This is a genomic window from Rahnella sp. 1L-D-7-B-C2 (assembly GCF_057290995.1).
Genome location: NZ_JBXAVQ010000002.1, coordinates 169,344 through 226,285, shown reverse-complemented (window position 1 = coordinate 226,285; position 56,942 = coordinate 169,344). Strand labels below are relative to the sequence as shown.

Below are 56,942 nucleotides of genomic sequence, written 5' to 3'. Positions count from 1 at the left end.
ATAAAATCATTATGCAGGTATGAGTTTTGTTTATGTCAGCGTTTCTGAAAGAACGGCAGGCAGGCTGCCGTCGGCGATAAGATTTTGAAAGAAGGGAAATCACAGAGGGCGTAAATAACGTCAAATCACTCAGCCAGGCATATCCCAGAAGCAGTCGTCATCGAGTGTGAGGGTAGCGATTTTCTGCACCGGACCGCGCATATTCACCTGAAAATCACCGCTGAAGCGGATCGCCAGCTGGCCGCCCGGCATATGCACCGTGACGTTTTCATCCACCAGCCCGAGTTTGCGCATCGCGCTGGCTGCTGCACAACTGCTGCTGCCGGATGCCAGCGTATATCCCCCCCGCGCTCCCAGATGCCGATACTGATATTGCTGCGATCCAGCACTTCCACGAATTGTACGTTGGTGCGTTTAGGGAAAATCGCCAGCGTTTCTATTTCCGCACCGAGCTGCTTCACAAGAGTTAAATCCAGTTTCTCTACCAGAATGACGCAATGTGGATTTCCCATCGACACCAGCGTGGCGCTGAGCGTGTGGCCGCCCACTACCAGCGGCAGCGCAAGCGCTTCATCACCTTCGACGCTTGCCGGTAACGCCGACGGCGCAAACTTTGCCTGCCCCATATCGACGATCACCTGATGCGCGCCTTCGGTCACTTCGCATCTGACCTGACCGCCTGACGTATTGACCAGAAATGGCTGATGGCCGACGCGGCCAATATCAAACAGATAACGGGCATAAATGCGCAGCCCGTTGCCACTTTTCTCGGCCTCAGAACCGTCGGGATTGATGATTCGTAATACAGGGATTTCGGCGTCATCGAAATCGATCAGCAAACCGTCGGAACCGATGCCGTAATGGCGATCGCAGATGCGCTGGATTTGTTTGCCGGAGAGCGCGCTTGCGACGCTGTGATGGCAGACCAGGTAATCGTTACCCAGTCCCTGATAGCGGTGGAAAATCATAGTGATGGCTCCCGGCCAATTTATCATCGTTATGAATAGCTTTAATCGTAAACCGCCAATTTGTCAGCTTAATTTTGACTGGTTGAACCAGGCCAGCTCTTCCGTGAGGGGCACATTTTGGACGTTGTCTCGTAATTTCATCTGCAAGTCTGTGTAAATCGCTTTTACGCTTATTTTTTTATCACTTTGTAGAGTACGATTTATAGATTATAGTCTATACAAGGATGATGAGTTATGTGGCCAGTACTCACGACAGCAATTTTCGATATGTGGTTTGAACAGCAAGATGTTAAGACGCAGGAGAAGTTACTGGCAGGTATGTTGGCGTTAAGTATCGGTGGCCCGAAGGTGGGAAGGCCACTGGTTGATACAGTGTATGAATCCGCTTATATGCACATGAAAGAATTGCGCGTACAGCATAAGGGAAATCCTTTCAGGGCGTTTTTTGCCTTTGACCCCTTTCGTCAGGCAATTATTCTCTGCGCCGCGAAGAAAGAAGGAAATGAAAAACTCTTTTATCAGCGGATGTTAAGAGTAGCCGATCAGGCTTATCTGGAGCATCTGCAACAGCCACAAGGATCAGATCATGGCTAAGAATCTTAAGCAGTTAATGGCAGAGCGTTCGCCGGAAAGTCAGGAACGTATTACCCGCATGGCGGAAGAGATGCTACTTGAAGTTCGCCTTCAGGCACTTCGCGAGCAATTGGCTATGTCACAAGCCGAAGTGGCGAAAGCGATGGGTATCAGCCAACCCTCCGTTGTCGCTATTGAACAACGCGGAAACGACATCAAGCTCTCCACCATGAAACGCTATATCGAAGCGATGGGCGGTAAACTACGGCTCAATGTCGAATTGCCTGATGGTAAACATATGGAATTTGCCGTTTAAAAGAACAGTTTTAACGTTATCAGCGTCAAAACAGTGGGCATTGGCCACACCGACCTGGGGGAGAAAAAACGGTAAGGGTTTACTTTGCACCTCCCCTGCGAAGGGGAGGCCGGGGGGGATTGCACGCCTTAAATTTGTCGCAAAAAACGATCTCGATCCGAGCACAAGGCACTCAGACCCGTTTAGCCTGAAATCAGACGGAGATCTTACGGACACTTTGTCCCGTCACCGTCTCCAGCCCGTTCGCACCATAGAATTTCTGCGACTGACTGGCGTTGAGGATCGCGAGAGCCTCAGTGTTGTAGTCGATCTGTTTACCCAGCAGTAATCCGTTGTGCCGGTTGATCTGACTCAGTTTGGTGGTCATCTGCACCACCTGCTTCCACATCGCGGCGATTTCTGGCTGACGCGAGTAGGGGGCGGTTTGTTTCAGGCGTTCGTCGTGCTGACGGCGTTGTTTATCAAGATAGTCTACCGTGGCCAGCAATGAGCTTTTCTGCTCGGTGATATGTTGCAGGGCCGCTCCGTTAACGCGGCCTGAGCACAGTATCGTTTGTTCGTGATTAATCACTTGATCCAGCGCTTGCAACGTTTCAACCAGGGTAGTCATGGTCTTGATAAAGTTCTTCATCGTGCCTAATTACCTTTCAACTTAAAAATCTTTGAGATAATCCTGTGTGTCTTGCAACAGGGCATCGGCAATTTTGCCCGTGTCCATAGTCAGTTTGCCATCACGGATCGCCTGCTTCAGCTCGTCTACACGGGCCGTATTAATATCCTGCGCACTTGACTGGGTGAGCGAGGTTTGTGCATCGCTTAACGTCACTGCGGTACCGCTGGTCTTGGTACTGGAAACGGTGTCTTCTTTACGCGCGTTCTGTACAGATGTTTCAGAAGGATCGCGTTGTTGGATCGGGCTGAGAGGCGAAACGCCTTGAGTACGATCAATAGCCATAATTTTTTCTCCGGTAATTGCCCGTCATACTTCACGTTGCAGGTGCGATGGCTCCGCGAAGCACGAACTGTTCAGGACAATAAGTTAGGGTCAACACCCTAAAAATGCCGTCGTGTGACGACTCTGATACGTGTGTTATCGACATATGGAGGAATAACTTTAGCCTTTATTGCCGAAAAAGTGACGATTCATCACTAAATTTCCACCGTGACAGCCCCGTCGGAACCCACCGTACCATTGACTATCACGCCTGAAGGCATCCTGATCCGGACGGATTCATTTGCTGCTGCATTGTTCATGGCCTTGCCAGCGCTGGACACGTTGAAGCCACTGCCCGTCGCCTGCACCTGCACTTCCTGCCCGGCGTGAACCATCCACGGACGGCGCAGCATCGAGAGCGTCAGCGGCTGACCGATGTTGATGTTGCGCAGGGTCACGCCGTTAAGCGCCTGCTTGCTGTCTAAAATCGCTTTTTGCGGCAGAAGATCCAGCCGTCCGGTCTTCTGCTGCATATCTGTTTGTGCAAGGTGCGCACCGGCAGGCACATTTTTCGCCGCCACCCAGTAAGTTCCGCTCACCTGCACTTTGGTCTGCACGTAGCTTTTCTTTCCGTTGCAGTTTACCGCCACCGACACATTGCCCCAGGTGCGGCCGTTCGGCGAAAGCATAAACTGCGGCGCGAGGCATTGTGGCTGGCGCGCCACCGGTGTGGTGACCTGCACAGAAACCTGCATTCCGCTGTCTGCGTATTGCTGACGGAAGAACTGCTGTAGCTGGCTGGCGAGCAGTGTATCGCTATTGATCTGAGCGGGCACGGTTTTCACCGGTGCATTTTGCGCATAACTGCCCGCACTGACCGTCGCACCCAGAAGCATGCAGGTCAGTATGAAGCGGCAGCGTCTCATCATCAGTCTGCTCATTCGCGATTTATCCTTGTGCCAGTCGGCGGGCCATAAGTCTACTGCGACAAGTCTACCCGCACTTTTCAATTCCTAAAGGAACAAATAGCGCCCGATTTTGCGCTTATTCAGACGATAGGTTATTGACACCCGCAATTATGCTGTCGGCTCCAAAATCTCATTTTGCGGAGGGCGCATGCTCGACAAATTGAACGCCGCACTACAGTTCCAACAGGAAGCGCTCAACCTGCGCGCCCAGCGGCAAGAAATACTTTCAGCCAATATCGCCAACGCCGATACCCCAGGGTATCAGGCGCGCGATATTGATTTCGCCAGTCAGTTACAGAAAGTGATGGAGCAAGGCCGCGCCAGTGGCAGCGGTATGTCTTTGTCACTGACCTCTGACCGCCACATTCCGGCATCGAACGCTCAGGCAGCCGATATGGATTTGATGTACCGGATCCCGGACCAACCTTCGGCGGACGGTAACACAGTCGATATGGACCGTGAACGTACCAACTTTGCCGATAACAGCGTGCGCTATCAGACTGATCTGACCGTCCTTGGCGGACAGGTCAAATCGATGATGTCCGTGTTGCAAGGATAATTTCATATGTCGATGTTGGGTATTTTTGATATCGCCGGTTCTGCGCTCGCTGCGCAGTCTCAGCGTCTGAACGTCAGCGCCAGTAACATGGCCAACGCCGACAGCGTCACCGGTCCCGATGGCCAGCCTTATCGGGCCAAACAGGTGGTGTTTCAGGTCAATGCCGCACCCGGTCAGGAAACCGGCGGGGTGAAAGTGGCGCAGGTCGTCGATGATCCGGCGCCGATGCGCATGGTGTATGAGCCCGGTAATCCGATGGCGGATGCCAAAGGCTATGTACAGATGCCAAACGTAGATGTGGTCAGCGAAATGGTGAACACCATCTCCGCTTCCCGCAGTTATCAGGCCAACGTCGAGGTGCTTAACACCACCAAGTCGTTGATGATGAAAACTCTCACTCTGGGTCAATAGCGGAGCGAACCATGGCAATTACCACGTCGATTAACGACACCACGGATAACACCATTGCGGCGGCCAGCGCGACGTCCACGACCAGCGGAAGTTCGGCCGATGATTTATCCAGCAGTTTCCTGACCTTGCTGGTGGCGCAGCTGAAAAACCAGGATCCCACCAATCCGATGGATAACAGCCAGCTGACCACCCAGTTAGCGCAAATCAGTACCGTGAGCGGTATTGAAAAACTCAACACAACACTGGGCAGCATTTCCGGACAAATCACCAGCGGCTCCTCGATTCAGGCAAGTTCCCTGATCGGCCACGGTGTGATGGTTTCCGGCAGCACCATTTTGGTCGGCAGTGATACTGACGGCACCGTCAGCACCACACCTTTTGGTCTGGAGCTGGAAAGCGCCGCTGACAACGTCACGGCTACCATTACCGATTCCACCGGCAAAGCCGTGAAGACTATCAGCCTGGGTTCCCAGACTGCCGGTGTCCACAGCTATACCTGGGATGGCACGCAGGACGACGGCACCAAAGCCCCGAACGGCAGCTATTCCTTCAGCATCAATGCGTTGAATAACAATCAGCAAATGGTGGCAACCCCGCTGAACTATGCACTGGTAAACGGCGTGATCAACAACACGACCGGCACCTCGCTGGATCTCGGTGTGCGTGGAACGACGACAGTCGATCAGGTCAGACAGATTTTGTAATCGTTTTGCTCCTCCCTCTGTGAAGGGGGAGGCGGGGAGGGGGTATCACTGGCGGCGCCATAATTGCCATTCATATCCCACCCCAACCCTCCCTTTCGCAGGGCAGGGAGCCAAAGACGCCTCTTCGCAGGGGAGGAGCTAAAGATGCATAAACACTACACAGTAAACTGGAGCTAACATGAGCTTTTCGCAAGCAGTCAGCGGCCTGAGCGCAGCATCGTCCAACCTGGACGTGATCGGTAACAACATCGCTAACTCCGCGACCGTCGGTTTCAAAACCGCGACCGCGTCTTTTGCCGATATGTTCGCCGGTTCACAAACGGGGATGGGCGTTAAAGTCGCCGCAGTCACACAAAACTTTAATGACGGCACCACCACCACGACATCCCGTGGTCTGGACGTTGCACTGAGCGGTAACGGTTTCTTCCGTTTGGCCGACAGCAGCGGCACCGTGTATTACTCCCGAAACGGTCAGCTGTCCCTTGATGCGAACCGTAATCTGGTGAACATGCAGGGTCTGAGCGTGACCGGTTTCCCGGCCACAGGGACACCGCCGACCATCGCTGCGGGCGCACAGCCTGTTGCACTGAGCGTGCCAACGACCATGATGAGCGCCAAATCCACCGTCGGTGGCACCATGGTAGCGAACCTGAATTCTACGGACACCGCACCCAAAACGGCCACATTCAACAGCAGCGATGACACCAGCTACAACTACGTCAACAGCATCACGACGTATGACTCACTGGGTAACGCGCACGATAACAACGTGTACTTCGTGAAGTCTTCGACGGTTGCCAATAGCTGGGACGTTTACTCTCAGGATGGCAGCGTTACCGGTTCAACCGCCGGTAAAATTGGTACGCTGAACTTCAGCTCAAGCGGCGCGCTGACCAGCACTAACGCAGCCGACGGTTCTGTGCAGACAGGCCTGAGCCTGACGTTGCCGATGAACAACACCGCCAACGGCGCTGTTTCTCCACAAACGGTTGCTCTGGATTTCACCGGCAGTATCCAGCAGAGCACCGGCAGCAACAGCATCGGTTCCCTGACGCAGGATGGCTACGCAGCGGGTCAGATGACCGGTTACACCATCAACAACGACGGCACCATCACCGGCACGTACTCCAACCAGAAAACCCAGCTGCTCGGCCAGATCGTGCTGAGCTCCTTCTCTAACCCGGAAGGTCTGAAATCTGAAGGTGATAACGTCTGGACCGCGACCTCTTCTTCTGGTCAGGCCGTTAACGGCATCGCCAGCGAAGGTGGCTTCGCCAGCATCACCAGTGGCGCGCTGGAATCATCCAACGTCGATCTGAGTGCTGAACTGGTCAATATGATCGTTGCTCAGCGTAACTATCAGTCGAATGCGCAAACCATCAAAACTCAGGACTCCATCCTGAACACGCTGGTTAACCTGCGCTAACGCGCGATAAAACTCGATAGGGCAGCACTATGGATCACGCTATCTACACCGCGATGGGCGCAGCCAGCCAGACGCTGGTTCAGCAGTCGGTCACGTCAAGTAACCTGGCTAACGCCTCCACACCGGGATTTCGTGCACAGCTTTTAGCTATGCGCGCGGTGCCGGTGGATGGCCAAAGTCTGGACACCCGCACACTGGTCACGGCGTCTACGCCGGGCGCAGACATGTCGCAGGGGAAGCTTAACTACACGGGCCGTCCGCTGGATGTGGCCTTACAGCAGGATGGTTTCCTGGCGGTGCAGATGCCTGATGGCTCTGAAGCGTATACCCGTAACGGTGACATGCAGGTGTCACCCGCTAATCAGCTGACCGTACAAGGTCATCTGGTGATGGGTGACAACGGGCCAATCGAAGTGCCGCCAAATTCGCAGCTGACCATCTCTGCTGACGGCACGATTGCTGTGCTGGAAGCCGGCGCTGACCCGAACACCATGGGTCAGCTCGGTAAACTGAAACTGGTTAAAGCCACTGGCAGTGAAGTCACGCGAGGCGATGACGGCATGTTCCGCCTGACGCCGGAAACCGCACAGGCCCGTGGTAATGCGCTTCAAGCCGATCCGACCATTCACGTTATGCCCGGAACGCTCGAAGGCAGTAACGTGCAGCCGGTCGAAACCATGGTTGACATGATAGCTAACGCCCGCCGCTTTGAGATGCAGATGAAAGTCATCCACAGCGTCGATGAAAATGAACAACGTGCCAATAATCTGCTGTCACTGACCTGATGATGGCAGAGGAGTAACGACATGATCCCATCGCTTTATATCGCGAAAACCGGTCTGGATGCCCAGCAGACCAACATGGACGTCATCGCCAACAACCTGGCGAACGTCAGCACCAACGGCTTTAAACGCCAGCGTGCGGTATTCGAAGATTTGCTGTACCAGACAATCCGCCAGCCGGGTGCGCAGTCGTCCGAACAGACTAACCTGCCTTCGGGTTTGCAGATCGGGACCGGTGTGCGCCCTGTGTCTACTGAACGTCTGTTCTCGCAGGGTAACCTGTCGCAGACCAGCAACAGTAAAGACATCGCCGTAAAAGGTGAGGGGTTCTTCCAGGTACAACTGCCTGATGGCACCACCGCCTACACCCGCGACGGTTCTTTCCAGGTTGATCAGAACGGTCAGCTGGTGACCTCCAGCGGCTATCAGGTTATTCCTGCTATCACCATCCCGACCAACGCCCTGAGCATGACCGTGGGTCGCGACGGGATCGTCAGCGTCACTCAACAGGGACAGACTGCGGCGCAGCAGGTCGGTCAGTTAACCCTGAGCACCTTTATCAATAACAGCGGCCTGGAATCGATGGGTGAAAACCTGTACCAGGAAACACAAAGCTCCGGCGCACCGACAGAAAGTACGCCGGGCCTGAACGGCGCGGGCCTGTTGTATCAGGGCTATGTTGAAACCTCTAACGTCAACGTGGCGGAAGAGCTGGTCAACATGATCCAGACGCAACGTGCGTATGAAATCAACAGTAAAGCAGTGTCCACCTCGGACGAAATGCTGCAGAAACTTTCGCAGCTGTAATGTATGAGAGGACGGGGGCTTACATGCTCCTGTCCTGTACGGTTTCTGATTCCTGTCAGGTCGATTTTTTTAAGGCGATAACTGTGGTGACCAAAAAAATAACGTCGGTAAAGACTTCTCTTGTAAACCGACCAGGCAAGCTGGTGCTGCCGCTGTTAGTGACGTTACTGGCGAACGGTTGCGCGTATTTTCCGCACACCCCGCTGGTGCCAGGCACGACCACAGCGGCCCCTGCGCCCGCCGCACCGCCGGTTCCTAACGGTTCGATTTTCCAGTCAGTTCAGCCGATGAACTATGGTTATCAGCCTTTGTTCGAAGACCGTCGTCCGCGCAATATCGGCGACACCCTGACCATTGTGTTGCAGGAAAACGTCAGTGCGAGCAAAAGCTCCTCGGCGAACGCCAGCCGCAACGGGTCAACCAAGTTTGGCTTTGATACCACGCCGCGCTATCTGGAAGGGCTGTTTGGCAATGCCCGCGCCGCGGTGGATACCTCCGGCGATAACACCTTCGCTGGCAAAGGTGGCGCTGCCGCCAACAACAGCTTTACCGGAACATTAACCGTCACGGTCAGCGAAGTGCTGGCAAACGGCAACCTGAAGGTTGTCGGTGAGAAACAAATCGAAATTAATCAGGGAACCGAATTCATCCGGTTCTCCGGTGTGGTCAACCCGCGCACCATCAGCGGTGCGAATGCGGTGGTCTCCACGCAGGTGGCCGATGCGCGTATCGAGTACGTAGGGAATGGCTACATCAACGAAGCGCAGAACATGGGCTGGTTGCAGCGGTTCTTCTTAAACTTATCGCCGTTATAACGAGGCAATCATGCGAAAAATTCTTTCCGGTATCTTCTGTCTGGCGATGTCCGCCCTGGTGATACTGCCCGCATCCGCCGATCGTATTCGTGATCTGACCACGGTTCAGGGCGTGCGTGATAACGCCCTGATCGGTTACGGTCTGGTCGTCGGCCTCGACGGGACGGGTGACCAGACGACGCAGACGCCGTTCACCACGCAGACGCTGACCAACATGTTATCCCAGCTCGGCATCACCGTGCCGGCGGGCACCAACATGCAGTTGAAAAACGTCGCGGCGGTGATGGTCACCGCTAAAATGCCGCCGTTCTCCCGCGCCGGGCAGGCCATCGATGTGGTGGTCTCTTCCATGGGTAACGCTAAAAGTATTCGCGGCGGCACCTTGCTGATGACCCCAATGAAAGGGGTCGATAATCAGGTCTATGCGCTGGCACAAGGTAACGTGCTGGTCGGCGGTGCCGGAGCCTCTGCCGGCGGCAGCAGTGTGACGGTAAACCAGGTTTCCGGCGGACGTATCACCGGTGGCGCAACCATTGAACGCGAACTGCCCAGCACCTTCGGCACCGAAGGCGTGATCAGCCTGCAACTTAACGACGAAGACTTTAACCTTGCCCAGCAGGTCAGCGATGCGATTAACCGTCAGGGTATGGGTGTGGCCTCCGCGCTGGATTCGCGCAATATTCAGATTGTGGTGCCGCGCGGTAATGTTTCGCAGGTGCGCATTCTGGCGCAGATCCAAAACATCGAAGTCAACGTCGGGCCGATGGATGCGAAAGTCATCATTAATTCCCGTACCGGTTCTGTAGTCATGAATCGCGACGTGACGCTCGACAGCTGTGCGGTCGCGCAGGGCAATCTCTCCGTGGTGGTCGATCGTCAGAACGATGTCAGCCAGCCGAACACGCCGTTCGGTGGGGGACAGACGGTGGTGACACCTAACACCAATATTTCCGTGCGTCAGTCCGGTGGGTCGATCCAGCAGGTACGCTCCAGCGCCAGCCTGAACAACGTAGTCCGTACGCTGAACGCGTTAGGGGCGACGCCCATCGATCTGATGTCTATTTTGCAGGCCATGAAAACAGCCGGTTGCCTGCGTGCTGATTTGGAAATTATCTGATGAGCGATCTGATGTCGATGTCCGGGGCGGCGTATGACACGCAGTCCCTGAACAAGCTGAAGCGGGATGTGTCGCTGGATCCGCAGGCGCACATTAAAGAAGTGGCGAAACAGTTTGAAGGGGTGTTCGTGCAGATGATGCTCAAAAGTATGCGTCAGGCGTTGCCGGAAGGCGGGCTGCTGAGCAACGAACAAACCAAGCTTTATACATCGATGTACGATCAGCAAATTGCACAGGACATGTCCAACAAAGGGTTGGGCATGGCGGACATGATGGTCGAACAGTTAACCGGCGGCACCAAACAACCGTCGGAACTGGCGGGTACCGTGCCGATGGCGCTGGATAACGAAGTGCTGAAAACCCTGCCGATTCAGGCAATGGAACAGTATTTGCGTAAAGCCATCCCGACGGCACCGGACCGCACCACCGGCGGCGCGCCGTTATCTCAGGACAGCGGTCAGTTCGTCTCCAACCTGAGTATTCCGGCGCAGGTCGCCAGTAAAGACAGCGGCATTCCGCACCAGCTGATCATGGCGCAGGCCGCGCTGGAATCTGGCTGGGGGCAGCGCGAAATTCCGACCAGCGATGGCAAGCGCAGCTTTAACCTGTTCGGCATCAAAGCCGGCAGCAGCTGGGATGGCCCGACCACCAACATCACCACCACTGAATACACCAACGGCGTGGCAAAAAAAGTCCAGGCCAGTTTCCGTGTATACGGCTCGTATGTGGAAGCCATCAGCGACTACATCAAACTGCTGACCAACAACCCGCGTTATGCGCAGGTAGCCTCGGCCAGTACGCCGGAACAGGCAGCACATGCATTGCAAAAAGCAGGCTACGCCACTGACCCGAATTACGCCGATAAACTGGTCAGCGTGATCCAGAAAATCAAAGGCGCGGGTGAGCAGGCGGTGAAAGCCTACAGCCATGATCTCAAAGATATTTTCTGATACACGCGTTTAAAATGGCAACCTCCTCTCAGGCAGTAAAAAAGTTTGAAGCGGTTGCCATTTTTTTCTCAAGTTTTCGCACCACACGCCGATAACCAGATCAATATGGGAAAAGGGTTACACCCCGACCCGACCCCTTTACTTATCCGGCGGTAAACTTTTACACCGGCAGCCAGAAGGTCACTCATGTCCAGTAGCTTAATCAATACCGCAATGAGCGGACTGAACGCAGCGCAGGCCGCGCTCAGCACCGTCGGAAACAACATCGCTAACGTCAGCGTCGCCGGGTACAACCGTCAGACAACGATCATCAATCAGAGCAATGGCACGGCGACGGGCGCGGGTTACATCGGTAACGGCGTAACGGTCACTGGCGTGAATCGCGAATACAACTCTTTTGTGGTGAAACAGTTGCTGGGCTCCAGCGCAACCAGCAGCGCGTTATCCACCCAGCTCGATCAGGCCAGCTCTATCGATGACTTACTGGGCGACAGCTCCACCGGTATCGATGCGACCATGGCAACCTTCTTCAAAGGCCTGCAAACCCTGACCAGCAACGCCAGCGACAGTGCCGCGCGCCAGGCTGTTTTAGGGGAAGCGCAGGGCTTAACTGCACAGTTCAATAGTTCGGCGAAATACCTCAACGACATGAACACTGCGGTGAACCAGCAGATTTCGCAGAACGTTGATCAGATCAACACCTACGCCTCGCAGATTGCCAAACTGAACAACCAGATCACCGCCACCCGTGGCAGCACCGGTCAGGAGCCTAATGCGCTGCTCGATCAGCGCGATCAATTGGTCAGCCAGCTCAACGACATCAGCGGCGTGGTCGTGACACAGCAGGATGGCGATACTTACAACGTCTCCTTTGCCAACGGCATGCCATTAGTCAACGGCGGCAATGCAAAAACTGTCGTGGCAATGGCCTCCAGCGCAGATCCGACCAAGCTGACCGTGGGCATGACTCAGCCAGATGGCACTGTGACAGAACTTCAGGAAAGCCGCCTGACTACCGGGTCACTCGGCGGAACGCTGTCATTTCGTAAAGATAACCTTGAGCCTGCCATCAACCAGTTAGGCCAGCTGGCGCTGAGCATGGCCGACAGTTTTAACAACACCAACAAAGCCGGTTTTGATCTCAACGGTGACGCCGGGACCGACTTCTTCTCTTTCACCGGTGCAACCACCGTTGGCAACGTGAAGAACACCGGTACCGCCAATGTCAGCGTGGCTTATACCGACACCACCGCGGTGAAAGCCAGTGATTACACCATGGCGTATAACGGCACCGGCTGGGATGTGACCCGTGTATCTGACGGGGCAAAAATCAGCCCGACTGCAGGCACAGATGCCAGCGGTAATGCGACCCTCAACTTCGATGGTCTGGCCGTTTCCGTCACTGGAACGCCTTCGACTAAAGACAGCTTTACGCTCAAAACCGTCAGTAATGTGGCGGGCAGCCTGAATGTTGCTATCAGCGATTCATCTTTGATCGCCGCAGCAGGCGCGGCAGACAGCGGCGTCAGCGATAACACCAATGCCCAGAAATTGCTGAACCTGCAAACCGCCAAACTGGTAGATGGAAAATCCACCCTGACCGGCGCCTACGCCAGCCTGGTGAGCAACGTGGGTAATCAGGTCAGCACGCTGACTACCACCAGCACCGCGCAGGCCAACATCGTGACGCAGCTAACCGCACAGCAGCAGTCTATCTCCGGGGTTAACCTCGATGAGGAATACGGCGATCTGCAACGTTACCAGCAATATTATCTGGCGAACGCGCAGGTCGTGCAGACGGCTTCAACGATTTTCGACGCGATCATCAACCTTCGTTAATACCTGAGAATGACGTATTAGGTATTGAGAAAGAATTATTCGAACTGATAAGGAACTGATGCCATGCGCCTTAGTACCAATATGATTTACACACAAAATATGGATGCGGTGCTGGATGGTCAGAACCGTTTTCAGGCAACAGGTTTACAGCTTTCGACCGGTTCCAAAGTCAGTAAGCCTTCAGACGATCCGCTGGCGGCTTCTCAGGCCGTGCTGGTTCGTCAGGCATCTGCTCAGAACAGCCAGTATTCTGTAGCGCGGACCTTCGCCAATCAGAGCATGAGTCAGGAAGAATCCATCCTGTCCAGCGTGACGTCATCCATTCAGGACGCGCAGACGCTGATCGTTCAGGCCGGTGACGGTTCACTGAGTGATGATGACCGCTCTTCACTGGCGACTAAACTGGAAAGTCTGAAGTCCCAGATCCTGAATATGGCGAACAGCACCGACGGTAACGGCCGCTACATTTTTGCCGGTTATAAAAGCGATACGCCGCCCTTTACGCAAGACGCGACGACGGGCGCAGTGACCTACAGTGGCGGTACGACGGCGATCACCCAGCAGGTTGATGCCAGCCGTACCATGACTATCAACCATACCGGCAACGCAGTCTTCCAGACGTTGACCGGTGATGCGAAAGCCGAGCCCGATGGCACCGCCAGCGAAGCCGATCTTTTCAAGACCATCGACGGCGCGCTGAAAGCACTGAAAACGCCGTCTGCCGATTACGCGACCGACACCGAATACACTGACGCGATTGGTAAAGCCAACCGTGGCCTGAGTAACTCGCTGAACAACGTCTTGTCTGTGCGCTCTGAACTGGGTACGCAGATGAGTGAGCTGGACACGCTGGACACGCTCGGTGATAACCGTGAAGTGACTAACGCCAGTAAGCTGAGTGATTTAGTGGACACCGACTGGACGTCAGCGATTTCGACCTACACACTGCAACAGGTTGCGCTTCAGGCTTCATACAAGACTTACAGCGCCATGCAGGGCATGTCACTGTTCCAGATGAATTCGTAATCCCTCCTGCGCGCCTTTGCGCAAGATTTCTCTTCTTCGTTATCGATTGCATACCGGCTTTCAAAGCGTGTATGCGGGCCTTTTTCTGACTGTACTTAAACCGGGTACTTTCAGTTTTGTATGTCGTCTTTCTAAGGTTGGACGACATACACTTTTTCCCTTCCCCGTCATATTTCGTACTGGCTCAGCGTTGGCTTCCTTCGCGAACCCCGGTCACATACTTAATGTATGCTCCCAGGGATTCGCTCAGTTGCCGCCTTGATCCCGCACGAACTATTTAGGGGAAGATGAGTACGTTTTTTAATGACCAAACATGGCGAGAAGGACGGGGAACAGGAACGGGGCGAGAAGGGAAGTGATGATCCCGCAAATCACCAGCGCCAGTGAACTGAATGCGCCTTCCTGATAATCCATTTCGGCGCAACGTGCGGTACCGAGTGCGTGCGAGGCGGTACCCATCGCCAGGCCGCGAGAGGCTTTGGTAGTGATTTTTAGCACGTTGAGAATACTGTGGCCGAATACCGCGCCGAGAATACCCACGAATATTACGCACACTGCACTGATCGCCGGAATACCGTTAATGGATTGTGCTGTCGCCATCGCAATCGGCGTGGTGACGGATTTTGGTAAGACTGATGCGGCGATCTGCGGTGTTGCCCCCATCCATAATGCAATCGCCGTTCCGCTGACCATCGCCACTACGCTGCCGATAAAACAGATGCTGATGATCGATTTCCAGCGTGCGCGGATTTGATGAAGTTGCTCGTACAGCGGGAACGCCAGCGCCACAACGGCGGGTTGCAGCAGGTCATTGAGAATTTTGCTGCCCGCAAAGTAGCGTGCGTAGGGGATATTGGTCACCAGCAGCAGAGGAATGATCACCACCATCGACATCAGTAACGGGTTCAACAGCGGCATTTTCAGCCTGATTGCCAGCTTGCGGGTGGCGAAAAAGACCAGTAGCGTGAGCGGCAGTGACCACAGAATATCAATCATTTTTATCCTCCGCTTTCCCCTTAACAGTGCCGCGATCCCCGTGAATATAGTGAGAGCAATACGCGACTACCAGCAGCACAATCAAAGTACTGACCAGGCAAGACACCACCAGCGGGCCAAACTGCGTGCGCAGTTGTTCGTAGTAATTCATTACGCCGACGCCTATTGGAACAAACAATAATGCCATGTAGCGGATAAGCACGTTGCAACCGGGTTTCACCCATTTAAACGGCAGAATTTGCGTTGAGAGCAGGCAAAACAGAATCAGCATCCCGATGATGCTGCCGGGAATAGTAAGGGGCAAAAGCGAGGAAATCGCGTTACCTGCAAATAAACACAGATATATCAGAATAAACGCCCGAATATATTGAAATGCCAGAGATACTACGTTGCTCATGGTGTTTCACCCAGTTGAATGATGCATTCATCATACAATTAAGATGTGATCTGTGCCACATAACTCAGTATGAAATTTAGGAATGAAGTGTATTCCATAGGGGGGCGCTTGGCGCGGGGAAAATGATGTTAAACCGGGCATCGGGGTGGGGGGAATTCAACTTCAACTTCAACTTCACCGGCTTAGAATGAGAAAAACAAACGGCCTGTTGAAGACTCGTTTGGCTCACTCCCCTGCGAAGGGGAGTGCTGGAGTGGGGTATTAGGGGCAAATGAAAAAGTTGACGTGTGCTTTAACAAATATAATGCCAGCGATACCCCTCCCAGCATCGACCTTCGCAAGCCCTCGGTACACCCGAGATCACATCAAGCCCGATTTGGCTTACATCAAATCCTCAAGGCGTTGATACAATTCCCGAAATACCTTCCGCCGCTCCACATACTCCGTATGTCTCTCCGCATCAGGCTGATGCACTTGTTCAAGCGCCAGCTCCGGCAGGAATTGCTCCAGCGGGCTCCCCGAATTCATCGCAATTTGCGCTAATCTCGCGGCACCTAGCGCGGGTCCGACGTCACCACCGGTGCGGTACTCCAGCGTCAGGCCACTGATGTCCGCCAGCATTTGGCGCCAGTAAGGGCTGCGTGCACCGCCGCCGATGAGCGTAATACTGTGTGGTTTCAGGCCGGTGGCATGTAACACGTCCATACCGTCGGCGAGGGCGAAACCGACCCCTTCAAGTACTGCACGGGCGATGTCGGCCGGGCCGTGCTGGTGGGTCAGGCCGAAAAGGGTACCCTTGGCATTAGGGTTATTGTGCGGCGTGCGTTCGCCGGACAGATACGGCAGGAACCAGACCGGTGAATCCGCCGGAGGAGTATTCTCAGCCAGACCGATTAACTCGCCAACGGATGCTGTACCGGTGAGATTCGCAGCCCAGTCAAGACAGGAGGCGGCGCTGAGCATCACCGACATCAGATGCCAGGTGTCCGGCAACGCATGGCAGAAACTGTGTACTGCCTGCTGAGGATTACTCAGGAAACCGTCACTGACCGCGAAGTAAACCCCCGATGTACCGAGCGACAGCATTGCCTGGCCGGTCTTGTACAGGCCGACGCCCACAGCACCGGCAGCGTTATCACCACCGCCCGCGATAACCGGGACACAATCCATCCCCCAGCGGGCGGCCAGTTCCGGTAACAGCTGACCGGTGATTTGATTGCCTTCGAACAACGCGGGCATGTGCTGACGTGTCAGGCCAGTGGCGGCGAGCAGGCTGTCGCTCCAGTCGCGTTTGGCGACGTCCAGCCACATTGTGCCAGCAGCATCGGACATATCGCTGGCGAAAATGCCCGTCATCAGCCAGCGCAGGTAATCTTTTGGCAATAATACCTTGTCGATTTTGGCGAAAAGCTCCGACTCGTTCTCTCGTAGCCACTGCAATTTCGGGGCGGTAAAACCGGGCATCATCAGGTTACCGGTGATGTCACGTGAGTCCGGCACCGCGGCTTCCAACTGCTGGCACTGGCTAAAACTGCGGCCATCGTTCCAGAGGATCGCGGGACGTAATACGTTTTGTTGCGAATCCAGCACGGTTGCGCCATGCATCTGACCAGTGATACCCACTGCTTTTACCTGCTTTAATGCGTGATGCTGCGTCAGGGCCATAACAGCTTTCTCAGTGGCGCTCCACCAGTCAGCAGGATTTTGTTCTGACCACAAAGGGTGCGGACGGGAAAGGGTTAACGCCTCACTGTGGCTGGCCACCACCTGACCCTCTTCGCTGAGTAAAATGGCTTTAACGCCAGAGGTGCCGAGATCGATACCGAGATACATACCAGGTTCCTTTTTTGAGTAAGGTGAAAACCCATTCCTGAAGTCTTACAGAAACAACGCCCTGCAAACCAGAGGCGGACAGGGCGCAAATCACAACGATGTTTTAACCAAACAGATAGCGATTGACCAGATTTTCTAAACGTTCCTGCTGGCCGCTCTGATGCTGAGGGTTGATCTCATTTTGCTGCGCCATCGCGCTCAGAGATTCCAGAGACATTTTACCCTGCAGGATCTGCTGGCCCAGCTCGGTATTCCAGCCCGCGTAACGCTGCGCAACATGCTTGTCCAGTTCACGGCTTTCGATCATACGTGCAGCCACTTTTAGCGCCAACGCCATGGTATCCATGCCGCCGATATGGCCGTAGAACAGGTCATATTTGTCAGTGCTCTGACGACGTACTTTAGAGTCAAAGTTCAGACCGCCGGTGGTGAAACCACCCGCTTTGATGATTTCATACATTACCAGCGCATTTTCTTCCACGCTGTTCGGGAACTGATCGGTATCCCAGCCGCACTGCGGGTCGCCACGGTTGGCATCGACGGAGCCGAAGATGCCCAGAGCAATGGCGTTGGCGATTTCATGATGGAATGAGTGGCCGGCAAGCGTGGCATGGTTCGCCTCGATGTTCACTTTGATCTCTTTTTCCAGCCCGAATTGTTTGAGGAATCCGTATACGGTCGCCACGTCATAATCGTACTGATGCTTAGTCGGTTCCTGCGGTTTTGGTTCGATAAGCAGGGTGCCCTGGAAACCGATTTTGTGTTTATGCTCGACCACCATTTGCATGAAGCGACCCAGCTGCTCGCGTTCCTGACGCAGATCGGTGTTCAGCAGAGTCTCGTAGCCTTCGCGACCGCCCCACAGGACGTAGTTCTCGCCGCCCAGTTTTTTGGTGGCGTTCATCGCATTCACCACTTGCGTTGCTGCCCAGCTATAGATTTCGGGATTTGGGTTGGTTGCTGCGCCAGCACCAAAGCGTGGATTTGAGAAGCAGTTCGCCGTGCCCCACAAGAGTTTAACGCCGGTCGCTTCCTGCTTTTGCGCCAGTACATCAGTCATCACGGCCAGATTGTTGACGTATTCTTTCAGTGACGCGCCTTCCGGCGATACATCAACGTCATGGAAGCAGTAGTAAGGCACGTTCAGTTTTTTGAAGAATTCGAAAGCCACGTCGGCTTTGGCTTTTGCCAGCTCCAGTTCGTTACCCGGCTGCTGCCATGGGCGGACAAACGCACCAGGGCCAAACATGTCGTTGCCGTTCCAGCAGAAAGTGTGCCAGTAACAGGCGGCGAAACGCAGATGCTCAGCCATGGTTTTGCCGAGGATCACTTCTTCAGGATTGTAGTGACGAAATGCCAGCGGGTTTGTGCTGTTAGCACCTTCGTAGCGAACTGCATCCAGCTTGTCGAAATATGCGTGCATTGAAAAACTCCTTGAAAACGGGCCCAGCGGGACTGGGAGGCTGAGGCCCTATCTTCGGAGTTGTCTGTTGTTCTAACAATTACGTTATTTCACACTCAATTTAATAGAATTATTAAATGTGCAGTAGATCGCAAAATTAACCCAGTTCATCTTGCTTTTCTCTTCATTTTTCGTGATGTCTCGATAATAAAATTACTAACCCTTGTTGAATTACAATCAAACCATGATCCCCATCAAATTTCCGGAAATAAACAAAAAATCATAACGAGGTGATTAAAATCTGCAATTGCCGATTAATTATCCAGCGACAACAATCCCTGTGTCATTTCTGTACGGTTCTCTGTATCTGCCTCTTCTTATTCTTATAAAAGGTCTGAAAAATGAAAATGAATAAAATGATTCTTTCTGCCTGCGCTGCGTTGATATTGTTCAGCCAGGCAGGTGTGGCGAAAGAAATCAAAATAGGTATGGCGATTGATGACTTACGTTTAGAACGGTGGCAAAAAGACCGCGATATCTTTGTGGCTAAAGCGAAAACGTTGGGCGCGGATGTTTTCGTGCAATCAGCCAACGGCAATGAAGAAACCCAGATGGCGCAGATCGAAAATATGATCAACCGCGGCGTCGATGTGTTGGTGATTATTCCCTACAACGGCGAAGTGCTGAGCAACGTTATCGCAGAAGCCAAGCGTGAAGGCATCAAAGTGCTGGCTTATGATCGTATGATCAACAACGCCGATATCGATTTCTACATCTCCTTTGACAATGAGAAAGTGGGTGAACTGCAGGCGCAAAGCCTGGTGGAGCGCGTGCCGCAGGGCAATTACTTCCTGATGGGGGGATCTCCGGTTGATAACAACGCCAAGCTGTTCCGCGCCGGGCAGATGAAGGTCTTAAATCCGCTTATCAAAGAAGGGAAAATCAAAGTTGTTGGCGATCAGTGGGCCGATGGCTGGCTGCCGGAAAATGCGCTGAAGATCATGGAGAATGCGCTGACCGCTAACAACAACAAGATCGACGCCGTGGTGGCCTCTAATGATGCGACGGCAGGAGGCGCAGTTCAGGCGTTATCCGCACAGGGTCTGGCGGGCAAAGTGGCGATTTCCGGTCAGGACGCTGATCTGGCGGCCATCAAACGTATCGAAGCGGGTACGCAAACTATGACGGTGTATAAGCCGATCACTAAACTGGCCAATGATGCGGCTGAAATTGCTGTGCAGCTCGGTAAGGGCGAAACGCCTAAATCTAATGCCACTCTAAATAACGGTAAAAAAGAAGTGCCTTCATTTTTATTAACACCTATCCCAGTGGATAAAAATAATATTGAAAGCACGGTAGTGGCCGACGGCTTCCATAAAAAAACAGATCTTTAATTTTTCAATATTTCTATAAAAACAACACTCTCCAGTAGAGTGTTGTTTTTATCAGGGTGCAGAATATGCCAGAGCAATTTGAAAAATCAGCGCTGCTGGAAATGCGTAATATCACTAAAAAATTCGGCGCGGTGAAAGCGGTCGACAATATTAGTATTACGCTCAATGCCGGAGAAGTTTTATCGCTGTGTGGTGAAAATGGGTCAGGTAAATCGACGCTTATGAAAGTGTTGTGCGGTATTTATCCGCAGGGCAACTTCGAAGGAGAGATTTATTTTTCCGGTGAAAGACTGAGTGCTAAAGGGATCCGTGATACCGAACAAAAAGGCATCGCTATAATTCATCAGGAACTGGCGCTGGTGAAACAACTGAGCGTGCTGGAAAACATGTTTCTCGGCAACGAATGGGGCAGTTACGGCCTGCTCGATACCGACAAAATGTATCTGCGCTGCCAGCGCATGCTGGCGCAGGTGAAACTGGATATTGACCCGCATACGCTGGTCGGCGATTTAGGCCTGGGGCAGCGTCAGCTGGTGGAGATTGCCAAAGCGCTCAATAAGCAGGTGCGACTTCTGGTACTCGATGAACCCACCGCCTCGCTGACCGAAAGCGAAACCGCCGTTCTGCTGGATATTATCCGCGATCTGCGTCATCACGACATTGCCTGTATTTATATCTCCCACAAACTGACTGAAGTAAAAGCCATTTCTGACAAACTTTGCGTCATCCGCGACGGAAGGCACATTGCCACCTGCAACGCGGCAGGCACGTCAGAGAAGGAGATCATTTCGATGATGGTCGGGCGCGAATTAACGGAACTGTTTCCGCCCCGCGACCGGCAGATTGGCGCTGAGATTTTACGCGTCGAGAACCTGACCGCATGGCATCCGGTGAACCGACACATCAAACGGGTAGATAACGCCGGTTTTACACTGCGGCAGGGTGAGGTGCTGGGCGTGGCCGGGCTGGTAGGGGCGGGACGAACGGAAATGATGGAATGCCTGTTCGGTGTCTATCCCGGACGCTGGTCAGGGGACGTCTGGCTGGAAGGCCACAAAGTGCAGATAACCGACTGTCGTGATGCGATGCGTCGTGGGCTGGCGATGGTGCCTGAAGACCGCAAGCGTGACGGCATCGTGCCGGTCATGGCGGTAGGCAGCAATATTACGCTGGCCGCACTCAGTCAGTTTAGCCACGGCGGGATTCTGCGCGAGGCGCAGGAGCAATTCACCATCAGCGAATCAGTGAAACAGCTGAAAATTAAAACATCTTCCTCTGAACTGGCGATTGGTCGTCTGAGCGGCGGTAATCAGCAGAAGGCTATTCTGGCGCGTTGTCTGTTGCTTAAGCCAAAAATCCTGATCCTCGATGAGCCTACGCGCGGAATTGACGTCGGGGCGAAGCATGAAATCTACAAACTGATTGGCCAGCTGGCTGCTCAGGGAATGGCTATCATCGTCATTTCCTCTGAGCTACCCGAGGTGTTGGGGCTCAGCGACCGTGTGGTAGTAATGCATCTCGGGCAGGTTAAAGCTTGTCTTGAGAACAACAATTTGAGCCAGGAACAGGTCATGGAAGCCGCATTAAGGAGTGAATCATATGTCTAAATTTACCCAACCAGAAACCACCCCTAACTCCGCCAATGCAGGCAAACTGGTTGCCGCATTTTCTCTGCAAAAGCTAAAAAATATTAACCTTCAGGTCTTCGTTATGCTGGCGGCGATTGCGGTAATTATCGTTTTCTTCAGCCTGACGACCGAGGGTGCGTACATCAGCGCACGTAATATTTCTAACCTGCTGCGCCAGACGGCGATCACCGGCATTCTGGCCGTCGGCATGGTGTTCGTGATCATTTCAGCGGAAATCGATTTGTCCGTGGGCTCCATGATGGGGTTACTGGGCGGCGTAGCGGCAATTTTTGATGTCTGGCTTGGCTGGCCGCTGCCGCTGACTATCGCGGTAACGCTGATACTGGGATTATTGCTCGGCGCGTGGAACGGCTGGTGGGTGGCGTATCGCAAAGTACCGTCATTTATCGTGACGCTGGCAGGGATGCTGGCTTTTCGCGGGATCCTCATCGGCATCACCAGCGGCACTACGGTGTCACCGACATCTCCTGCGATGTCGTTAATTGGCCAGAGCTATCTGCCTGATTCTTTCGGATTTGGTATTGGTGCGGTGGCGCTGGCGGCATTTATCGGCTGGCAATGGCGCAGACGCAAACAGCGCAGCGCGCTCGGGTTGCCAGTTGCCGCGGCGAAAACGGACGTAACCCGTCAGGCGCTGACCGCTATTGTGGCGCTGGGCGCGATTTATCTGCTCAACGATTATCGGGGCGTCCCGACGCCGGTGTTGATTCTGGTTGCGCTGATGTTGGGCGGGATGTTTATGGCGTCCCGCACGTCGTTTGGTCGTCGTATTTACGCGATTGGCGGCAACATTGAAGCGGCGCGCCTGTCGGGTGTAAACGTCGAACGCAGTAAGCTGGCGGTGTTTGCCATTAACGGACTGATGGTGGCGATTGCCGGTCTTATTCTCAGTTCACGTCTGGGGGCCGGTTCTCCTTCAGCCGGTAACATTGCCGAGCTGGATGCGATTGCCGCATGTGTCATTGGTGGCACCAGTCTGGCAGGCGGTGTCGGCAGTGTGGCTGGTGCGGTGATGGGGGCATTTATCATGGCCTCGCTCGACAACGGCATGAGTATGCTGGATGTACCGACTTTTTGGCAGTACATCGTGAAAGGCGCAATTCTGCTACTGGCGGTGTGGATGGATTCTGCCACCAAGCGCCGGGCATAAAAGCAGCAGGAACAGCGGAATTTTCAAGCGTGGGATCTGGAAAACTTGTGGCACCTCACATAATCACAACGCCAGACCTTAAGAATCTCCGCTGTCATGTTATTGAGCATCACACTTAGCCTTGTTCCCCCGTGCGGTGGGGCAAGGCTTTTGTCAATGTGATCATCGGTGAGAAACAGGTATGTTTGAAAAACGCTACAGGATTACGCTGCTCTTTAACGCCAATAAAGTCTACGACCGGCAGGTGGTGGAAGGTGTGGGCGAATATTTGCAGGCCTCACAAAGCGACTGGGATATCTTCATTGAAGAGGATTTTCGTTGTCGCATTGATAACATCAAAGACTGGCTGGGCGACGGCGTTATTGCCGATTTTGACGATCGCGAAATTGAAACGCTGCTCGAAGACCTCAAGGTGCCGATTGTCGGCGTGGGCGGGTCATATCATCGTGAAGAAGATTATCCGCCCGTGCATTACATCGCCACTGATAACGTTGCGCTGGTAGAAGCGGCGTTTATGCACCTGAAAGAAAAGGGCATTAATCGTTTCGCCTTTTATGGTTTACCCGATACCGGCGGCAAGCGCTGGGCGCAGGAGCGTGAACACGCGTTCAGAACGCTGGTGGCTTCTGAGCAGTATCAGGGCGTGGTGTATCAGGGGATGGAAACGGCGCCGGAAAACTGGCAGCACGCGCAAAACCGGCTGGCCGACTGGGTGCAAACTCTGCCGCAGCAAACCGGGATTATTGCGGTGACCGACGCCCGCGCCCGTCACTTATTGCAGGTCTGCGAGCATCTCAATATTCCGGTGCCGGAAAAGCTCAGCGTGATCGGCATTGATAACGAAGAACTGACGCGTTACCTCTCACGCGTGGCGTTATCTTCTGTGGTGCAGGGGACGCGTCAGATGGGCTACCGGGCAGCGAAACTACTGCATCAGTTGCTCGATCAGCGCGATTTGCCATTGCAGCGTATTTTAGTGCCGCCGGTGAAAGTGGTGGAGCGCCGTTCTACCGATTTCCGCTCATTGCGGGATCCGGCGGTCATTCAGGCGATGCATTATATCCGCTACCACGCTTGTAAAGGTATCAAGGTGGAACAGGTGCTGGATGCCATTGGCATGTCGCGCTCTAATCTCGAGAAGCGTTTTAAGGATGAAACCGGGCAAACCATTCACGGTGTGATCCACGAAGAAAAACTCGATCGTGCACGTAATCTACTGGCGGCGACATCAATTTCGATCAACGAAATCTCGCAAATGTGCGGCTATCCTTCACTGCAATATTTTTATTCGGTTTTCAGAAAAGGTTACGAAATGACGCCGAAGGAATATCGCAGCCTTCATGGCGAAGGAGTGTATCAGGACAGTTAAGGTTTTCTGAAACGAAGAAAATGCCCTGCTCAACGTTGAGCAGGGCAACCGGTTAAGGTTCTACGACTTGTTGATAACCAATCAGCATCAGCGTTGGTGTTTTCCCGCTTTCTTTCGAATTCACGGTAATGGTGCGACCGTTTCGTTCCCCGCCGATATAATAGGCGACTTCGGTCTTCCCTGCGGCTAACGCGGCACGAACGGCTTTATCTACATCGACATAACGGAACTGCTGGACATTATCCATATATATACTGCCATCAGCGGTGTAGTTAAATGCCGGTTTATTATTCCAGGTGACGGTGTTTTCATCCCATGAATTTGGATCGGTTGGATAGAAGAAAATAGAAACCGCCGCGTTGTCTGTAGTATTACCATCGTAGACACGAATTTTATATTTAAAGCTTACGCCAGGATAATCGTCAATATTTGTTGGCAATGCTGGGATCTTAAATTTCATTAAGGCCAGCATTTGTTTATTTTGATCACGCCCCGGAGAATTCCAGTTATCCTGAACCAGTAATGTCGGCACGCCACCAAAGTTTTTATCACTGTCAGTCTGGTTGCTGACATAGGTGTCGGCTTCGGCATCAGAATAGCTGTATGGGATATTCGTGCCACAGTCCATTGAGTAATTCATGCAGCGGTCAGCCATGAATTTCGTGGCATCGTCAGTCCATGCATTCATGAAATCACCGTGTGCGGTATAAATACTCCCCCAGAGCGTGGTCAGATTGCCGTCGATCATTTTAGGATCAAGCGAAAGCTTAATTTTACTGACATCCAGAGACGTGATTTGTGGCAGCACATAGGCGATGTTCATATTCAGTTTTGCCAGTTTAACCGGATGATCTGCCGGACACTGACCGTTGCTGTCGCTATAGACCGCGTTATTGGTGCCTTTGGCCTTCAGATTTACGCCATCCCAGCAGTCAGGGAACATCACGCCGATATTAAATTGCACGGCGTCACCCGCAGAGCGCAGGCCGCAAATTTGATCGGCAGTATTGGTGTATCCATTGCCGTTAGCACACAGGAAAGTGACATGTGGGTTAGGCTTGGTACCTTTGTGATCTCCCGCCAGGAGTTGCAAACCGTGCGGATACGCGGTGATCGGATACTGCAAGACGTTGTTGGCCTGATAGTAGTTCTTGATGTATGACGGGTGCACGATGGTGCCATCGGGCAATTTCATGGTGGGTACCCAATAGCCTGTACTGTCTGCTGCGTTATTACAGGTCGTTCCTGAATTGAGCAGCAGACTTTCCGCTGTGGAGTACGCATCTGTTGAACGGTTGCCGACAAAATCATGGGACATTGCCATGCCAGGCATTCCTGGCATTAAAATGGCATCGTCTGGTTTCATGTGGCTGAAACTACAGTCAACGTTAATTTGCGCATCGGCAGCCAGTGCTGCATGAGGCGACAGCGCGAGGGAGCCGGTTAACAGGGCTAACGAACACAAGGTATATTTCATGCTGAATGTCCTTCCGATTATCTTATAGGAAACGTCGCGAATGTATGTGTGAAGTAAACGTCAATCACCACTCAATATTAATTTTCTGTCCCAACAATGAAACATTTCATCGTCCTGTGGTAGAGGGCAGGGCGTCAAAATGGATTTCAGGTTGGGTGAGGTCATTTAATATTTCTCATGGGCAATAATTATTATTTGATAAACCTCCTGAGAGATACTCAAATTCATCTCAATTAAGGATTGTGAGTTATTTTATGGTGATAACAGGCGGGAAAGCCGTACTGAAGCGCAGGCGAAAAAAAAGCCCCGATGCTTAATAAACACCGGGGCGGGGTACGACTATTGATAAAAACTACATTTTATAACGTGATGATGAACGGTTTATGACCATATTCCGGTGTGATCACCATCCCTTGCTCACTTGCCGATGCAGTAGCCATATCGCAATGCGCCACATTGTGAATGTTACGCAGGCACAGCGTCCAGTCAGTTGCTTTACCTTCGCTGGTCAGCGTCAGCATGTTACCGCTGCGATGAACGTTCAGGGTAAAGACCACATTGCCTTGCAGATCGGTAATCTGACTTTCGGCAATCGCACCGTCTTCCAGCTCGAACAGATGGAATTGCGGACGCTCACTGTAGTCGTAATCCGGCTTCTGATCGTTACTGCCCAGCGCCAGCAGCGTATTCGGGCGAACATACAGTGGCAGGCTGTCGAAGCCATGCTGCTGACGGTGCCAGCGCGAACCTTCTGCGACATCATTGTTCAGCAGATGCGTCCAGCGGCCCTGCGGCAGATAGAAATCGACATCTCCTTCTTCACTGAACACCGGCGCAACCAGTACATCGTCACCGAGCATGTACTGGCGGTCCAGATAATCACATGCCGGATCTTCAGGGAACTCCAGCATCATGGCGCGCATTACCGGTGTGCCCTGGCTGGCGGCCTGCGCGGATGCAGGATAAAGGTACGGCATCAGGCGGCATTTAAGCTGTGTGAACTGACGTACCACGTCGCAGGCTTCGTCGTCGTAGACCCATGGCACGCGATAGGATTTACTGCCGTGCAGGCGGCTGTGGCTTGAGAGCAGCCCGAAAGCGCACCAGCGTTTGTAAATGTGCGCTGGTGCAGTGTTTTCGAAACCTCCGATGTCGTGGCTCCAGAAGCCAAAGCCAGACAGGCCGATAGACAATCCACCGCGCAGGCTTTCCGCCATGGATTCGTAGGTGGCGTAGCAGTCGCCGCCCCAGTGTACCGGGAATTGCTGAGCGCCTACCGAGGCGGAACGTGCAAACAGAACGGCTTCGGATGCGCCGAGTTTATCCTGCAACGTTTCATACACCAGTTTGTTATACACAAACGCATAATGGTTGTGCATTTTCTGCGGATCACAGCCGTCGTGCCAGACTACGTCAGTCGGAATACGTTCGCCGAAGTCGGTTTTAAAGCAATCGACCCCCATATCTACCAGACGTTTCAGATGCCCGGCATACCACGCGCTAGCCTCAGGGTTGGTGAAATCGACAATGCCCATACCTGCCTGCCATTTGTCCCACTGCCAGACGTGGCCATCGGGACGTTTCAGCAGATAGCCTTTCTCTTTGCCTTCGTGGAACAGCGGTGATTTCTGACCGATGTAAGGGTTAATCCATACGCAGATTTTCAGGCCACGCGCTTTCAGACGTTGCAACATGCCTTTTGGATCCGGGAAGGTGGCCGGATCCCATTCGAAATCACACCACTGGAAGGCTTTCATCCAGAAGCAGTCGAAGTGGAAAACGTGCAGCGGCAACTGACGCTCGGCCATGCCGTCAATGAAGCTGTTAACCGTCGCTTCGTCGTAGTTAGTGGTGAACGAGGTGGTGAGCCACAGACCGAATGACCAGGCGGGCGGTAGCGCAGGACGGCCGGTCAGGCGGGTATAACGGTCGAGGACTTTTTTCGGCGTCGGGCCATCAATGACGAAATACTCGAGGTATTCGCCTTCGACGCTGAACTGAACTTTAGAGACTTTTTCAGAGCCGACCTCAAAAGACACACATTCCGGGTGATTCACCAGCACGCCGTAGCCACGGTTAGTCAGGTAGAACGGAATATTTTTGTAAGATTGTTCGGTGCTGGTGCCGCCATCGCGGTTCCAGGTTTCGACGGTCTGGCCATTTTTGACCAGCGCGGTGAAACGTTCGCCGAGGCCATATACGGTTTCGCCGACGCCCAGATCCAGCCGCTCCATCATGTAGGTTTTCTGGCTGTTGCCGTCCTGCACGTAACCGTTAGATTTCGCTACGCTGCCAGTAATACGGCGGCCATTGCGCAGGAAATCCAGCGTCCAGTTGTTGCCTTTGGTGACGCGCACCGACAAATCGCCGCTGTGTAATGCTGCAAAGTCATCGTTGTCTTCAAAATGCAGTTCATGCGTATCAGACTGGATCAACGGATAGTGCGGACCTTTGTCCATTTCACCGTCAAAGTGCGTAATGCGCACGCCGATTACGCCGGTCTGCGGCGAGAAGAAACGCAGTGTAAACAGCGGGGAATCCAGCTGACTGGCGCGTTCCGAGGCATCTTTCGGCGCGGCATAAATCACCATCTCGTTCCCAGATCTCTGCACTTCAAACACCTGTAACGGGTGAGTGAGTGTCAGACCTTCCTGGATCAACCAGTTACCATCACTAATTTTCAAGGTGTAACCCTCCTTTTAAACGTCATCCTGATGAAATTTATTTCATAAAATCTTGTTGATTGCGGCGGATGCCCTGCGCGACTTCGTCAATAATGCGGCGCAGCAGCGGGGTGCGCAGAATGTAATAGCGTTTACAGATGATGGCGCTCAGCAGGTAGCAGACCGCCGGAACCAGCGTGAACAGCGCGACAATGCTGGTCATGGTGGCAGCGTTCTGTGTGGCTGCACCGGACTGATAGCCGGAACCGGCCAGCATCCAGCCGATCATTGCGCCAGCCAGAGCCAGACCCAGTTTCAGCACGAACAGGGAGCCCGCGAAGCTGATGCCGGTCAGGCGTTTACCATCATTCCATTCGCCGTAATCGACGGTGTCGGACATCATCACCCATTGAATAGGGGTGACGAGCTGATGCAGGACCCCGATAACAAAGATAAAGATGAACATCAGCACGCTGCCATTCACCGGCAGGAAGAACATGCACAGGCTGAGGGCGGCCAGAATGGCATTGGTCCACCAGAAGACGCTGACTTTGCATTTCCAGTCGGTCAGCGGTTTTGCCAGCGCGCTGCCGAGCAAGTTGCCGACGGAGTAAACACCAAGGAACCAGGCGAACAGCACCGGATTGCCCAGAATGTAGGTGACGTAATACATCATTGCGCCGCCGCGAACGGCGACAGCCATGATATTGAGAATGGTCAGCAGGCCGACGATGCGCCACTGGTCGTTATGCCAGATATCACGCAAGTCTTCGCGCATCGTACCGGTCGGTTTGCCTGGATCGATACGTTCTTTGGTGGTGGCAAAGCAAATCGCCAACATCACCGCCGCGACAATCGCCAGCACGGCGATCCCGCCCTGATAGCCAAGCGCCTGATTACCTTTACCAATCAAGTTGACCAGCGGCATCATGAGCACAGTACTCAGCATGCCGCCCGCAGTGGCCAGCACGAAGCGGTAGGATTGCAGGGAGATCCGCTGTTCCGGATTGTTAGTGATCACCCCGCCGAGGGCGCAGTACGGGATATTAACCACGGTATACATCAGGGTCAGCAGCGTATAGGTGATGGCGGCGTAAATCATTTTGCCGGTCATGCTCAATTCGGGCGTGGTGTAGGTGAACACGCAGACAATGCCGAACGGAATGGCGCCAAACAACACGTAAGGACGGAATTTACCCCAGCGGGTCCGGGTCCGGTCAGCGAGTAATCCCATGCACGGGTCAGAGATAGCGTCCAGCGCGCGCGCCAGCAGGAACATAGTGCCAACGTAGCCGGCCGGGATGCCGAAAATATCGGTGTAGAAAAACATCATGTACAACATGACATTATCAAAAATGATATGACTGGCGGCGTCGCCTAATCCGTAACCAATCTTTTCCTTGACTGAAAGGATTTCTGTACTCATTGCTTCATTGTCCATATGAAAAGGGAGAGTACTTTTTTAACGGTTGGCGGGAACAAGGGCTATTGAGATTTTTCCTTCTGAATTTATGTTTCTTTATTTCTGTGATCGCAGGGGGCAAAAGGCGGAAAGTTGAGCGGGGGAAGTGGTGAAAAAACCTCCCGTCTCCGGGAGGCTCAGGAAATTATTTTTTGTACTTCGCTTCCAGTGTGGCAAACCAAGGGGCGGTAAAATCTTCAGATTTGCCCCAGCCTGGAATAATTTTGCTCAATCCGGTCACGTTGACGCTGTCAGGTTGGCTGAGTAACAGAGACTGTGAAATGGTCTGCGCCGGGAACTCGTAGGTGGCAGGCGTTTTCTCACCGGCAATTTTCAGCGCCACGAGGCGCAGGTTGACTGCTCCGATCAGCTGGGTATCCACTGCCGCAGTCATCTGCCACGGGCTGCCTTTTTCACGCATCAGTTGCAGATCCTGATTCGATACGTCGATGCTGTAGAGTTTGATTTCAGTACGGCCATTCTCTTTGAGCGCTTTATACGCGCCCTGACTGAAGGCATCCCATGCGCCCCAGATTGCGTCGATCTGACCCTTTGGGTATTTCGCTAAGATAGCCCCAACTTTGTTGGCCGTATCGCCCTGCACGTCAGAAGATACCGCGCCGATAGATTCCAGCTGATGAATGCCCGGATTCTCTTTGAGAATGGCTTCGTAAGTTTTCTGACGGCGCTCCATCGGTGGGAAACCAGCCACCCACAGCTTGACGATGTTGGCTTTACCGTTGAAATCTTTGACTAACTGCCCGACCGAGGCTTTCGCCAGCGATGCGTCGTCCTGACGTGTCACTGTCACGCCCGGAATATTTTCCGGCACTTCAGTATCAAATGCGGAAACCGCGATACCCGCTGCGGCGATGCGTTTGACCAGTGCTTCAGAGTACGGGCCGCGACCCTGCGACAGAATGATGCCGTCGTATTTCTGGCTGATGGCCTGATTGACGAAATCCTGGAATTTCGCATCGTCGCCGTTACTCAGAAACGTATCGACCTTAAAGCCAAGCGCGCGACCCTGTTTGATCGCACCAGCGAGAAACTGGGTCGTGTTATCGTCCGAGCCAAGGTTACGCACAATGGCAATGCGCACCGGACCGTTATGTTGAGCAATCGCTGCCGGAACAGGCGCTGGCGTGGTATCAGCGGCAAACGCCGGAAGGGCGGAGAACAGGCTGAGTGCCAGCAGGGATGCGGATATTTTTTTCATTATTTAACAACTCCGTCGGTGCGATGTTTGCTTGATGCAGGGAAAACATCTGGTGTCATTTCGGTATGCAATAAGGCATTCCAGAGTGAGGATGTACAGAAGTCTGTCTGTCCAGACGGCTATTCTGTCGAAGCAGTCTACCGGTATGTTAAGAAGGAGGGAATGCCTTGTAGATATTATATTTCTGCCCGGCGTTATTCCTGTTAGTTATAGATGGGCTTAGCTTTTGAGTTCATGACGAGCACAATGCCAGAATTACTATTTCCTTATAGGGATAGTGGTTTAACTTAACTTTAACGCTTTTATTGGAATGAATTGATGGTAGTCCACCAAAAGCTAATGACACTAAGCAATCATTATGTATGAGATGTTTGGATTTTCGGATTTTGGTGTCTATTAGGCGTGATGTTTGCAAAGGGTCAGGTTTAGTTAGTTAACTAAAGTGAATTGAAAAAAAATACATCTTCTGCGATCATGTCGACTTTCGGAAAGTGTTAGTGCAATAATATTTATTTTTAATCATCCTCAGAGAGTGTAAAGGAATGGCCAAAATAGCCGAATTGTTTTGTAATAAAAAAAATGGGAAAGTATTTGAACAATTGAGTTACTACTCATTAATAATTGATTTTGTTTCATTGTTAATTCTCATTTTTATATACATAAAAACGTTACAAGTGCCTCAGGAGATTTATCTTTTTGGTGATAATGAAAAACGATTAGGTTTGTTTTTATGGACAATGACACCCGTGTTTTCCATTTATTTATTTCTCAGGATTCTCCGCATTCCGTTTTTGCCTGCGCTTATTTTAACTGCAATGTTATTTATTTCATTGAGCTCTGTTAACAACACCAAAATGGCTATTACAGGAGAGCCTTTGTCTTGGACAGATTTAACAGCTACTGATAATATTTTGCTGGCAATAAAATATGCTAATAAGTCACTCCTATTTTTTTATTTTTTTGTTATTATATTGGTTTCTTTTATTACATTCAAAATAAGCAGTCAGATAAAAACAAGGTTTCTTAATTATTCAATAGTAGTCTGTGTTTTTTTTATCTCCAGTGTCTTTGCGCTGACGCCCTATATACTATCAATTGAGAATAATAACTATTTTTTAAAAGAAATTAATCAAGCTGCAAGAAATGTAGGGATTGTTTATAACTCATGGGATCTTCCTCAAAATTTTAGAGAACATGGGTTACCTATTCACTTGATACAAACAAGCGTAAGAAAAACTGTTAATAAAGCAACGAGCGATGAGAGGGATTTTTATCATAAAGAAGAAATTACAAATAAAAATTCAGTTTTGAATACTCAGATTCCACATCAAAATATAATTTATATTTTATGTGAGTCGTGTTGGTATGATAGTAATCATTTTAAAGATTCAGTTTCACCTTTACTTACAGAAGGGTTTAGAGAGTTGAGAGCCATTTCTCCTGTTTATGGTGGGGGAACAGCAAACTCTGAATTTGAGATGCTCACTGGTTTACCTAGTGCAGGTAAAACTCTTTCAGGTATTATTTATATGGAGTACTCAGAATTAATAAATCCTCATTCGCATACATTAGCCAGTGCGTTAAGGTCTAAAGGATACGAAACATTTGCTGCCCACAATAATGATAAAACATTTTGGCGTAGAAATGTCATTAACAAGAAATTTGGTTTTGATAAATTTTTAGGCATTGATAGTATGGGTACTGCACCAGATGATATTTTGAAAAATAAAAAACCATGGCAATGGCAACCAGATGATATTCTTCTATATGATACGGCTGTAAAGGAATTACAAAATAACGCTAACAAGAACGTCTTCATGCATTTAGTTTCAATGTCGACCCATGGTCCCTATGGTTACGACAATGACTTCGGTGAGGGGCGTTATCATTACGAGTTAACTCAAGCTATGCAAAGAATTAGTGGATTTGTCAAGGAAGTTGAAAAAATATCCCCTGATACAGTTTTCGTGATATATGGCGATCATAAACCAGGTCTTAATAGATTTTTTTTCGAGAATGGCATTCTGCCCGCTGTTATATTTGATAAGACAGGAAAGAAAGATGAAGATTTTTCATTTGTTCGTAATGTCAGCCCTGTTCAGTATGGTGATGTTCCAGTTTTAATAAAATCACCAAACAAAGAAGCTGTTGATAATGTAATCAATGAAGCTTCTGGGCAACCATTTTTCTGTTTGACAGGCATAATAGATAAAAACTTAATCCATTCGGGTTTAGTTACATTTAGTTATGTTTTTAGAAACAGTTGTGACAAGAACCTTAATCTTAGTTATTCAGAAATGACAGATAAAGTGCCTGGTTGGCTTTATTCTCTTTCCATTTTCGAATAATGAGAGTGAGCCTGTTTAATACCAGGCTCATAATTATCAGCACGTATTAACGATTTGTTTAGGACTAATTAGCCCAGGTAGTTCAGTAAAGTTATAAAATTGTAGCCAATTTTATAACACGCCTTAACTCAGCGGGATCATCACCCGTTTCTGGAACGCCGGACGCTGCGTCAGTTGCTGATACCAGCGCTCAATATTTGGGTGCGACTGGCGTTTGATGTCCAGTGAAAACCAGGAATAGGCATAAATTCCCAGTGGAATATCGCCGAGCCCGAACTCTTCTCCCGAAAGCCATTTCTGCTTCGCCAGCACGGCATCAGCAATTGCCCAATACTTCTCGAACGTTTCCATTCCGCTGGCTACCAGGGCCATATCGCGCTCGGGTTCGGGAATGCGCACCAGCGTCTGATAGACCTGACGGTACGGCGTGACCAGCGAATTACTTGCCCAGTCCAGCCATTTATCGGCACTGGCACGTTGCTGCGCGCTGGCTGGCCAGAACTGCTCCTCGCCCGAACGTTCGGCGAGATAACGCAAAATAGCGTTCGATTCCCACAGGACGAAATCATCTTCCTGCAGGCAGGGCACCAGGCCGTTCGGATTCAGGGAAAGATAAATCGGGTCTTTGTTTTTTCCATACGCGCCGCCCGCGTTGATGACTTCATACACCAGACTCAGTTCATCGAGCATCCACAGCACTTTTTTGACGTTAGTCGAGTTTTCACGGCCCCACACGGTGATCATTCAGAACCCCTTGTTTCAATAGAGAAAGACTGATTGTTGTGATGATGACTGCTTAAGACTATAAGCCACGGAGCACAATTAAGCGAAGCGAAAAAAGAAACGCTCAGCGACGACGGCATTGCCGTCGCTGAGCGTGGTGTCGTGCGGATTAACGCTGAAGTTTCTGCGCTTTAAACAATGACCAGACGCTGAGCAGCGCGACGACCATCAGGTAATAGCCTGGTGCCAGGCTGCTGCCGGTAGCGGAAATCAGCAGCGTACAGATGAACGGTGCGAACCCCCCGAATACCGTGACCGCCACGTTATAGCTGATGGCCATGCCGCTGGCGCGGGTGGTTATCGGGAACAGATCCGCCATCATCGACGGCACGGCGGAGAAATAAACTGATTTCAGCAATGCCAGCCAGCTGATAAGCAGCAGCAATGATACCGCCGAGGTGTACTCAAGCATCAGCCAGAATGCCGGATAAATGGTGACCAGCATCAGCACCAGCGAGCCCCACATCAGCGGCAGACGACCCACTTTTTCCGCCCATAATCCCATCAGCGGCGTGACCACCGTCAGGATAATCCCGGCGGAAAGCGTGGCGGTAAAGCCTGCCGAAGCCGGAAGATGCAGCGTTTTAGTGGCATACGTCGGCACGTAGTTCAGCATGTAGTTGATGGCGGTCGACACGACCATCAGGCCGATGGCGATAAAGAACAGGCCTTTCTGAGCGCGCACGATTTCTTTCAGCGGCGACGCGGTTTTTTCAGCGGTGCGGAAGCTTTCAGACTCTTTAATATGGCGGCGGATATATAACCCCACCGGGCCAATCAGCAGGCCAAAGATAAACGGAATGCGCCATCCCCAGTCCTGAAGTTGTGTTTCCGTCAGCAGAGCCGATAACCCAAGACCAAACGCCGAAGCCAGCAACGTGCTCGCGCCCTGCGTGGCGAACTGCCAGCTGGCGATAAAGGCTTTGCGCTCCGGGAAATGTTCCACCAGAAATGCCGTGGAGCTGCCGAATTCGCCGCCTGCGGAGAAGCCCTGAATCAGACGCGCAGCGAGGATCAGCAGCGGCGCGGCCATACCGATGGTGCCATAAGACGGCGTGACCACGATGATCAGGCCACCGAGCATCATCAGGCTGATGGACATCAGCAGCGAGGCTTTACGCCCGTGTTTATCGGCATAGGCTCCCAGGACAATGGCACCCAGCGGACGGATCAGGAAGGAAACGCCGAAGCTGCCGAAGGTGAGTAACAGCGAAACGGTCGGATCAGACGTCGGGAAATAGGCGTGGGCGATATAGCTGGCGAAGAAGCCGTAGATTGCGATATCGAACCACTCCAGCGCGTTGCCGATACAGGTGGCGAACAGCGTTTTCATCAGGTTAGGCTTTTCAGCCATGCTGTTGGCCGGTGTTGAAGATGCAGTTATCTGGCTCATTGAACCACTCCGGCTTGCGCGCTTTGATGTGCGTGATGTTGACCGAGCAGGTCAGAACCCTGCTCGCCGAGATCCCATAACAGATGGGTCATGACAGCCAGCCCTTCGCGGGCTACCGAAATCAGCATATGTTCATTGACGCCGTGCTGGCCGCAGGCCGGATAAGAATGCGGCACCCACAGCGTCGGCAGGCCGAGAATGTCGGCGAACACGTCGTTTGGCAGTGAGCCACCGAGGTTCGGTAGCAGCGCCGGTTTTTTGCCGGTGGTTTGCTGCATGATGCCCAGCGCCCAGCCGACCAGCGGATCGGTCGGATCAAATCGGGTTGCCGCAGAACCGCGCATAAATTCTACGTCTACCTGCGGGAAGCCACGGGCATCAAGATGCGCGCGCACATGTTCCGCCAGATTTTGCCAGTCGGTGCCCACCACAAAACGCAACTGACACACCGCCGTAGCATGGCCAGGAATGGCATTCATCGGGCGCTGCGGATTGCCGGTCAGGAATGACAGGACTTCCAGCTGATTCCACGCGTAGAGACGCTCGGTCGGCGTCAGACCGGCTTCGCCCCAGTTTTCGTCGATCTGGGGATCGTTTTCGCCACCGCCGACCTCGACGTCGCTGAGGATTTCACGAATCGCCTCGCTGACCGCCGGCGGTTTAAGCGCCGCGACCTGCAACTGACCGTGCTGATTCAACAGACAGGCCAGCGCATTTGCCAGCTGGGTGCCGGGATTGGTGAGCAGGCCCCCCCAGTTTCCTGAGTGATAGGCGTTGTCACGTGCGTTGACGGTCAGGCGAAAATTCACCGCGCCGCGTGAGCCGAGGAACAGCGTCGGGCGGGCGGCACTCAGGCGCGGGCCGTCGGAGGCGAGGAAAATATCCGCGCTCAGTTCTTCTTTATAAGTGCGGCACAAATCGGCCAGACCGGGAGAGCTTATCTCTTCACCCATTTCGAACAGCAGTTTGCAGTTAAAGCCAAGACGCCCGTCGCGGGCTTTAAAGATTTGCGCCAGCGCCGCGAGGTTGATGCTGTGCTGGCCTTTGTTGTCCGCGCTGCCGCGTCCGTACCAGCGGTCGCCTTCTTCTTTCAGCGTCCAGGGTGAGAGATCGCTGCGCCAGTTTTCATCGTCACCGAACACCACGTCACCGTGGCCGTAACTGAGCACCGTCGGCAGCGCGCTGCCTTCCATGCGTGTCGCAATCAGGAAGGGACGGTTCGCCGCGTGAGGATTGTCGACGCTGAGCAGACTAAAGCCCATCGCCGATAACGCCGGTTTAATCTCTTCATCGAGGTAACGCGCCAGTTCGGCGTCGCGTGAATTACTCTGGCTTTCGGTCGCAATAGCGACCCGGCGCGCCAGAATTCGCTGATATTCACCCTGATCGAACCAGACCAATGCCTGTTCAACGATATTATCCGCTGTCATGAGGAACCTGCTTATGTTGTGTTTGTAATCTTATTGTTGGTTTTTTTAGCAGTTTCACTCTAAGCGCTGCGTAAGCGTTGCCACAATAATAATAATTGCAACTTAGCGTTGCTTTTATTGTAATGCTCTTATGCACACTTATGAGGCATGTCCCCCATGCAAAGTACCGAAATACGTTATTTCCTTGCAGTGGCGAATTCAGGTTCGCTGAGTGCGGCCAGTAAGCAACTTTTTGTCGCGGTTTCAGCCATCAGTCGTCAGATCCAGCGGCTGGAAGAACGTATAGGCGCGCCGTTGTTTGAACGCCATGCGCGCGGCATGGTGCTCAACGATGCCGGGCAGATTCTGGAAAACCACGTGCGAAAAAGCATGATGGAAATGGAACATGCGATTGCCGAGATTCAGGGGCTGAATGCCGTGCGGCGCACGGTGATCCGTATGGCCTGCACCGACGGACTGGCATTTGATCTGCTGCCGCAGTTGTTCTCGCGTTTCCGGCTGATCAATCCCGGCGTGATGTTTTACCTCAACGTCGGCACGGCGGTGGAAGTGTCTGAGATGATCCACAGCGGCGAAGTGGAACTGGCGTTGCAGTTCAGTCTGGTCGCCGAACGCGGTGTGGACGTCATGGCGTCCTTTCCCGCGCCGGTGCGCATGGTGATGCGACAGGATCATCCGCTGGCCGACGGGGATTTGCAGCTCACCGATCTGCATCCTTATCCGCTGGCAATGAATGAGCAGGGCAGCACCATCCGCCAGCTGTTCGATTTATCCTGCCGGATGAGCGGCATTTTCCTGGAGCCCGCCGTCAGCTGTAACCGGTTCTCGACGCTGTATGATTTTATGGTGCAAACGCCGGGGGCGATTGTGGCGTGCAGCCATTTCTCAATCCTGTACAAAGCCAGGCGCGACACTCTGCGGGTGAAATCGGTCAACATCGAACAGCTCAGCCAACGAACGTTGCAGTTGCAGACGCCGGCGGGTAAAAGGCGTTCGGTGGCGCTAAGTGAATTTATCGATTTTATCCGCGATGAGGTCAGTCGCGAGAGTGAGGCCTTTATTCGTGATTTTGCGGTCTGATGTGTGACGTTTCGCGCAATACGTTGATGTCCGGTTGGAAGTAAGGTGCTTATTGTTATAGAGATTTTGTATGCATTCTGGGGGGGTATGGGGGGTCATCAATATGATTGATGAAGGCGTCAGCGCGGTTTTTTTCATCAGCACGTTTCGCGCAAGCATCAGAAAATTCACCTATTCTTAAGATCTTTACACTATTAAGGTTTATTCCCGGCCCGGAAAGCAGTAGTTTTTACACCTGCAGACTTACACAATCTGATTGAAAGATAAGATAAATTTCAGTAACCCGGACAAAAGCGCTGATACCTATGACTATTTCTTCCCAATTCAAACGGACTTTTATATACGCGCTGGGCGGCGGAGTAATGTTGCTGTCCCTTCCTGCCGCTCAGGCCGACAACGCCCCGGTAGCACCTCAGGTGAATGCAAAATCCTGGGTGCTGATGGATTACAACAGCGGAAAAATCATCGCTGAATCTAACCCTGATACGCGTCTCGATCCGGCCAGCCTGAGTAAAATCATGGTCAGCTACGTGGTCGGTCAGGCTATCAAATCCGGCAAAATAAAATCCGACGATCTGGTTTCGGTAGGCAACGATGCCTGGGCGACCGGCAATCCGGTGCTGCGCGGCTCTTCCCTGATGTTCCTCAAACCTGGCGACCGCGTGCCGGTTTCAGAACTCAATAAAGGCATTGTTATCCAGTCAGGTAACGATGCAAGCATCGCGCTGGCGGACTTCGTGGCCGGAAGCCAGGATTCGTTCGTCAATCTGATGAACCGTTACGCGGAGCAGCTGAAGCTGCAAAACACCCATTTCAAAACGGTACACGGGCTGGATGCTGACGGTCAGTACACCTCGGCCACCGACATGGCCCTGTTGTCGCAGGCGCTGATCCGCGATACGCCAGAAGAATATGCGCTGCACAAAGAGAAAGAGTTTACTTTCAACCACATCAAGCAGATTAACCGTAACCGTCTGCTGTGGAGCAGCAACCTCAACGTTGACGGCATTAAGACCGGCTACACATCTGGCGCTGGCTACAATTTAGTGTCTTCTGCCAGTGATTCCACCGGTATGCGTCTGATTGCGGTAGTAATGGGCGCGCCGAGTGACCGTATCCGCTTTAACGAAAGCGAGAGCCTGCTGACCTGGGGCTTCCGTTTTTATGAGACGCTGACGCCAATCAAAGCCGGTGATGCATTTACCAGCCAGCGCGTCTGGTTCGGCGATGAGAAAATGGTGCCGCTGGGTGTCGCGGAAAATGCGTCAATCACCATGCCTAAAGGCCAGCTGAAAAACCTGAAAGCCAGCTTTAACCTGACCACGCCGCAACTCGAAGCACCGCTGGCGAAAAATCAGGTAGTCGGTACGGTTGATTTCAGTCTGGACGGCAAAGTTATTGAACAACGTCCGCTGGTGGCGTTGCAGGAAGTGAAAGAAGGGGGCTTCTTCAGCCGCATCTGGGACTTTGTGATGATGAAAATCAGCGGACTGTTTGGCAGCGTATTCGGCAAATAACTGACGTTGTAGCAAATAAAAAGCGAGGCTCAGATAGCCTCGCTTTTTTATATCCAGAATTTGTAGTTCTTCACTAGCCGCGTACCCAACCTTTGCGGATAGGAAAGGCAAATCCGAAGCGGTAAACCTTACACATCAGCGCGTTAATCTGCTCGCCGAACAGGTTCCACACCAGCTGTGAGAAGAGGCAACCGAGCATCCCGACCAGTAATCCTCCGAGCATATCCAGCGGCCAGTGCACACCGAGATAGACCCGCGACCAGGCAATGCCGAGCGCGGTGACCATCAGCAATGCGCCGGACCACAGACGATGCCAGAACAGGAAGGACAGTGCGAAGGTGAAGATCGCCGTGCCGTGATCGCTCGGGAAAGAATCGTCAGGGGAATGATGCAGGAAGTTGTAGCCGATGCCTTCGACAAACGGGCGTGCATGTGGGAAGAGTTCCGACAGGGCCTTGGCGGTGGCCATCGCGAACAACAGTGCTATGGCGGTTTTGCTGACCAGCTCGCGTTGCTGACCTATGTGCTCACGATGGCCCCACAGCCACAGTCCGATAATCAACACGGGGACAATCATTATCAGGTCATCTGCCAAAAATATTGCCAGCTTAATCAGTGCTTCTGGCGAAGCCGGCGTTGCGTTAATCCATAAAAAAAGCAGATGGTTCAACTGCTCCATACACGTACCCTCATCAACAAAAGGCTAAAAGAGCCTTAAAAATGTTCCAGTAACAGACTGACAACACATCTAAAAGTGAGTTCCACGTTAGTTTATGCTGCCGTTAAGGTATAGGGGCGATCGTCTGAAAACGAAGAGTCATTGACGAACTGTATAGTTTCCCGATGTGACTGATTTTATACGGGGGAACTTAACAAAACCTTAAGCAGGCGGGAGGACGAGCCTCCCGGCAAAAATGCCTGACATAAAAGTGAAAGAAAACGTGTAGAACGAGGTCATTGAAGAGGGTTTAGCGAGGTTTTTGAACGGACATCAGGAACAGCATCGGGCGTTCGGCTTCTTCGGCCAGCGCAGGAACGGCGGCGATCTGTTCAGCGGAAGGTCCCCATTCGGTTAGCTCGCGGATAACGAACCCGGCATTAATCAGCAAACTGATATAGGTGCCCAGCGTAAGATGCTGTTTGATGACGCCTTCGGCAAACCAGTTTGTCACGCGTTTGCCTTCGCGCTGATAGCCATCGACCGGCCAGCTTTTATGGCCTTGCTCATCAATATGCCAGCCGGGATTTGACGCAGCGGTATAGATCGGGTGTTCAGCCGAGAAAACAAAAGATCCGCCGGGCGTTAACGCACGGTATACCTGTGCCAGCAGGGCAGGCAATGCTTCGATGTAGTGCAGCGTCAGCGAGCTGTACGCCAGTTCAAACGCATTTTCCGGCAGTGTCAGCGTTTCGAGATCTTGCCGCTCATAGTCAATACCGGCGTCTGATGTCATTGATCGCGCCTTCGCCAGCATTTTCTCCGACACGTCCAGCCCCAACACCTTAGCTGCGCCCATTTCGCGCGCAGCGCGGCAGAACCAGCCGTAACCGCACCCGAGATCGACCACCCGGCCACCTTCTACATTATTGAGCATCGCTTTCAGTGAAGGCCATTCGGCCGCACCGTCAAGCCCGAACTGCGAGCGGCCCAGCTGGGCATAACCCTCAAAAAAAGCCTGATCGTCGTAAATGTTTTGCGTCATAAGAATGACTCCTATAAAAATAATCTTAATTGCCAATTCATTTTGGCCGGAACAGTGTAATTAAAATCAGAAAGGGAGAGCAACAGGGTGGATATTCGGCAGGCATTTATTGACGATTTGATCACGTTACAACAGCTGGGCAGGGAGACCTACCGTCACTATTTTGGCAATTTATGGCACAATAGCGATGAACTGGAAGCCTTTCTGGCGCATGATTTTGGCGATGAAGAAATGCAGATCAGTTTACAGGATAGCCGTTACCGCTGGATTATCGCGCTGGAAAACGGCAATGCCATCGGGTTTGCTAAACTTCATTTTGATCAACCTTTGGGACTTGCAGAAGGCCAGGGTGCTAAACTGTGCAAACTCTATTTCACGCCGCAAAGTCGCTCGCGCGGTGCAGGATCACAAGTGTTTGCCGCCGTCGAAGCCGCAGCCAGAGAGCGTCAGCAGCCAGCCTTGTGGCTGGACGTGTTGCAAAGTAATCTGCCCGCCATCGGGTTCTATCTGCGTCAGGGAATGCATCAGGTGATTGAAAGTGCCTACGTGACCGAAACGCAAACCACCAAGCTGTGGATCATGAAAAAGGATATCAATGATTAAATTACGCCTCGGCGGTCTGTTCATCACTCTGGAAGAGGGCGAGGATATTCCTTATGCGCCGGAGTATTGTGAGCATTACACCTACCTTATTCGTCCGGCAGATGGCGTATATGAAATTTTGCGTTATGACGCTTATTCTGGCTGGCACAAACGCCCTGATCAGAATTTTGAAGACGGCCATCAGGCCTTTGTGTTTGCTTATAAGGCGTACGAAAAGGAATGGAATCAGACTGACGGACGTTTAGGCGGTAAAGATCAGCGGCTCGAACGCATTTTGTGATATTACCGGCGTTCGAGAAAGTATAAAAAACCACCGTCATGGTGGTTTTTTATTGTCAGAAAAATATTTAATGGCATTAATAAGCATTATTTCCCCGGATCAATTTATTCATATTGGTAAAATATTACTATTTGAAACGCAATAATAACGTTAAGAGACAACTGAAACTATACAAAACCTTACAATCCTGGGGGTTGCCTGACGGTGAACATACTGAGTTAAGGGAGGTGTGGTGCGTTAAAATAGTCATTTTTTAATAAGATGTACACAGAATGAAATTATAAAAACCAGTGCGAACTATCCAGGTAACACATTGAAAATAATCAATATTATATTTAGATTCTGGAATTTTCTTATGCGAAATATTGGCGATACGGCCAGGAGATGTTAATGGGGTTATTGCCGAACGTTATTTTTCTAAATCATTCTTAAACGAAAACTATTTCAAATGTTTTCTGGTTGCAACGGAACTTATCCTCGTTTAATTTGACGTCCATCGGCTCCTGACCTGATGAAGATATAAATCATCACGGTGACGAAGTTATAATTTGTCGGATGACAAAAAAAGAGTTTATAAATTAATCAAGGATATTGATGATGAAATTACGCGTACTTTCTCTGGTGATCCCGGCACTGATGATGGCAGGCACCGCTGGCGCTGCTGAGATTTATAATAAAGACGGCAACAAACTTGACCTCTATGGTAAAATTGACGGCTTACACTATTTTTCCAATGATAACGGTTCCGACGGTGACCAGTCATATATGCGTTTCGGTCTGCGTGGCGAAACTCAAATCAGCAATGAACTGACCGGTTACGGCCAGTGGGAATATCAGGCAGCGCTGAACAAAGCTGAAAGCGATGACGCGAATAACTATACCCGTGTGGGCTTCGCAGGTCTGAAATTTGCTGAATTCGGTTCACTGGATTACGGCCGTAACTACGGCGTGATGTACGACGTCGCGGCATGGACCGACGTGCTGCCTGAGTTCGGCGGTGACACCTACGGCGCAGACAACTTCATGTTCCAGCGTGCGAACGGCGTTCTGACTTACCGTAACCAGAACTTCTTCGGCATGGTCGATGGGCTGGACGTCGCGCTGCAGTATCAGGGTAAAAATGGCAGCGCCACTGAAACGAATAACGGCCGCGACGTGCTGGCACAAAACGGCGACGGCTACGGCATGTCCCTGTCTTATGACCTCGGCGAAGGCTTCAGTGCAGCGGCTGCGATGATGGCATCTGACCGCACCAACGAACAGAACGGTCGCAATAATTCAGCGATTCTGGGCAACGGCGACAAAGCCACTGCTTACAGCGGCGGCCTGAAATACGATGCCAATAATATTTATCTGGCAGCGATGTACACCCAGAGCTACAACGCCAACCGATTCGGTTCAGCGGGCAGCAAGGCTTACGGTTATGCAGATAAAGCGCAGAACTTCGAAGCCGTTGCACAGTACCAGTTTGACTTCGGACTGCGTCCATCCGTTGCCTACGTTCAGTCACACGCAAGAAACGTTGAAGGTTATGGTAAACAAAACCTGACCAAGTATGTTGATGTCGGTGCGTCTTACTTCTTCAACAAAAACATGCTGACCTACGTGGATTACAAAATTAACCTGATGGATGACACCCGTCTGACCCGTGATGCCGGTATTGCTACCGACGATATTGTGGCGGTAGGTTTGGTTTATCAGTTCTGATAAACCGTTTATTGCCCACATTTATTCGGGCCTGTTAGTCTGCTGTGTCTAATTCCCTTCCCGTCCGGGAAGGGTTTTTTGTTTTACTGCTATACGTTTAATTTTCCTGCGATCTCATGCATCATGGCTTATCCTTTGATAAACCTGAAATTCGCCGAGGCCCGTCATGACCGATCACGCCACACCCAATCTTCCTTCCCGCAATTTTGAAGAAACCCAGCGCTTTTATGGCAGCTTTGGTTTCACTAAAACTTACGTCGACGACAGCTGGCTGATCATGGTTCGCGGCGGCATCACCCTGGAATTTTTCCTGCATCCCGACCTCGATCCGGCGACCAGCTGGTTCAGCTGTTGCCTGCGCGTCGATGACGCCGATACGATGTTTGCGGATTTCAAGGCCGCCGGAATCGGTGAAGATCCGCATACGCGTCCCTGTGTCCATCTGCCCGAAACCCAGTCATGGGGCATGAAAATGGGCGTAATGATTGATATTGATGGAACGCTGGTGCGGGTGATTGAGAACTGAGGGGTGTTGCAGAGAGTGTGGTGACAAAATTCAGATAATAAAAAACCCGGGAATCTTGAACCTAATAAGGCGGGATTCACGGGCTCTCCAAATTTGGGGACTTCAAAGAAAAGCAGTGGCACTAATTAAGACTGCTGCCCTCTGTAAAAGTTCGTTTCATGTGGCAAAAATATAAAAAAATTATTGATTTTATTTTCCCACATTACACTTCAATGAATTACGTCATGCACCCGGCCAGATGATGACGATCAATGTCCCGGCCAGCGTCAGTAATACGTTAGCGATAGCGTAGGTTCCGGCGTAGCCGAGCGCCGGAATGTTGCTTCGCGCGGTATCACTGATGATCTCCATCGCGGGTGCACAGGTTCGTGCTCCCATGATCGCGCCAAACAGCAAGGCCCGGTTCATGCGCAGAACATAAGCACCAAAGATGAAGCAGATGATAACCGGCACCAGGCTGACGATAAGCCCTGAAATCAGCATCTGTCCGCCAATAGCACCCAGCCCGTTGTTAATCCCCGCGCCTGCGCTCAGGCCGACACCCGCCATAAATACCATCAGGCCGAACTCTTTCACCATGTTCAGCGCACCTTGCGGGATGTAGCCGAAAGTAGGGTGGTTGGCACGCAGAAAGCCAAGCATGATACCGGCGAACAGCAGACCGGCGGCATTACCAATGCCGAAGCTGAAGTTTTTAAACTGGAAGGTGATGAGGCCAATCATCAGGCCGACGATAAAGAAGGCGCAGAAGGCCAGTAAATCGGTAACCTGACTGTGTACTGAGATAAACCCGATGCGGTCTGCCACACTTTTTACACGACGCGCATCACCGCTGACCTGCAACACATCACCTTTATTGAGCACAATGCTGTCGTCGATCGGCATTTCTATCTGACTACGGATGACGCGGTTAAGGAAGCAACCCTGATCGGTCAGATTTAGCTGGCTCAGACGTTTACCGACTGCATGATTGTTTTTCACCACGACTTCTTCAGTCACGATGCGCATATCGAGCAGGTCGCGGTCGAAGACTTCTTTGCCGTTGCGGAAACTCGGATCCAGACGTGAATGTGCATCCGGATAACCGACCAGCGAAATCTCATCGCCGACCTGTAACACAGCGTCACCGTCGGGCGTCGCTAAAATCCCGTTACGGCGGATACGTTCGATATAGCATCCGGTCTGGCGGTAGATCCCCAGTTCGCGAAGGTTTTTGCCGTCAGCCCAGGCTACCAGTTCCTGGCCAACGCGGTACGCGCGAATAACCGGCAGATAGACTTTGCGCTTGCTGTCGGTATCCAGACCGCGTTCGCGGGCGATTTGCTGGGCGCTGGTTGGTAAATCCTGATGTTGTAGTTTCGGCAGGTAACGCGCACCGAAGATCAGGCTGACCAGCCCGATGAGATAGGTGAGGGCGTAGCCGAGGCTCAGGTTATCCAGCTCAGGGCCGAGGAGTTTGTTGCCGCCCATGGTATTGCGCAACGTATCTCCCGCGCCCACCAGCACCGGTGTGGAGGTCATGGAACCGGCGAGCATACCGGCGGTGAGGCCGATATCCCAGCCGAAGAACCGCCCAAGTCCGAGTGCCAGCAACATGGCGGTGCCGACCATCACCAGCGCCAGCATGAAGTAATTTTTGCCGTCGCGGAAGAAAATCGAAAAAAAGTTGGGTCCGGCTTCAACGCCGACGCAGAAAATAAACAGCATAAAGCCGAGATTCAGTGCTTCGGTGTTAATGCTGAAATGCTGCTGGCCTAAAAGCAGGGAAACTACTAATACGCCGATAGAATTTCCGAGCTGGACAGAGCCCAGACGCACTTTTCCAAGGCACAGACCGAGCGCCAAAACTACAAATAATAACAGGATGTAATTCCCGTTTAACAAACTAGCGACGTTTATATTCACAAGGATAACTTATTGTTTACCAACAAATTCTTGATATGGGAGAATGTAAAGGATAGATTCAGAAAGAGAAAATTCCTAGCCGGCTATTACCGTGGTTGCGTAGTACAGACAACGGGGAAAGCAGGTTTCGGGCGTCATTTTAGTCACAGAATGTCTCTACAGCCAGAGAAAAGCCCGGATAAAATGATGTAAACACTTAATTTGTGTTACGCGGGATTGCGTGGCGCGTCAGGGAAGGGAGCCAGAGGGCTCATTCAGGTAACGGAACGCATCAGAGACATTGAATACAGCCTGTGAAAACTCGCCAACTTTAAGGAGGAAGTAAAATGGCACTTTGGCGCACGGTCAGAGCCCCTGTACTTTGTTGTATATTTTTTATCGTGATTTTTATCTCATTAAAAAATAGTTGGATCGTAGTCAGAACCAACGCACCCGGACCGGAATACGGTCTGCTGCTCTTCCTGTTGCCTGGCATTGTGACGGGATTGATTGCCAGGGAGTCGCCGATATTTTCCTCTTTCATCGGCGGACTGACATCGATACCTGTTTGCTTTTTATTACGCTGGGCATTTTTCCCCCGCGTCCACCCGCCGGTGCAGGAAATCGCCTACGCCACCAGTGCGATATTCTGGTGTGTGCTCGGCGCGATGCTGGTCCAGTTGCTGATTACGGTGTACCGGCAGTTCAGGCAACCCAGATAAATGCCGGTTTCCGGCCAAAAGAAAAGGCGCTCAGTGAGCGCCTTTTTGCTGTGTGTATCTTTTTTTTTATGACTGAACCGGTGAATCGCTGGTTCAGTGACTGGCAGGCGTTACAGAACAATTAGTTGCTGAACAATTAGTTGCTGAACAATGCCAGATGTTCTTTCGCGTATGCTTCGAAATCAGTGAAGCCGCCAATGTGTTGCTGATCGAGGAAAATCTGCGGAACGGTTTCAACCGGTTTACCAACGGTTTTTTCCAGATCGGCTTTAGTGATACCTTCTGCATGGATATCGATATAGCGGAAGTTGAAATCATCACGTTCTTCAGTCAGTTTTTCAGCCAACTCTTTTGCACGAACACAATAAGGACAGCCAGGACGCCCGAAGATTACTGCAAACATGGAGACTCCTTTGTTTGTTTTAAAAAATGAATGAAAAGGAAATGATTGGTTTTGTTAACTGCATCACCTTTTTTGATGTCGCTACTATGCCTGTTGCAAACCATAAAAAAAAGCAGGAATTACCTGTCAGTCCGATACCTTTGACCTATCCAAATGAAGCTGCTGGTATTTTTAGGCACTGCACATTGTTACAGCATTTGGATCCCGAAACCTTGCAAACTGTGCTCACTGCATCAATCATTGTGCGCTGATGTTTACACTTTTAAGTCCAAGGACTCTTCATGACACCGACTATCGATCTCCTGCGTTCACACCGCTCCATTCGTGCTTTTACCGATAAGCCTGTGTCAGACGAACAGCGCGAGGCGATCATTGCGGCGGCTCAGGGCGCATCGACGTCAAGTTTTTTGCAGTGCTCTTCGATTATCCGCATTACCGATCCGGCACTGCGCGAAAAACTGGTGGAATACACCGGTGGCCAGAAGTATGTCGCCAGTGCCGCTGAGTTTTGGGTTTTCTGTGCCGATTTCAATCGTAATCAGCAGATCAATCCCGAAGCGGAACTGGGTCTTGCAGAACAACTGTTGCTGGGCTGCGTTGATACCGCACTGATGGCGCAGAATGCCATGACGGCGGCAGAATCTCTCGGGCTCGGCGGCGTGTTTATTGGCGGCATCCGCAATCAGGTCGAAGACGTTGTGACCCTGCTGAAATTGCCAAAATTTGTCATGCCGCTGTTTGGTTTTTGCATCGGGACGCCAGCGCAGGATCACCAGGTGAAGCCACGCATGCCGCAGTCTTTGCTGGTGCATGAAAATAGTTATCAGCCGGTGGATAAAGCTGTACTGGCGCAGTATGACGAAGAACTAAGCGAATATTATCTTCAGCGCGACAGCAACGCCCGTCGCGATACCTGGAGTGATTTGATCGTTCGCACGCTTAAAAAGGAACAGCGTCCGTTTATGCTGGACGCATTGCATAAACAAGGCTGGGCAACGCGCTAATCGGCGACGGAGTGTCGGATGAAGATTGCAATTCTTTCCCGTGACGGGTCTTTGTATTCGTGTAAGCGCCTGAAGGAAGCGGCGGAAAGTCGGGGGCATGAGATAGATATTATCGATCCGCTTTCCTGCTACATGAACATTAATCCTGCAGCGCCGAGTGTGCATTATCGCGGGCGAAAGCTGGATATCTATCAGGCGGTGATCCCGCGCATCGGGTCGGCTATCACCTTTTACGGCACCGCCGTGTTGCGTCAGTTTGAAATGCTGGGCAGCTTTCCGCTCAACGAATCGGTGGCGATCACCCGGGCGCGCGACAAATTGCGTTCGATGCAGATTCTGGCGCGGGAAGGGATTGATTTACCGATCACCGGATTTGCCAATGCGCCGGATGATACGTCAGATCTCATCGCGCTGGTCGGCGGCGCGCCGCTGGTGGTGAAACTGGTAGAAGGCACGCAGGGCATCGGCGTCGTGCTGGCGGAAACCCGTCAGGCGGCGGAAAGCGTTATCGACGCCTTTCGCGGGCTGAATGCGCATATTCTGGTGCAGGAATATATCCGTGAAGCTCAGGGGAGGGACATCCGCTGTCTGGTGGTCGGCAAGCGGGTGGTCGCGGCTATTGAGCGGCAGGCTAAGCCGGGGGATTTTCGCTCCAATCTTCATCGCGGCGGAACGGCGACGAAAGTAAAAATCACCTCGCAGGAAAAAGAGATTGCTGTGAAAGCCGCGCAGACGCTGGGGCTCGATATCGCCGGCGTGGATATTCTGCGGGCCCATCGCGGGCCGCTGGTGATGGAGGTCAACGCCTCACCGGGGCTGGAAGGTATCGAAACCACCACCGGGCTGGACATCGCCGGGATGATGATCGACTACATCGAGCAACGTGCGAAACCGGGTTTTCGCTTAAAATCCGGCGGCTAAATCTCAATTGATCGGCCTAATGTTGATCAACCCGGTATTGATCGTAGCGCTGGCCGGTATAATTCCGTAAGCTATCGCCCCTTCGCGACGCCTCGTGCGTGGCGAATAGGGTTATTTTCGTTGTTGAACTCGTGAGGCATTCTATGGATTCGCTCATCGTCCCTGATTTGGCGCTGCTGCGGCGCTGGCTTGATCAGCTGGGCATTTCTTTTTTCGAGTGTGATTCCTGTCAGGCTCTCCATCTGCCGCATATGCAGAATTTCGATGGCATTTTTGATGCCAAGCTCGACATTGTGGACAACGTGATTTTATTCTCGGCGCTGGCCGAAGTGAAACCGACGGCGCTTATCCCGCTGGTTGCCGATTTAAGCTCGATCAACGCCAGCTCCCTGACCATCAAAGCCTTTGTGGATATTCAGGATGACAACCTGCCGAAGCTGATTGTTTGCCAGTCGCTGACGATCGCGGTGGGCGTTACGCATGAGCAGTTCTCTTTCTTCCTGCAACAGGCAGAAGAACAGATGTCGATGATTATTCTCGAAGCCCATGCCAATGACTTGCTGTTTATCGGTGATGAGGAAGAAGATGGCGCACCTGCGGCATCGGTCAATCTGCCTTTTCTTCACTGATTCGTTTTACTCTTTACTCTCTCCTCTGAAGATCCTTCCCTGCGAGCCGTATCAACCACGGCTCCGCTGCCTTTATTCGCTTTCACGATAAGTTATGCTGCCGTTTACCCCATGTTGCACTATATTTCACTTTGTTAATGGGCAAAATGCCAGACGGACTACAGCAAATTTGCATAAATAATCGATAAACGCCGGTTTTGTCTCAGGAGGCTGGTACGCGGGGGTTGCAGGCGCTATGCTTCTGACTCTGCATCACGCGTGATTACGTCGTAAAACCAAACGGTTAATTCGCAGGCAGCGTATTCGTCAACATTGAATGCCTATGCATATTTCGTAGAGCTCAGTTGGCCTGGTAGTGAAGGGTTTTGTATCCATCCCAGTGATACAAATTCATTGATATATTCCCCTGTCTTGGAGGTAGTAACGGATGTTCACCCTGCGTAAAAAGTGGTTATCGGGTGTTGTCGCCGGTCTGGTTATGGCCGCGTCCGTCACAGCGTCTGCGGAAGAGAAAACGCTGCATATCTATAACTGGTCCGATTATATCGCACCAAACACCGTGCCTGATTTCCAGAAGGAAACCGGCATCAAAGTGGTTTACGACGTGTTTGATTCCAATGAAGTGCTGGAAGGCAAACTCATGGCAGGCAGCACCGGCTTTGATCTCGTGGTGCCTTCAGCCAGTTTCCTTGAGCGCCAGCTCTCGGCGGGCGTGTTCCAGCCGCTGGATAAAAGCAAACTGCCTAACTACAAAAACCTCGATCCAGACCTGCTGAAAATGGTCGCACAGCACGATCCGGGCAATAAATACGCCATCCCTTACCTGTGGGCGACCACCGGTATTGGTTACAACGTCGATAAAGTGAAAGCGGTGCTCGGTAAAGATGCGCCGGTCGACAGTTGGGATCTGGTTCTCAAGCCTGAAAACTTAGAGAAGCTGAAAAGCTGCGGCGTGTCGTTCTTAGACGCACCGGCAGAAATTTACGCTACCGTGCTCAATTATCTGCATCTGGATCCGAACAGCACCAAAGCCTCTGATTACACCGGTGCGGCAAACGATTTGCTGTTGAAACTGCGCCCAAACATCCGTTATTTCCACTCTTCCCAGTACATCAACGATCTGGCTAACGGCGACATTTGTGTGGCGATCGGCTGGGCTGGCGATGTCATGCAGGCGTCTAACCGCGCGAAAGAAGCGAAAAACGGCGTGAACGTGGCTTACAGCATTCCTAAAGAAGGCGCGCTGGCGTTCTTCGACGTGTTTGCTATCCCGAAAGATGCCAAAAATCTCGACGAAGCCTATCAGTTCCTTAACTACCTGATGGAGCCGAAAGTCATCGCGCAGGTCAGTAATACCGTTTACTACGCGAGCGGCAACAAAGCCGCCACGCCGCTGGTGAATGAGGATGTGCGTAACAATCCTGGCATTTATCCGCCAGCAGATGTGCAGGCCAAACTGTTTAGCCTGAAAGTTCAGGATCCGAAGATTGACCGTGTGATCACAAGATCATGGACCAAAGTTAAGACAGGTAAATAGTACCGTATAAAAAAGGTCAGGAAGACTTCTCAGCGGCTCCGCAGAATCATGGCGGGGCCGCTGACGTTTTGTCCGGGATGACGTTTGGGCATACGGATCAGGCACTTTTCCCCCTGACTGTTATGCTTATTTGAACCTGCTTTATTTTGATACCGGAGATTTCTCTGAGTGAACGACGCTATTCCCCGCCCGCAGCCTAAGTCCCAGAAGGGTTTCACGCCTTTGCTGGAGATCCGTAATTTAACCAAGTCTTTTGACGGCCAGGCCGCCGTGGATGACGTCAGCCTGACCATCTACAAAGGTGAGATTTTCGCCCTGCTGGGCGCGTCCGGCTGTGGTAAATCGACGCTGCTGCGCATGCTGGCCGGTTTCGAGCAGCCGACGCAGGGGCAGATCGTCCTTGATGGCGTTGACCTCTCGCAGGTGCCGCCGTATCAGCGACCGATTAACATGATGTTCCAGTCCTACGCGCTGTTCCCGCACATGACGGTGGAACAGAATATCGCGTTCGGGCTTAAGCAGGACAAGCTGCCGTCAGCGGAGATCAAAAGCCGCGTGGCGGAAATGCTGACGCTGGTGCACATGCAGGAATTCGCTAAACGTAAGCCGCATCAGCTCTCCGGCGGTCAGCGTCAGCGCGTGGCGTTAGCCCGTAGTCTGGCGAAGCGGCCAAAGTTATTGCTGCTCGACGAGCCGATGGGCGCGCTGGATAAAAAACTGCGCGACCGCATGCAGCTGGAAGTGGTGGATATTCTTGAGCGCGTCGGCGCGACCTGCGTGATGGTGACGCACGATCAGGAAGAAGCCATGACCATGGCGGGGCGCATCGCCATCATGAATCGCGGTAAGTTCGTGCAAATCGGCGAACCGGAAGAAATTTATGAGCACCCGACCAGCCGCTTCAGCGCGGAATTTATCGGCTCGGTGAACATATTCGAAGGTGTATTGAAAGAGCGCCTGGACGACGCGCTGATTCTGACGTCGCCGGGTTTAGTCCATCCGCTTAAAGTCGATGCGGATTCCTCGGTGGTGGACGGCGTGCCGGTATTCGTGGCGCTGCGCCCGGAAAAAATCATGCTGTGCGAAGACGTGCCGGAAGACGGCAGCAACTTTGCGGTCGGCGAAGTGGTTAATATCGCGTATCTGGGGGACCTGTCTATCTATCACGTCAGATTGCACAGCGGGCAGATGATCACCGCGCAGTTACAAAACGGCCATCGTTTCCGCAAAGGCATGCCAACCTGGGGCGACGAAGTGCGCCTGTGCTGGGAAGCCGACAGCTGCGTCGTGCTGACTGTTTAAGGGGCGCTGAATATGTCTGTCATTTCTGAACAACCGGTCAGTAAACCTCCGGGCGGATTCAACGCTTTCATGGGCCGTCTGCAACAGCGTCACGGCCGTAAGCTGGTGATCCTGCTGCCGCTGGTGTGGTTCCTGCTGCTGTTTTTACTGCCGTTCCTGATTGTCTTTAAAATCAGCTTTGCCGAAATGGCGCGTGCCATTCCCCCGTATACCGATCTGGTGACTTTCTCAGACGGGATGCTGGATATCGCACTGAACATCGGTAACTACATTTCGCTGACCGACGATCCGCTGTACATCGAAGCCTATCTGCAATCGATTCAGGTTGCGGCAGTCTCGACGGCGCTGTGCCTGGTGATCGGTTATCCGCTGGCCTGGGCGGTGGCGCACAGTAAAGTGTCGACCCGCAACATTCTTCTGTTACTGGTGATCCTGCCGTCGTGGACGTCGTTTCTGATCCGCGTCTATGCGTGGATGGGCATTCTGAAAGACAACGGCGTGCTGAACAACGTGCTGCTGTGGCTGCACGTTATCGACCAGCCGCTGGTTATCCTGCATACCAATCTGGCGGTGTATATCGGCATTGTGTATTCGTATCTGCCGTTTATGGTGTTGCCGATTTATACCGCGCTGACTCGCATGGATTACTCGCTGGTTGAAGCGTCGCTGGATCTCGGTGCGCGGCCGTTGAAAACCTTCTTCAGGGTAATTATGCCGCTGACCAAAGGTGGCATCATCGCCGGTTCGATGCTGGTGTTTATTCCGGCGGTGGGCGAATACGTCATCCCGGAACTGCTGGGCGGGCCGGACAGCATTATGATTGGCCGTATTTTGTGGCAGGAATTCTTTAATAACCGCGACTGGCCGGTGGCCTCTGCGGTGGCGGTGATCATGCTGTTGCTGCTCATCATGCCAATCCTGTGGTTCCACAAATACCAAAACAAAGAGCTTGGAGATAAAGAATGAATAAGTTACCGGTTGTCCGTTCGCCGTGGCGAATTCTTATTCTGATCGTCGGCTTTACGTTTTTGTATGCGCCGATGCTGATGCTGGTTATTTACTCGTTCAACAGCTCCAAGCTGGTTACGGTCTGGGCGGGCTGGTCTACCCGCTGGTATACTCAGCTTTTCCATGACTCCGCGATGATAAGCGCCGTCGGCATGAGCCTGACGATTGCCACCGCTGCGGCGACGATGGCGGTGATTGTCGGCACGCTGGCCGCCGTCGTGATGGTCCGTTTCAGGCGTTTTCGCGGCTCGACCGGGTTTGCTTTTATGCTCACCGCGCCGCTGGTGATGCCCGATGTGATAACCGGGCTGGCGTTGTTGCTGCTGTTTGTGGCGATGGGGCACGCCTTTGGCTGGCCTGCTGAGCGCGGCATGTTTACTATCTGGCTGGCGCACGTGACGTTTTGTAGCGCCTACGTCGCAGTGGTGGTGTCGGCTCGGTTACGCGAGCTGGATCGCTCTATCGAAGAGGCCGCGATGGATTTAGGGGCAGCGCCGCTGAAGGTGTTTTTCATCATCACGCTGCCGATGATCCTGCCAGCTCTGATTTCCGGCTGGCTGCTGGCGTTTACGTTGTCGCTTGACGATCTGGTAATAGCCAGCTTCGTTGCCGGACCTGGCGCGACCACCTTGCCGATGCTGGTCTTTGCCAGTGTGCGCATGGGCGTCAATCCGGAAATCAACGCACTCGCGACGCTGATCCTGCTGGTAGTGGGCATTATCGGAATGATTGCGTGGTGGTTTATGTCACGGGCTGAGAAACAACGGATCAAAGAGATACAGCGCGCTGCGCGAGGATAGTGTCCTCATTGACTTAACATTAAAACCAGGAACAAGGAGATAACAAGGAAGTATGAAATTAGCATTTATCCCCGTTCCTGTAATGATTGGCGCGTCGGCAATTGTGGCGACGCGCCTGCTGGAATTTATCTTACTGTTTGATGCGATGGGTTTTTCCGGCCTGATGAGTTTTATCGAGGTCAGCGCAGAATCCTGGCTGAACTGCATTATCATGCTCGCCAGTATGTTGATCATTCTGGTGGAGTGCCGGGCGGCATTCGCGATGATGCGCGCGCGACGCTGGGGACGCTGGGCGTTTATCGGCTGTCAGGCGATGGTGGTCAGCTACATGCTGCTCGCGTCATTCGACTGGTTCGGGCCGCGCATCTTTCGCTTTAACGTCGAAACGCAGGGCGAATTCCTGTATGCGCTGCTGATGCAAAAAATCCCCGATATTGTGGTTCTGCTGTTGTTGTTTGTGCCAGCCAGCAGTCAGCGGTTCTTTGCGCGCTATAAATAGCCTGTACTGCTGATGAGCCTTTCCGGCCGCGTGGTGATACACTGCGCGCCAGTTTTTTCCTGCTTTTGAACACCGGAACCTTTTCATGCATTGCGCTCTCTATACAGCCGGAACCTGTCGTTCCTGCCAGTGGCTCGACAAACCTTACTCACGCCAGCTGGCCGACAAACAGCAAGATCTGCACGATTTGCTGAGCGGAATGCCGGTGGATGAGTGGGGTGAACCGGTCACGGGCGATGAGCGCGCATTTCGCAACAAAGCCAAAATGGTGGTCAGCGGCAGCGTGGAGCGTCCGATGCTCGGCATGTTACATCGCGACGGCACGCCGGTGGATTTGTGCGACTGCCCGTTGTATCCGGCCACTTTCCCTGCGGTCTTTGCCGTGCTCAAAACTTTCATTGCCCGCGCCGGTCTGACGCCTTATAACGTCGCCCGTAAACGCGGCGAGCTGAAATTTCTGTTGCTGACGGAAAGCCAGAAAGACGGCGGTATGATGCTGCGTTTTGTTCTGCGCTCAGACAGTAAACTGACCCAACTGCGGGCGGCACTGCCGTGGCTGCAACAGCAACTGCCACAGCTGAAGGTGATTTCAGCCAATCTTCAGCCGGTGCATATGGCGATCCTCGAAGGTGACACGGAAATTCCTTTGACTGACGTTCAGCGTCTGGAAGAAGAATTCAATCATGTCCCGCTGTTTATTCGTCCGCAAAGCTTTTTCCAGACCAACCCGCAGGTGGCCGAAAAACTGTACGCCAAGGCGCGCGACTGGGTGCGTGAGTGCGGCAACGTCAACAGCATGTGGGATCTTTTCTGCGGCGTCGGCGGTTTTGGCCTGCACTGCGCGACACCCGACATGAAGCTGACCGGGATCGAAATCAGCGCCGAAGCCATCTCGTGTGCGAAAGAATCTGCCGCACGGCTGGGGCTGCAAAACGTTGAATTTCAGGCACTGGACTCCACCGGTTTTGCCACCGGAAAGGGAGAGGTGCCCGATCTGGTGCTGGTCAATCCGCCACGTCGCGGCATTGGAAAAACTCTGTGCGACTACCTGAGCCATATGGCACCTGCGACGGTGCTGTATTCCAGCTGTAATGCAAAAACCATGGCTGCCGATCTGGCCTTGCTGCCGGATTATCGCATCGAACGCGTTCAGTTGTTCGATATGTTCCCGCATACCGCGCATTACGAAGTGATGGCATTATTAATTCGCCAGTCAGCCGATAAATAAGAGCGTTAAATCGCCTTTTATTATTATTCCCATAAACTAAGTGAATAAGTAAATATATCGGTTACTTTGGTGTTATCGATATATAAGTCATTCACTTACTCGCCATGAATAATCATGACAGAAGTCACAAATCTATTTTTTAGTCTCTGAAATTCGTTTTTAATGATGTTCTTATTTTCGTAAACCCGCTATGTTTGCTTCCGGATTGTTACTGCATCAGCAGGCAAAACCTGAATTGAAATCTCGCGCGCCTCGGGGGATTTCAGTTCAGGTTTTTTTTTGCCTGATGAAAATGCGCCCTGAAAATCTCACTTATCTCGGGTTATGACACAATGGAAAAACAGGCTATGGAAAAGCACGCTCTGGCATTGGCTTTCGGTCTTCTTTGTACACCCACACTGGCACTGGCAGGGATCGATGATATCGCAG

Annotated in this window: 54 protein-coding genes and 1 pseudogene (1 of these 55 only partly in view); 36 read left to right on the top strand and 19 right to left on the bottom strand. The window is 52.2% G+C overall.

What is annotated here, in order from left to right:
- Positions 1-240: 240 nt before the first annotated feature.
- Positions 241-968, bottom strand: a pseudogene (gene dapF / locus AC0Z7K_RS04635) (diaminopimelate epimerase); the annotation flags it as partial.
- Positions 969-1,202: 234 nt separating this feature from the next.
- Between dapF and AC0Z7K_RS04630 the strand changes: the two are divergent.
- Entirely contained in the window at positions 1,203-1,562 is a 360-nt protein-coding gene (locus AC0Z7K_RS04630; protein ID WP_485613083.1) for a type II toxin-antitoxin system RelE/ParE family toxin, read from the top strand.
- A complete protein-coding gene (locus tag AC0Z7K_RS04625) occupies positions 1,555-1,857 on the top strand; it encodes a helix-turn-helix domain-containing protein (protein ID WP_413529672.1) in 303 nt (100 codons plus the stop codon). The genes AC0Z7K_RS04630 and AC0Z7K_RS04625 overlap by 8 nt, the downstream gene beginning before the upstream one ends.
- Positions 1,858-2,050: 193 nt before the next feature.
- Here AC0Z7K_RS04625 and AC0Z7K_RS04620 read toward each other — a convergent pair whose 3' ends face one another.
- The 3 genes from AC0Z7K_RS04620 to flgA all read right to left on the bottom strand — a co-directional run bounded on the left by AC0Z7K_RS04620 (position 2,051) and on the right by flgA (position 3,732).
- Entirely contained in the window at positions 2,051-2,488 is a 438-nt protein-coding gene (locus tag AC0Z7K_RS04620; RefSeq protein ID WP_413529671.1) for a flagella synthesis protein FlgN, read from the bottom strand.
- A gap of 21 nt (positions 2,489-2,509) precedes the next feature.
- Positions 2,510-2,812 carry a flagellar biosynthesis anti-sigma factor FlgM gene (flgM, locus tag AC0Z7K_RS04615; protein WP_413529670.1) on the bottom strand — a complete coding sequence of 101 codons (303 nt, stop codon included), beginning with the start codon at positions 2,810-2,812 and terminating at the stop codon, positions 2,510-2,512.
- A 194-nt stretch (positions 2,813-3,006) separates the two neighbouring features.
- Positions 3,007-3,732: a flagellar basal body P-ring formation chaperone FlgA gene (gene flgA / locus AC0Z7K_RS04610; protein WP_485613081.1), complete on the bottom strand. Its 726-nt coding sequence runs from the start codon at positions 3,730-3,732 to the stop codon at positions 3,007-3,009.
- Between the two features lie 175 nt (positions 3,733-3,907).
- Between flgA and flgB the strand changes: the two genes are divergently transcribed.
- From flgB to flgL, 11 genes are all read left to right on the top strand, one after another.
- Positions 3,908-4,318, top strand: a complete 411-nt coding sequence (gene flgB / locus AC0Z7K_RS04605) for a flagellar basal body rod protein FlgB (RefSeq protein ID WP_112168155.1) — start codon at positions 3,908-3,910, stop codon at positions 4,316-4,318.
- Positions 4,319-4,324: 6 nt separating this feature from the next.
- Positions 4,325-4,729, top strand: coding sequence for a flagellar basal body rod protein FlgC (flgC, locus tag AC0Z7K_RS04600; RefSeq protein ID WP_413529668.1), 405 nt, complete (start codon positions 4,325-4,327; stop codon positions 4,727-4,729).
- Between the two features lie 11 nt (positions 4,730-4,740).
- Positions 4,741-5,433, top strand: a complete 693-nt coding sequence (gene flgD / locus AC0Z7K_RS04595) for a flagellar hook assembly protein FlgD (RefSeq protein ID WP_413529667.1) — start codon at positions 4,741-4,743, stop codon at positions 5,431-5,433.
- Between the two features lie 178 nt (positions 5,434-5,611).
- Positions 5,612-6,859, top strand: a complete 1,248-nt coding sequence (flgE, locus tag AC0Z7K_RS04590) for a flagellar hook protein FlgE (RefSeq protein ID WP_413529666.1) — start codon at positions 5,612-5,614, stop codon at positions 6,857-6,859.
- A 29-nt stretch (positions 6,860-6,888) separates the two neighbouring features.
- Positions 6,889-7,644, top strand: coding sequence for a flagellar basal body rod protein FlgF (locus AC0Z7K_RS04585; protein WP_485613079.1), 756 nt, complete (start codon positions 6,889-6,891; stop codon positions 7,642-7,644).
- 21 nt (positions 7,645-7,665) lie between these two features.
- Positions 7,666-8,448 (top strand): flagellar basal-body rod protein FlgG, encoded by a 783-nt coding sequence (flgG, locus tag AC0Z7K_RS04580; RefSeq protein WP_056769747.1) that lies wholly within the window; start codon positions 7,666-7,668, stop codon positions 8,446-8,448.
- Positions 8,449-8,546: 98 nt separating this feature from the next.
- Positions 8,547-9,263 (top strand): flagellar basal body L-ring protein FlgH, encoded by a 717-nt coding sequence (locus tag AC0Z7K_RS04575; protein ID WP_112168163.1) that lies wholly within the window; start codon positions 8,547-8,549, stop codon positions 9,261-9,263.
- A 10-nt stretch (positions 9,264-9,273) separates the two neighbouring features.
- Positions 9,274-10,380, top strand: a complete 1,107-nt coding sequence (locus AC0Z7K_RS04570; RefSeq protein ID WP_056769751.1) for a flagellar basal body P-ring protein FlgI — start codon at positions 9,274-9,276, stop codon at positions 10,378-10,380.
- Positions 10,380-11,330 (top strand): flagellar assembly peptidoglycan hydrolase FlgJ, encoded by a 951-nt coding sequence (flgJ, locus tag AC0Z7K_RS04565; protein WP_413529664.1) that lies wholly within the window; start codon positions 10,380-10,382, stop codon positions 11,328-11,330. Before AC0Z7K_RS04570 ends, flgJ begins: the two co-directional genes overlap by 1 nt.
- 186 nt (positions 11,331-11,516) lie before the next feature.
- Positions 11,517-13,169 (top strand): flagellar hook-associated protein FlgK, encoded by a 1,653-nt coding sequence (gene flgK / locus AC0Z7K_RS04560; protein WP_485613077.1) that lies wholly within the window; start codon positions 11,517-11,519, stop codon positions 13,167-13,169.
- A 63-nt stretch (positions 13,170-13,232) separates the two neighbouring features.
- Positions 13,233-14,195: a flagellar hook-associated protein FlgL gene (gene flgL / locus AC0Z7K_RS04555; protein WP_413529662.1), complete on the top strand. Its 963-nt coding sequence runs from the start codon at positions 13,233-13,235 to the stop codon at positions 14,193-14,195.
- Positions 14,196-14,495: 300 nt separating this feature from the next.
- Here flgL and AC0Z7K_RS04550 read toward each other — a convergent pair whose 3' ends face one another.
- From AC0Z7K_RS04550 to xylA, 4 genes are all read right to left on the bottom strand, one after another.
- On the bottom strand, positions 14,496-15,191 hold the full coding sequence (locus AC0Z7K_RS04550; RefSeq protein WP_485613076.1) for a CidB/LrgB family autolysis modulator: 696 nt from the start codon (positions 15,189-15,191) through the stop codon (positions 14,496-14,498).
- Positions 15,184-15,588 carry a CidA/LrgA family protein gene (locus tag AC0Z7K_RS04545; protein WP_485613074.1) on the bottom strand — a complete coding sequence of 135 codons (405 nt, stop codon included), beginning with the start codon at positions 15,586-15,588 and terminating at the stop codon, positions 15,184-15,186. The genes AC0Z7K_RS04550 and AC0Z7K_RS04545 overlap by 8 nt, the downstream gene beginning before the upstream one ends.
- A gap of 381 nt (positions 15,589-15,969) precedes the next feature.
- Positions 15,970-17,421, bottom strand: coding sequence for a xylulokinase (xylB, locus tag AC0Z7K_RS04540; RefSeq protein ID WP_485613073.1), 1,452 nt, complete (start codon positions 17,419-17,421; stop codon positions 15,970-15,972).
- Between the two features lie 103 nt (positions 17,422-17,524).
- A complete protein-coding gene (gene xylA / locus AC0Z7K_RS04535; protein ID WP_413529658.1) occupies positions 17,525-18,844 on the bottom strand; it encodes a xylose isomerase in 1,320 nt (439 codons plus the stop codon).
- Positions 18,845-19,224: 380 nt separating this feature from the next.
- Between xylA and xylF the strand changes: the two genes are divergently transcribed.
- The 4 genes from xylF to xylR all read left to right on the top strand — a co-directional run bounded on the left by xylF (position 19,225) and on the right by xylR (position 24,385).
- Positions 19,225-20,217 carry a D-xylose ABC transporter substrate-binding protein gene (gene xylF, locus AC0Z7K_RS04530; protein ID WP_413529657.1) on the top strand — a complete coding sequence of 331 codons (993 nt, stop codon included), beginning with the start codon at positions 19,225-19,227 and terminating at the stop codon, positions 20,215-20,217.
- Positions 20,218-20,282: 65 nt separating this feature from the next.
- A complete protein-coding gene (locus tag AC0Z7K_RS04525; protein ID WP_485613072.1) occupies positions 20,283-21,824 on the top strand; it encodes a xylose ABC transporter ATP-binding protein in 1,542 nt (513 codons plus the stop codon).
- Complete coding sequence (xylH, locus tag AC0Z7K_RS04520; RefSeq protein WP_485613071.1) at positions 21,817-23,016, top strand: xylose ABC transporter permease XylH; 1,200 nt, start codon at positions 21,817-21,819, stop codon at positions 23,014-23,016. Before AC0Z7K_RS04525 ends, xylH begins: the two co-directional genes overlap by 8 nt.
- Positions 23,017-23,197: 181 nt before the next feature.
- Positions 23,198-24,385, top strand: coding sequence for a D-xylose utilization transcriptional activator XylR (xylR, locus tag AC0Z7K_RS04515; protein ID WP_485613069.1), 1,188 nt, complete (start codon positions 23,198-23,200; stop codon positions 24,383-24,385).
- A 52-nt stretch (positions 24,386-24,437) separates the two neighbouring features.
- Here the strand turns inward: xylR and AC0Z7K_RS04510 are convergent, their stop codons facing one another.
- The 4 genes from AC0Z7K_RS04510 to AC0Z7K_RS04495 form a co-directional block, all read right to left on the bottom strand.
- Positions 24,438-25,862, bottom strand: coding sequence for a CBM96 family carbohydrate-binding protein (locus tag AC0Z7K_RS04510; protein WP_485613068.1), 1,425 nt, complete (start codon positions 25,860-25,862; stop codon positions 24,438-24,440).
- Positions 25,863-26,221: 359 nt separating this feature from the next.
- Positions 26,222-28,546 carry an alpha-xylosidase gene (gene yicI / locus AC0Z7K_RS04505; protein WP_485613066.1) on the bottom strand — a complete coding sequence of 775 codons (2,325 nt, stop codon included), beginning with the start codon at positions 28,544-28,546 and terminating at the stop codon, positions 26,222-26,224.
- 37 nt (positions 28,547-28,583) lie between these two features.
- On the bottom strand, positions 28,584-29,951 hold the full coding sequence (locus AC0Z7K_RS04500) for a glycoside-pentoside-hexuronide family transporter (RefSeq protein WP_485613065.1): 1,368 nt from the start codon (positions 29,949-29,951) through the stop codon (positions 28,584-28,586).
- A 181-nt stretch (positions 29,952-30,132) separates the two neighbouring features.
- Positions 30,133-31,206 carry a sugar ABC transporter substrate-binding protein gene (locus tag AC0Z7K_RS04495; protein WP_413529651.1) on the bottom strand — a complete coding sequence of 358 codons (1,074 nt, stop codon included), beginning with the start codon at positions 31,204-31,206 and terminating at the stop codon, positions 30,133-30,135.
- A 542-nt stretch (positions 31,207-31,748) separates the two neighbouring features.
- On the opposite strand from AC0Z7K_RS04495, the gene AC0Z7K_RS04490 reads away from it, so the two are divergent.
- Complete coding sequence (locus tag AC0Z7K_RS04490) at positions 31,749-33,554, top strand: LTA synthase family protein (RefSeq protein ID WP_485613064.1); 1,806 nt, start codon at positions 31,749-31,751, stop codon at positions 33,552-33,554.
- A 123-nt stretch (positions 33,555-33,677) separates the two neighbouring features.
- Here AC0Z7K_RS04490 and AC0Z7K_RS04485 read toward each other — a convergent pair whose 3' ends face one another.
- The 3 genes from AC0Z7K_RS04485 to AC0Z7K_RS04475 form a co-directional block, all read right to left on the bottom strand.
- The gene (locus tag AC0Z7K_RS04485; protein WP_485613063.1) at positions 33,678-34,298 is read right to left on the bottom strand and encodes a glutathione S-transferase family protein; all 621 of its coding nucleotides are present in this window, start codon (positions 34,296-34,298) and stop codon (positions 33,678-33,680) included.
- Between the two features lie 148 nt (positions 34,299-34,446).
- Entirely contained in the window at positions 34,447-35,730 is a 1,284-nt protein-coding gene (locus AC0Z7K_RS04480; RefSeq protein WP_485613062.1) for an MFS transporter, read from the bottom strand.
- Positions 35,727-37,160: a M20 family metallopeptidase gene (locus tag AC0Z7K_RS04475; RefSeq protein WP_485613061.1), complete on the bottom strand. Its 1,434-nt coding sequence runs from the start codon at positions 37,158-37,160 to the stop codon at positions 35,727-35,729. Before AC0Z7K_RS04475 ends, AC0Z7K_RS04480 begins: the two co-directional genes overlap by 4 nt.
- Positions 37,161-37,316: 156 nt before the next feature.
- On the opposite strand from AC0Z7K_RS04475, the gene AC0Z7K_RS04470 reads away from it, so the two are divergent.
- Together AC0Z7K_RS04470 and AC0Z7K_RS04465 are read left to right on the top strand one after the other, a co-directional pair.
- The gene (locus AC0Z7K_RS04470; protein ID WP_485613059.1) at positions 37,317-38,240 is read left to right on the top strand and encodes a LysR family transcriptional regulator; all 924 of its coding nucleotides are present in this window, start codon (positions 37,317-37,319) and stop codon (positions 38,238-38,240) included.
- Positions 38,241-38,545: 305 nt separating this feature from the next.
- Positions 38,546-39,757: a serine hydrolase gene (locus AC0Z7K_RS04465; RefSeq protein ID WP_413529644.1), complete on the top strand. Its 1,212-nt coding sequence runs from the start codon at positions 38,546-38,548 to the stop codon at positions 39,755-39,757.
- A gap of 73 nt (positions 39,758-39,830) precedes the next feature.
- Here the strand turns inward: AC0Z7K_RS04465 and ybjG are convergent, their stop codons facing one another.
- Together ybjG and AC0Z7K_RS04455 are read right to left on the bottom strand one after the other, a co-directional pair.
- Positions 39,831-40,436, bottom strand: coding sequence for an undecaprenyl-diphosphate phosphatase (gene ybjG / locus AC0Z7K_RS04460; protein WP_413529643.1), 606 nt, complete (start codon positions 40,434-40,436; stop codon positions 39,831-39,833).
- Between the two features lie 289 nt (positions 40,437-40,725).
- The gene (locus AC0Z7K_RS04455; protein ID WP_485613058.1) at positions 40,726-41,460 is read right to left on the bottom strand and encodes a class I SAM-dependent methyltransferase; all 735 of its coding nucleotides are present in this window, start codon (positions 41,458-41,460) and stop codon (positions 40,726-40,728) included.
- Between the two features lie 87 nt (positions 41,461-41,547).
- Here AC0Z7K_RS04455 and AC0Z7K_RS04450 point away from each other — a divergent pair, with 87 nt between their 5' ends.
- The 4 genes from AC0Z7K_RS04450 to AC0Z7K_RS04435 all read left to right on the top strand — a co-directional run bounded on the left by AC0Z7K_RS04450 (position 41,548) and on the right by AC0Z7K_RS04435 (position 44,576).
- The gene (locus AC0Z7K_RS04450) at positions 41,548-42,063 is read left to right on the top strand and encodes a GNAT family N-acetyltransferase (protein WP_485613056.1); all 516 of its coding nucleotides are present in this window, start codon (positions 41,548-41,550) and stop codon (positions 42,061-42,063) included.
- Positions 42,056-42,343 carry a hypothetical protein gene (locus AC0Z7K_RS04445; RefSeq protein WP_112168125.1) on the top strand — a complete coding sequence of 96 codons (288 nt, stop codon included), beginning with the start codon at positions 42,056-42,058 and terminating at the stop codon, positions 42,341-42,343. The genes AC0Z7K_RS04450 and AC0Z7K_RS04445 overlap by 8 nt, the downstream gene beginning before the upstream one ends.
- A 597-nt stretch (positions 42,344-42,940) precedes the next feature.
- The gene (ompC, locus tag AC0Z7K_RS04440) at positions 42,941-44,050 is read left to right on the top strand and encodes a porin OmpC (RefSeq protein ID WP_413529740.1); all 1,110 of its coding nucleotides are present in this window, start codon (positions 42,941-42,943) and stop codon (positions 44,048-44,050) included.
- Positions 44,051-44,216: 166 nt separating this feature from the next.
- Positions 44,217-44,576: a bleomycin resistance protein gene (locus tag AC0Z7K_RS04435; protein ID WP_485613054.1), complete on the top strand. Its 360-nt coding sequence runs from the start codon at positions 44,217-44,219 to the stop codon at positions 44,574-44,576.
- A 222-nt stretch (positions 44,577-44,798) separates the two neighbouring features.
- On the opposite strand, the gene AC0Z7K_RS04430 is transcribed toward AC0Z7K_RS04435, so the two are convergent.
- Positions 44,799-46,481: an aspartate:alanine antiporter gene (locus AC0Z7K_RS04430; RefSeq protein ID WP_112168114.1), complete on the bottom strand. Its 1,683-nt coding sequence runs from the start codon at positions 46,479-46,481 to the stop codon at positions 44,799-44,801.
- 326 nt (positions 46,482-46,807) lie between these two features.
- Here AC0Z7K_RS04430 and ybjM point away from each other — a divergent pair, with 326 nt between their 5' ends.
- The gene (ybjM, locus tag AC0Z7K_RS04425) at positions 46,808-47,182 is read left to right on the top strand and encodes an inner membrane protein YbjM (RefSeq protein ID WP_413529639.1); all 375 of its coding nucleotides are present in this window, start codon (positions 46,808-46,810) and stop codon (positions 47,180-47,182) included.
- Between the two features lie 136 nt (positions 47,183-47,318).
- Here the strand turns inward: ybjM and AC0Z7K_RS04420 are convergent, their stop codons facing one another.
- Positions 47,319-47,585 (bottom strand): GrxA family glutaredoxin, encoded by a 267-nt coding sequence (locus AC0Z7K_RS04420; protein ID WP_056769821.1) that lies wholly within the window; start codon positions 47,583-47,585, stop codon positions 47,319-47,321.
- Positions 47,586-47,626: 41 nt separating this feature from the next.
- On the opposite strand from AC0Z7K_RS04420, the gene AC0Z7K_RS04415 reads away from it, so the two are divergent.
- The 11 genes from AC0Z7K_RS04415 to AC0Z7K_RS04365 form a co-directional block, all read left to right on the top strand.
- Complete coding sequence (locus AC0Z7K_RS04415) at positions 47,627-47,836, top strand: hypothetical protein (protein WP_485613052.1); 210 nt, start codon at positions 47,627-47,629, stop codon at positions 47,834-47,836.
- A 30-nt stretch (positions 47,837-47,866) separates the two neighbouring features.
- On the top strand, positions 47,867-48,589 hold the full coding sequence (gene nfsA / locus AC0Z7K_RS04410; RefSeq protein WP_413529637.1) for an oxygen-insensitive NADPH nitroreductase: 723 nt from the start codon (positions 47,867-47,869) through the stop codon (positions 48,587-48,589).
- Positions 48,590-48,607: 18 nt separating this feature from the next.
- A complete protein-coding gene (rimK, locus tag AC0Z7K_RS04405; protein WP_413529636.1) occupies positions 48,608-49,510 on the top strand; it encodes a 30S ribosomal protein S6--L-glutamate ligase in 903 nt (300 codons plus the stop codon).
- Positions 49,511-49,653: 143 nt separating this feature from the next.
- Positions 49,654-50,139 carry a YbjN domain-containing protein gene (locus AC0Z7K_RS04400; protein ID WP_413529635.1) on the top strand — a complete coding sequence of 162 codons (486 nt, stop codon included), beginning with the start codon at positions 49,654-49,656 and terminating at the stop codon, positions 50,137-50,139.
- A 427-nt stretch (positions 50,140-50,566) separates the two neighbouring features.
- A complete protein-coding gene (potF, locus tag AC0Z7K_RS04395) occupies positions 50,567-51,676 on the top strand; it encodes a spermidine/putrescine ABC transporter substrate-binding protein PotF (protein ID WP_413529634.1) in 1,110 nt (369 codons plus the stop codon).
- 168 nt (positions 51,677-51,844) lie between these two features.
- Positions 51,845-52,978: a putrescine ABC transporter ATP-binding subunit PotG gene (potG, locus tag AC0Z7K_RS04390; protein WP_413529633.1), complete on the top strand. Its 1,134-nt coding sequence runs from the start codon at positions 51,845-51,847 to the stop codon at positions 52,976-52,978.
- Positions 52,979-52,990: 12 nt separating this feature from the next.
- Entirely contained in the window at positions 52,991-53,944 is a 954-nt protein-coding gene (potH, locus tag AC0Z7K_RS04385) for a putrescine ABC transporter permease PotH (RefSeq protein WP_413529632.1), read from the top strand.
- Entirely contained in the window at positions 53,941-54,786 is an 846-nt protein-coding gene (potI, locus tag AC0Z7K_RS04380) for a putrescine ABC transporter permease PotI (RefSeq protein WP_413529631.1), read from the top strand. Before potH ends, potI begins: the two co-directional genes overlap by 4 nt.
- A 52-nt stretch (positions 54,787-54,838) precedes the next feature.
- The gene (locus tag AC0Z7K_RS04375) at positions 54,839-55,285 is read left to right on the top strand and encodes a YbjO family protein (protein ID WP_485613048.1); all 447 of its coding nucleotides are present in this window, start codon (positions 54,839-54,841) and stop codon (positions 55,283-55,285) included.
- Between the two features lie 85 nt (positions 55,286-55,370).
- A complete protein-coding gene (gene rlmC, locus AC0Z7K_RS04370) occupies positions 55,371-56,513 on the top strand; it encodes a 23S rRNA (uracil(747)-C(5))-methyltransferase RlmC (protein WP_485613046.1) in 1,143 nt (380 codons plus the stop codon).
- A gap of 347 nt (positions 56,514-56,860) precedes the next feature.
- Positions 56,861-56,942, top strand: partial view of an OprD family outer membrane porin gene (locus AC0Z7K_RS04365; RefSeq protein WP_485613045.1) — the 5' portion only. 1,214 nt of this gene lie beyond the right edge of the window; only the first 82 of its 1,296 coding nucleotides appear in the window; it begins with the start codon at positions 56,861-56,863; the stop codon falls past the right edge of the window.

What these genes read in the sequence shown, in the direction of transcription:
- flgB (WP_112168155.1), top strand. Translation starts at nt 3,908, where the DNA reads ATGCTCGACAAATTGAACGCCGCACTACAGTTCCAACAGGAAGCGCTC.
- flgJ (WP_413529664.1), top strand. Translation starts at nt 10,380, where the DNA reads ATGAGCGATCTGATGTCGATGTCCGGGGCGGCGTATGACACGCAGTCC.
- AC0Z7K_RS04465 (WP_413529644.1), top strand. Translation starts at nt 38,546, where the DNA reads ATGACTATTTCTTCCCAATTCAAACGGACTTTTATATACGCGCTGGGC.
- ompC (WP_413529740.1), top strand. Translation starts at nt 42,941, where the DNA reads ATGAAATTACGCGTACTTTCTCTGGTGATCCCGGCACTGATGATGGCA.
- AC0Z7K_RS04495 (WP_413529651.1), bottom strand. Translation starts at nt 31,206, where the DNA reads ATGAAAAAAATATCCGCATCCCTGCTGGCACTCAGCCTGTTCTCCGCC.
- flgE (WP_413529666.1), top strand. Translation starts at nt 5,612, where the DNA reads ATGAGCTTTTCGCAAGCAGTCAGCGGCCTGAGCGCAGCATCGTCCAAC.
- AC0Z7K_RS04545 (WP_485613074.1), bottom strand. Translation starts at nt 15,588, where the DNA reads ATGAGCAACGTAGTATCTCTGGCATTTCAATATATTCGGGCGTTTATT.
- AC0Z7K_RS04510 (WP_485613068.1), bottom strand. Translation starts at nt 25,862, where the DNA reads ATGAAATATACCTTGTGTTCGTTAGCCCTGTTAACCGGCTCCCTCGCG.
- nfsA (WP_413529637.1), top strand. Translation starts at nt 47,867, where the DNA reads ATGACACCGACTATCGATCTCCTGCGTTCACACCGCTCCATTCGTGCT.
- AC0Z7K_RS04490 (WP_485613064.1), top strand. Translation starts at nt 31,749, where the DNA reads ATGGCCAAAATAGCCGAATTGTTTTGTAATAAAAAAAATGGGAAAGTA.
- flgL (WP_413529662.1), top strand. Translation starts at nt 13,233, where the DNA reads ATGCGCCTTAGTACCAATATGATTTACACACAAAATATGGATGCGGTG.
- AC0Z7K_RS04445 (WP_112168125.1), top strand. Translation starts at nt 42,056, where the DNA reads ATGATTAAATTACGCCTCGGCGGTCTGTTCATCACTCTGGAAGAGGGC.
- flgD (WP_413529667.1), top strand. Translation starts at nt 4,741, where the DNA reads ATGGCAATTACCACGTCGATTAACGACACCACGGATAACACCATTGCG.
- AC0Z7K_RS04630 (WP_485613083.1), top strand. Translation starts at nt 1,203, where the DNA reads ATGTGGCCAGTACTCACGACAGCAATTTTCGATATGTGGTTTGAACAG.
- AC0Z7K_RS04475 (WP_485613061.1), bottom strand. Translation starts at nt 37,160, where the DNA reads ATGACAGCGGATAATATCGTTGAACAGGCATTGGTCTGGTTCGATCAG.
- AC0Z7K_RS04570 (WP_056769751.1), top strand. Translation starts at nt 9,274, where the DNA reads ATGCGAAAAATTCTTTCCGGTATCTTCTGTCTGGCGATGTCCGCCCTG.
- AC0Z7K_RS04400 (WP_413529635.1), top strand. Translation starts at nt 49,654, where the DNA reads ATGGATTCGCTCATCGTCCCTGATTTGGCGCTGCTGCGGCGCTGGCTT.
- AC0Z7K_RS04525 (WP_485613072.1), top strand. Translation starts at nt 20,283, where the DNA reads ATGCCAGAGCAATTTGAAAAATCAGCGCTGCTGGAAATGCGTAATATC.
- AC0Z7K_RS04375 (WP_485613048.1), top strand. Translation starts at nt 54,839, where the DNA reads ATGAAATTAGCATTTATCCCCGTTCCTGTAATGATTGGCGCGTCGGCA.
- AC0Z7K_RS04435 (WP_485613054.1), top strand. Translation starts at nt 44,217, where the DNA reads ATGACCGATCACGCCACACCCAATCTTCCTTCCCGCAATTTTGAAGAA.
- potF (WP_413529634.1), top strand. Translation starts at nt 50,567, where the DNA reads ATGTTCACCCTGCGTAAAAAGTGGTTATCGGGTGTTGTCGCCGGTCTG.
- AC0Z7K_RS04415 (WP_485613052.1), top strand. Translation starts at nt 47,627, where the DNA reads ATGATTGGTTTTGTTAACTGCATCACCTTTTTTGATGTCGCTACTATG.
- flgM (WP_413529670.1), bottom strand. Translation starts at nt 2,812, where the DNA reads ATGGCTATTGATCGTACTCAAGGCGTTTCGCCTCTCAGCCCGATCCAA.
- flgC (WP_413529668.1), top strand. Translation starts at nt 4,325, where the DNA reads ATGTCGATGTTGGGTATTTTTGATATCGCCGGTTCTGCGCTCGCTGCG.
- AC0Z7K_RS04500 (WP_485613065.1), bottom strand. Translation starts at nt 29,951, where the DNA reads ATGAGTACAGAAATCCTTTCAGTCAAGGAAAAGATTGGTTACGGATTA.
- AC0Z7K_RS04455 (WP_485613058.1), bottom strand. Translation starts at nt 41,460, where the DNA reads ATGACGCAAAACATTTACGACGATCAGGCTTTTTTTGAGGGTTATGCC.
- AC0Z7K_RS04470 (WP_485613059.1), top strand. Translation starts at nt 37,317, where the DNA reads ATGCAAAGTACCGAAATACGTTATTTCCTTGCAGTGGCGAATTCAGGT.
- xylF (WP_413529657.1), top strand. Translation starts at nt 19,225, where the DNA reads ATGAAAATGAATAAAATGATTCTTTCTGCCTGCGCTGCGTTGATATTG.
- flgG (WP_056769747.1), top strand. Translation starts at nt 7,666, where the DNA reads ATGATCCCATCGCTTTATATCGCGAAAACCGGTCTGGATGCCCAGCAG.
- flgA (WP_485613081.1), bottom strand. Translation starts at nt 3,732, where the DNA reads ATGAGCAGACTGATGATGAGACGCTGCCGCTTCATACTGACCTGCATG.
- xylR (WP_485613069.1), top strand. Translation starts at nt 23,198, where the DNA reads ATGTTTGAAAAACGCTACAGGATTACGCTGCTCTTTAACGCCAATAAA.
- AC0Z7K_RS04480 (WP_485613062.1), bottom strand. Translation starts at nt 35,730, where the DNA reads ATGAGCCAGATAACTGCATCTTCAACACCGGCCAACAGCATGGCTGAA.
- rlmC (WP_485613046.1), top strand. Translation starts at nt 55,371, where the DNA reads ATGCATTGCGCTCTCTATACAGCCGGAACCTGTCGTTCCTGCCAGTGG.
- AC0Z7K_RS04550 (WP_485613076.1), bottom strand. Translation starts at nt 15,191, where the DNA reads ATGATTGATATTCTGTGGTCACTGCCGCTCACGCTACTGGTCTTTTTC.
- AC0Z7K_RS04620 (WP_413529671.1), bottom strand. Translation starts at nt 2,488, where the DNA reads ATGAAGAACTTTATCAAGACCATGACTACCCTGGTTGAAACGTTGCAA.
- AC0Z7K_RS04485 (WP_485613063.1), bottom strand. Translation starts at nt 34,298, where the DNA reads ATGATCACCGTGTGGGGCCGTGAAAACTCGACTAACGTCAAAAAAGTG.
- AC0Z7K_RS04625 (WP_413529672.1), top strand. Translation starts at nt 1,555, where the DNA reads ATGGCTAAGAATCTTAAGCAGTTAATGGCAGAGCGTTCGCCGGAAAGT.
- rimK (WP_413529636.1), top strand. Translation starts at nt 48,608, where the DNA reads ATGAAGATTGCAATTCTTTCCCGTGACGGGTCTTTGTATTCGTGTAAG.
- ybjM (WP_413529639.1), top strand. Translation starts at nt 46,808, where the DNA reads ATGGCACTTTGGCGCACGGTCAGAGCCCCTGTACTTTGTTGTATATTT.
- xylH (WP_485613071.1), top strand. Translation starts at nt 21,817, where the DNA reads ATGTCTAAATTTACCCAACCAGAAACCACCCCTAACTCCGCCAATGCA.
- AC0Z7K_RS04420 (WP_056769821.1), bottom strand. Translation starts at nt 47,585, where the DNA reads ATGTTTGCAGTAATCTTCGGGCGTCCTGGCTGTCCTTATTGTGTTCGT.
- potI (WP_413529631.1), top strand. Translation starts at nt 53,941, where the DNA reads ATGAATAAGTTACCGGTTGTCCGTTCGCCGTGGCGAATTCTTATTCTG.
- xylA (WP_413529658.1), bottom strand. Translation starts at nt 18,844, where the DNA reads ATGCACGCATATTTCGACAAGCTGGATGCAGTTCGCTACGAAGGTGCT.
- AC0Z7K_RS04585 (WP_485613079.1), top strand. Translation starts at nt 6,889, where the DNA reads ATGGATCACGCTATCTACACCGCGATGGGCGCAGCCAGCCAGACGCTG.
- ybjG (WP_413529643.1), bottom strand. Translation starts at nt 40,436, where the DNA reads ATGGAGCAGTTGAACCATCTGCTTTTTTTATGGATTAACGCAACGCCG.
- potH (WP_413529632.1), top strand. Translation starts at nt 52,991, where the DNA reads ATGTCTGTCATTTCTGAACAACCGGTCAGTAAACCTCCGGGCGGATTC.
- flgK (WP_485613077.1), top strand. Translation starts at nt 11,517, where the DNA reads ATGTCCAGTAGCTTAATCAATACCGCAATGAGCGGACTGAACGCAGCG.
- xylB (WP_485613073.1), bottom strand. Translation starts at nt 17,421, where the DNA reads ATGTATCTCGGTATCGATCTCGGCACCTCTGGCGTTAAAGCCATTTTA.